This window comes from Psychrobacter halotolerans (assembly GCF_039680845.1).
GTDB lineage: Bacteria > Pseudomonadota > Gammaproteobacteria > Pseudomonadales > Moraxellaceae > Psychrobacter.
On record NZ_JBDKWD010000004.1, the window covers coordinates 1 to 57,671 of the forward strand.

A 57,671-nucleotide genomic window follows, 5' to 3' on the forward strand; every position below is an offset into this window, starting at 1 on the left:
GAAATGGCTTGGATAAGAGTTTTTATCAATTATTTACCAATAAAAGTATAGAGTTTATTGAAATATTGTCAAGTCTATGTATAATCAATCTCATCTAAAATATTATTATTAACAGACTTTAGTCATATATTGAGTTTTATACCTTCTTCCTTCTTTATATTTTTAGTGATGATACTGTATCTATGAATCATATTTATCGTACCAATCTTACGATGGCAGGCTTACTTACCGTCATGCTTAGCACTTCATTGTTGGTTACTGGTTGTAGCACAACCAATAAGGCAAGCAAGCAAAACACAAGCCGTCAAGCGATGGCAAAGCAATTAAGTGAGCCATCATTTGCCTATATGTCCAGCGCTGGTCAGGCCAAGCAACGCAATGTTGGAGATTGGATGGCTATCGCTAAAAAAGATTACGAAGCAAAACGCTATGCACGAGCATTAAGAGCGGCAAATGAAGCGCTTAGTATGGATAAACAAAATATTGAGGCGCGTCAGATTGCCATGCTGTCAGTGGTTAAAGTGATGGAAAGTAATATTGAAGCTTATCACGACAATTCCTTGATGAACGCTGGTGATAAAGAGACGTTTAAAGACACGTTGACTAATATTACTACCTTGATTAATACGTCTAACTGAAGCTGTTTTTAAGTAGAAAGATTTATCCATTTAATATTAATAATTACGAGCACCGACTTACGATGATTACTATCAAAAACAAGATCAAAGTCAGTTTTAAGCTATCCAAAACCATTATGGCAAGTGTGTTTATTATCGGCACAGCAATGGGTACAGCGCACAGCGAGCTGGTAATACAAGAAAAAGATCCGAGCGCCAGCATCGTTAATCAATTCACTGCACTTAAAAACGCTAATGCAAAGTCGCCGCAGTTGAATCAATTTATTGCTGAATTAAATAACAGGCTGTCTCTTAATCCAAACGATGCTTTGGCTTGGGAAATTCTGGCACAGATTTACTATGACAATGGCTATCATGCTTATGCTGTCTACGCCGCCAGCGAGGCAATTGATCAAGGTCAACGTACAGATAAGCTGAAAAAGATACTACTAAAGAGTAGTGCTATCGTCTCCCAAAGCCAATTGCAATCAGGCTATTTGACAGATGAGGTTGATGCGGCGTTTTTAAAAGAATATCAATACGCTCTAAGTAAGATCTATGGTGATATGTACGGTTTTAATTACGATGAATCTTTGCCAAAACCACCAGCGCCTGTCGTAAAACCAAGAAGAGCAAGTCAATCAAAAACTCGTTACCGCTCATCGGTTAAAAAACAGGCTAGCGCTACTAAAAGAAAAGCCGCCGTAAAACGACCGCCACGCCAAGTACCAAGAGCAAAGCCTGTCAATAAACCGGTTAAACCATCATCCCCCAGAAACAACAACGCCAATACTGCTGACCCATTCAGTATATTGCGTTGAACATAGAAACTGCTGAGGCAACTTATTATGGCAAATCAAGACAGTGTGCAAAAAAAACTCGCAAAGGTACGTGCGCCCCGCGTGCATCTTACTTATGACGTCGAAGTTGGTGATTCGATTGAAACAAAAGAAATCCCCTTCGTGGTCGGTGTATTAGGCGAATTTTCAGGAGATTCTAAGCTTGAGCAACCCCGCTTTAAAGACAAAAAATTTGTCGAAGTAGATTTGGACACTTTTGATGAGGTGATGTCAGGTCTAGCGCCGCGTGCTACTTTTCGCGTTAGGAATGATCTAAGCGATAAAGGGGGCGAGTTTGCAGTTGACTTGGCCTTCAATAGTATCGACGATTTTCGTCCCGAAGCAGTGGCTGATCAAATTGAACCGTTAAAACAACTGGTACAAGCACGTGATCGCTTGGCCGATCTGCGCAACAAAATATCGGCAAACGAAAAGCTTGAAGACTTATTGGACGATGTGCTCAAAAACACAGAGCAAGTCAAAAAAATGGCAGAACAAAATCAAATTGATGGTGAGGATTAAACGATGAGTGCTCAAGCCCAGCCGAAAATAGCAACTGATTCGTTAAATAGCGAAAGCTACGACTTACTAGAAGAAATTGTCAATAAAAGTAATGTTGCTAAGTCCGACGATGAAAAGCTTCGCGCAAAATCGCAAATCGCTGAGCTGGCCAACGAAGTCATGCAAGGTACGGTAACGCTATCAGACAACCTATCAGCATCTATCGATGCTCGTATTGCGCAGATTGATGCCTTGATATCTAAGCAATTGACAACGGTTATGCATGCGCCTGAATTTCAGAAGTTGGAATCTAGTTGGCGTGGTCTACACTATCTGTGTAGTCAAACACCATCAGAATCAATGCTGAAAATACGCATGATGAATACCAATAAGCGTGAGCTTACCAAAGACTTTCAGTCGTCAATCGATTTTGATCAAAGCACCTTGTTCAAAAAAATCTATGAAGAAGAGTTTGGTAGCTTCGGTGGCGAGCCGTATGCCGCTATTGTTGGTGATTTTGAATTTACTCGTCAAAACTCTGATATGTACCTACTTGAGCAACTGTCGCATGTCGCCGCTGCTTCTCATGCGCCCTTCGTATCAGCCGCCTCTGCTGAGATGTTTGGTTTAGACTCCTTCACTGACATTGGTCGCCCTCGCGATTTATCAAAAATATTCGAGACGGCTGAGTATATTCGCTGGCGTGCCTTTAGGCAGTCAGAAGACGCGCGCTACGTTGCATTGACAGTGCCCAGTTTTTTAGGTCGTTTGCCCTATGATCCCAAAGATGGAACCGTGGTTGAAGGTTTTAACTTTACTGAAGAAGTCTCTGGTAATGATCATAGTGATTACCTATGGGTGAATGCAGCCTATGCTTTCGCCTCACGTCTGACTTCCGCTTTCTCTGATTATCGTTGGTGTGCGGCTATTCGTGGCGTTGAGGGTGGAGGCTTGGTAGAAGGCTTGCCTGTTCATACCTTTAAAACAGATGAAGGGGACTTGGCACTCAAGTGTCCAACCGAAATATCTATTACTGATCGCCGCGAAAAAGAATTAAGCGACTTGGGTTTTATCCCATTGGTGCATTGCAAAAATACCAATTATGCGGCGTTCTTTGGCGCCCAGTCCGTTCAAAAAGCCAAAACATATCAAAACGATGATGCTAACGCCAATGCTGTGTTATCGACTCAGCTTCAATACATTATGGCCGTGTCACGTATTGCGCATTACTTGAAGGCTATGATGCGCGATAAGGTGGGTAGTTTCTTAGCACCTGGTAATGTTGAGTCGTTTTTGAATGATTGGATTTCTCGTTACGTCTTGCTAGACGATGGAGCCTCACAAGAAGCAAAAGCTCAGTACCCACTGCGCGAAGCTTCTGTACAAGTTGTAGAAGTGCCGGGTAAACCTGGTGTCTACAAGTCAGTGGTCTTTTTAAGGCCACACTTTCAACTTGATGAGTTGTCTGTTTCTTTGCGTCTGGTTACTCAACTGCCGCAGTCTAGCAACAGCTGATCGTTTATTTAAATCCAACGTTAAACTTTCTAAAAAAAGGTGTTTGATATGAAAGATATTTATATTCAGTTCCGTGGTAAATACAAAATTGATGGCGAATCTCGTGACAGCGAGCATAAAGGCTGGCTTGAAGTAAATACATGGGACCATCTCATTCGTCAGCCAAAATCAGCCACTGCAAGTAGCGTTGGTGGTCATACTTCTGAGCGTTGTGAGCATGCTGACATGACGTTTATGAAAGACTTGGATTCTACCAGCCCTAAGTTGTGGGAAGCTTGTTCTGCAGGTTATACGTTCGATGAAATCCAAATTGATTTTTATCGTGCCAACGGTGATAAGCGCGTTAAATATCTTGAAGTAAAGCTTAAGCATGCGCTTATCGCAAGTGTTGAGCCTACTGTTCGTTCAGAAGGCGTACCAATCGAAAAAGTCGGTATCAAGTATGCTGCTGTTGAGTGGACTTATACTCAGCAAGACATCGATGGTACGGCTAAAGGCGCTGTCACCAAGAAATGGTCACTGGCTAATAACACTGCCACTTATACTGCCTAAGCTGGGTAGTATAGCATCGTGTGTTCATTATCTATCGCGCAAAGAAAGAAAGGTTTATAGCTAGACCTTTCTTTTTTATTTTTCAAAACGGGAGTGATGGTATCAATGAGTTACGCCACCAAAGAAATCGGATTTCGCCCTAACTTATTTGAACAGCTATTTGATGACCAGCCTCGTCAGCTAGGGCATGAAGTTGTGGTTCGTCGACTTAATATTGATGAGCTAAAATCGTCCGTCGCCCAAGATTTGGAAGCATTATTAAACACGCGCTGTGTGGTGTCTAACAAACTACAAGCGTATCAACAAGTGCGCTCATCGATATTGAATTTTGGCATATTAGACTTTGTGGGACTCAGCAGTGCCAACCCTGCTGATTGTGATTATATTTGTCTTCAAATAGCGCGAACCGTTGAGCAGCAAGACACGCGATTAAAAAATGTTCGAGTATCACTAGATATTGGTGCCGTCGATGTCAATCAGCTGTGCTTTTCTATTGAAGCTTTATTAAAGGTTTATCCGGCCCAAGAGTTAGTCAGTTTTGATGCATTCTTTGAACCAAGCTCACAGCGTTACTTAATCAAATAACCAATATCGCCGCCAACCTTCCTTAGTTGGCAGCAATAACTATGTTAGCAATAAACATATTGAGGCGTCATGGACAGTCTACTTCCTTATTTTGAGCATGAGCTGAGCCTGTTTAACAAACAGTCAAAAGAGTTTGCCAAAAAATATCCAAAGATCGCCAATCGGCTATTGATGGGACACGACACGGTAGATGATCCGCATATTGAGCGATTGATACAGGCTTTTTCACTGATCAGCGCGCGCATCAATAAAAAGCTGGATGATTCGTATGCCGATTTTACCGAATCGTTATTAGAAGTCGTCTATCCTGATTATCTCAAACCCTTTCCGTCCGTGTCTATCGCCCAGTTCAACTTAGGCGTGCAGGGCAGTGCAATGAGTGAGGCGGTCTTAGTTCCTAAAAAAAACACCTTTGTCACGCAAAAGATAAATGGCACCCCTTGCCAGTTTCAGTCAACCCAAGATGTGACCTTGCTACCGCTACAAATAGACAGTGTTGATTTTGAGACACGCCAAGAAGTGTATGACAATCAGCACGGACTGCTTAATGGCTGTATTAGCATTAAGTTTAAAGGACTGAATCCAAGCTTTGATTACCAATCATTATTAAGTCATCCGTTAGATTTGTATATCGACGAAGATGCCAGTCAAGGTACCAGCTTGTGGGATTTATTGGGCTGCGATATTAAGCAAACACATTTTCATGGTAGGCACGTCAATAAGACAATCGGCAGTCCGTTTGAGATCATAGGTTTTGATCCTGAGCAGCAAATTCTTCCCAGTCACCGCGTTAGTAATGCTGCCTCTGCTTTATTAAAAGAGTACTTTTATTTTCCTGAAAAATTCAATTTTTTACGCCTTAATCTTGGCCATAAGTGCTCTGATTTGCAGATTGATAGTCATGGTTTTGAGATTCGCTGTTATTTTAAATTTGATAAAAAAAACACCATCCGTCTAAAAAATCTACAGCAGTTAAGCGTTTCTAGTATTAAGTTGTTTTGCACGCCTGTCGTAAACCTATTCAAGGCCGCAGCCAAACCCATTCAAGTAACGCATCGTTCGATCTATTATGATCTGGTGCCTGATACGCGTGCGCTTTTTCAGCACGAAATCTATGAAGTTAATAAAGTTATAGAGTCTAAACAAAATGACAATCGTCTGATACAGCGTGAATATCATCCGTTTTATGCGCTCAATCACTATGAGCAGCAAGATGAAGGTCGCTATTATCATGTAAAACGCGATAAGGATATGGCTGAATTTAAGCAAGGCTTTGAATATCAGATTATGTTTGTAGAAAAAAACCGGGAAGACTTGTCAGGCGCGGTGAGTATGAGTGCTTCATTACTCTGTACCAACAGGGACTTGCCAGCACAGGTGGTATTTGGTCAAAGTCGCGGCGATTTGTTTAGTGAAGGTATGACAGGATTTAGTAGTCTGTCACTGTTAAAACAGCCCACTAGGACAGCACGGTTTGAATATACAGGAGAAGAGCGCTGGCGCTTGATTTCATTAATTAGCTTAAACTTTTTGTCGCTTGCGGCTCAAGACGCAGAATTAATGAAAGAGTACTTGTCACTATATGACATTACGCAGTCAGCTTCCAACAAACTGCTGGTTGAAGGGATTGTTTCTGTTGCGACCAGTATTGAAGCTCGGCGTATTCAGCGCTTACCGCAACCTGGATTTGTGCGCGGTACTGTGATTGATATTCAAATTAACCAGAAAAGCTTTGCTGGTGTCAGTATTCGTCAGTTTGCCCATTTATTGGCGTATGTTTTTGGCTATCATGCCAGCCTAAATAGTTTTGTTGAGGTTGCCATCAGTGATGCCGTGACCAAAGAGGAGATATACAGATGTCAGCCACGCAGTGGTCTCAGTCCTCTTATTTAACTGATCTCATTGCTCGGCCGCAAGCCTATGAGCTATTGCAAGCATTACGCTTGGTGCAATACGAGATCAATATGGGACAGGCACCTATTGAGATACGTTATCGTGCTTCCTTGTCGCTAGCTTTCCCGCAAGCCGAAATTGAGTCGCTGGCGCTTACTGCTCAAGAGAGTATGGACACCAACGCGGGTCAAGTAAGCGTGAGACAAGTCGACGTTTATCCTGCTGTGATTGGATTGACGGGACCATTGTCTGCTTTGCCAGCGATGTATACCGATCATTTGGCATCGCGGGTACAACATGTGAAAGATAAGGCGGCACCCGCTTTTTTAGATTTATTTAATCACCGTTTGACAGATTTGTATGTTCAAGCGAGCTGGTTCCATAACTTGCCATTACAGTATGAACTAAATCGCAAAAAAGACAGCTATTTGCTCAGCTTGCGAGCACTGGCACGCCAGCCCAAAAAGCTGACCACAATCGATAGCTTGATTGCTTATGCAGGCATGATTGCGCCAGGTCGTCTCACGGCCGATCAATTGGCGCATGTGTTGTCTCATTTTTTAGACAATAGGGTTAGTGTCCAGCAGTTTGTGCCTGAATGGTTCGATCTACCGGCAAGTGAGCAAACCGCACTCGGTGGACAGCATGCAACTCTTGGACTTTCGGCATTTTGCGGGGCACGCGCCGTACAGTTTGATAGCAAGATTAGAATTGTATTTCATAAGCTAGATGCCAAGCGCTACCTTAGGTTGTTGCCTACAGGTGATATGTATCAAGTCATCATCGACTTTATTCGTAAGTGGTGCGGTGTGTGCTTGGCGGTCGAAATGCAGCTTGAGTTGGATAAGCAATATATTACGCCGTTGTCTTTATCTGAAAGTTGTTTTGGTGGTTTGGGACAAGGAGGGTTTTTGCTATCGCAGCCCGCTCATGCGCATCACGATGACACCCGCTATGCGTTACCGATTCAGTAATAACCTAAGTTCATAGATATGCAGCTTATCTGCAATTATCGTGTATCGCGCTTATAAGAATAATTTTAAATTCCATGCTTAAAAATCAATGTTTCAAAATCAATGAGAATGCTAAGGGAAGAGAGTTATGAGTCAGTTAAAAGCTGTGATTACCCGTTTGAGTCCGAGCTGCCGACAGTGTTTGCAGCAGGCGGCTAGGCTTTGTATTGATAAAGGACATCGCGAAGTAGACACCATTCATTTGCTGCATGAACTCATTGCTACCCCGCATAATGATGTGGCACAAATATTAAAAACAAATAAGATCAATCAGCCGTCATTATTAGCAGAGACTGCAGGCTTGTTAGGAGCGTTTGGTCAGGCAACAGGCTCAACTCCCGTGTTTAGCGAGCGGTTGATGGCGTTGCTCGAAGATGCTTGGGAGCTGGCAAGTAGCCAATATGGCCAGAGTGCTGACAAAAATATCCCACTAGAAATCCGCTCTGGGCACATATTGTTGGTGCTTTTGACTCATGAGCGTTATCGGCCCTTACTTGAAGCCTTTCCTGAGCAGCTTCAGTATATTGACCGCTTCACCCTGAAAGATGACTATGAGCGTCAATGTCTTGGTAGCACCGAGGGCAGCAGTTCCGTCAATGTTGATAACAACGCCAACAAAGACAATAACAATAAGACAGATGATACTAACGGTAATGAGACGGAGGGCATCGCACAAACTGTTCAGTCAACCCCTGCGTTAGATAAATACACTTATGATTTGACCGCCAAAGCGGATGCTGGGCAAATAGATCCAGTGATTGGTCGTGAATTTGAGATTCATCAACTGATCGATATTTTGATCCGTCGTCGTCAGAACAATCCCATATTGACGGGTGAGGCGGGGGTGGGTAAAACTGCCGTGGTCGAGGGCTTGGCACAGAAAATAGTGGCAGCTCAGGTTCCTGATCAACTCAAAGACGTGTCGATACGTAGTCTCGATATGGGACTGCTACAGGCAGGCGCGAGCGTCAAAGGTGAGTTTGAAAACCGCTTAAAACAAGTTATCGAAGAAGTACAGGCGTCCGTGCAGCCAATTATTTTATTCATTGACGAAGCCCATACGCTTATTGGCGCAGGCGGGCAGGCGGGTCAAAATGACGCGGCAAATTTGCTTAAGCCTGCACTGGCTCGCGGTGAGCTGCGTACGATTGCTGCTACCACTTGGTCGGAGTACAAAAAATACTTTGAAAAAGACGCAGCATTGTCACGTCGTTTCCAAGTGGTCAAAGTTGACGAGCCTGATATCGATACCGCTGTGGCAATGATTCGCGGCTTAAGCGCCAAAATGCAGGCACATTTCGGTATTTTGATAGATGATGATGCACTGCAAGCAGCCGTTGAGCTGTCCGCTCGTTATATCAGCGATAGACAGCTCCCTGATAAAGCGGTGAGTGTATTAGATACGGCGGCGGCTCGTGTGAGTTTATCAAAAACGTCCATGCCCAATCAGCTTGATAAATTAAAAGCAAAAGGCATGCAGTTAGAGCAGCATATCAACAACCTCAGTCAGCAGCTTGAGCGTATCGGCGGGGTTGAAGAAAAAGAAAAAGTCAGCCAAAAAATTGCGGTGCTCGATGAGCAGCGTCAGGTCAATCAACAAAGTATCATTGATATGACCGCTCGCTGGCAGGAGCAACGCACGCTCAATGACCAGCTTGATACACTCAATCAACAATTGAATGGCAAGTTCGATGGCTCGAATACACTTAGTGCAAAGGCGCGCTTAGACAAACAAGCAGAGTATCAAAATATTGAGCAGTCATTGAAGCAGGTTCAAGAATCTCAGCGACTCATTCACGCTGTCTTGGATCGACAGGTCATCAAACAGATTATCTCAGACTGGACCGGTATTCCGCTTAATGATATGGAAGGTAATGAAAAAAACCACATACTGAGCTTGGCTGACACCTTACAAGCGCGCGTCATTGGGCAAGACCATTCTGTTGAAGCTATTGTCAAACGTATTCATACAGCCAAAGCACGCTTAGATGATCCTAATCGTCCGCAAGGTGTGTTTATGTTGGTCGGGCCAAGCGGTGTTGGTAAGACGGAAACGGCATTGGCATTATCCGAGGTCTTGTACGGTGGTGAACGCAATCTTATTACTATTAATCTTTCAGAATATCAAGAAGCGCATAGTGTCGCCTCATTAAAAGGCTCACCACCAGGCTATGTTGGTTATGGAGAAGGTGGGGTGTTGACGGAAGCCATCCGTCGTCGCCCTTATAGCGTGCTGTTACTTGATGAAGTAGAAAAAGCGCACCCCGATGTATTGGACTTGTTTTATCAGGTCTTTGATAAAGGGGTTATGGAAGATAGCGAGGGGCGTTTAATTGACTTCAAAAATACCCTTATCTTATTGACCAGCAATATTGGTTCGTCACAGATTATGCAGCAGTGTATCAACACACATCCTAATAATACTGACTTTAGACTGCCAGACAGTGACAGTTTAAGATTGGCGATCAATCCGCAGTTGTATAAAGCCTTTAAACCCGCATTTTTAGGTCGTCTAACGGTGATTCCTTATTATCCGTTGACTGATGACGCGCTGGCAGAAATCATTCGCCTCAAGCTGAATAAAATTACGGACCGCATCCGTGATAATTATGACGTCCCTTGTGTGATTGACCCTGAAGTGATTGAACTGATTCTGTCTCGTTGTCATGAAGTTGACTCGGGCGCGCGTAACGCCGATGCCATCATCAGTCATACGCTATTGCCGCAGCTGGCAGGTCAGTTACTGGCTCACGATGACAGCCAAAGTGTGTTAAAGAAGATCACCGTATTTGTGGATGCTGACGATAACTTCGCTTATCGCCTTGACTGTGACGCTGTGGTAGCCCTTAACCAAATGGCACAAAGTAGTGAGACCAAAACCAACATAACAAGCAGTTCTGAAGCAGAAGTTCAGCAAACGCCAAGCAGTCAAGCCGTTGACGATTCCGTTTTAAACAAAAAACCAAGTCGCAAAAAAGTCACTAAAGAGGCGCCAGTCAAGAAAGCCATCCACAAAAAAACCATTAAGGAAGAGTCACTATAATGAAAAATGATAATGCCTTAATGACCAATATTGATACGCTGATTGCCCCGATTGAGGACAGTCATCACGGTGTGGGCGAAGATTTACTCTTTGATCCGCGTGTGGATGCCATTGTCGCTGCCCGTCAAGAGGATGATCCTTTGTTAGCGCAAGGCAACTGGGTCACTGAGTTAAAAATTGCCGATTGGGACTTTGTAAAAGATCAATGTGCAGATTTATTGAGCCGTACCAGTAAAGATATGAAGCTGGCACTTTGGTATGTCGACGCGCTGAGTCATACCAATCATTTGGCTGGCATCAGTCATGGCCTCAGCTTACTACAAGCACTCAATGATGAATATTGGCTTACCATGTATCCACCACTGGATGGTGAAGAAGACAGTATGGATATCAGGGCAGGGCTGCTTTCATGGTTTGTCAAAACGCTAACCGATGACCTCAAACAGTTGTCGCTCTCTGACACCAAGGCTGGCAGTTATAATTATAATTATTATCTAACCGCACGTGATCATGATAAGCAGCGTCAGCAAAATCCAGATGGTGAAACACCCAATCAATTGGTTCTTAGTGATTATAACCATGCTATAAAAAACAGTAGCGAGGTTTGGCAACAAACACTAATGACCAAGCTTACGACCGTCATTGAGCAATGGCAGACGCTTACCGACCAGCTGAACGATCTCATGGGTATGGATGCGCCCGTGTTTGCGCCAGTGACGGATCTACTGGCCGCCCTTAGTCAACACCTGCGCTCATTGCTCCCAGAGTCTGCTATTGATGCAGACAATACTGGCGAAGACAATGCAGCTGATGTTATAGACAATGAAGATGCTATTTTGGATAACGGCGTACAAGCCATTAAAACCACAAACGCTACGCCAACCAGCTTTAACCCAAGCAATCGCGATCATCAAAGTAACCGCCGGCAAGCCCTTAAATTATTGGGTCAAGTTCAAGATTACTTTGCAACCAATGAGCCGCACAGTCCAGTGACTTTTCTTTTAGGCCGAGCGATTGATTGGGCGGACATGCCACTGGATCAGTGGCTCACTCACATCATCAAAAATGAGGATCAATTAGCGATGCTCTCTGACATGATTGGTATCCAGCCCAAACGAGAACCTTCTGACGACGGTTATTAATAAGGGTTATTGATAACGGTTATTGAGGACAGTGTTATGGGTCATTCATTTTAAAAAGAGTACGGTTCTACTGAAATAAATTTACGTAGCCTCTGTCTGCGAAGGCATAGCAAGCAAGAAAAATTTGTTTCAGCAGTATCTGATAATGAGTATGTTTTTTATTTAGGACAGCGTTACTTAGATTAGCGGGTTAGTTGCCAGTACAAAAACAATGTCATCTTATCTTTTTAACTTTGTGATTTTAGTGTTTAAAACTTTGGACTGAGCGAGGAGGGCTTATCATGGTATGGACTCAAACAAAGCGGCATCTACAAATCAGTAGTGCTCATCCTGATGTTGCCACAAGCCTTATTCAGCAAGCCGACATTGTTGAAAGCTTGCTCGGAATGCCTTTGCCAGACAGTGTCTGGGAGACGCCTGCTCTCATGCCAGCGCCGAACGCCTACCCAAGCCCTTATCATCATGACCAACGACTGCAGTCTTATCAAGAGCGTCAACTTGCGCTGTATTGCGGTTACCGTATGACCATCACCTTATTGCATCCGCAGGCCGGGCTCAATATAAACGATTGGCTCGGGCAGGATCTGGCGATGCATTGGCACACTGATGACGCTATACTACCTAGCCAAATTCGCCACGGTATTATTACAGAAGCGACTGCTCTTGGTAGTAACAGTGGTATGGCAGCTTATCGTATTATCTGCGAGCCTGCGTTAAACCAGCTACGCCTCTCTAGCCACAACCGTCGTCATCATCATCTTAGCCTTAGCGAGCTGATCACTCACATCGTAAGTCCTTATGAGATGGACATTGAGATTGACGAGCGTTTAAGTGATTATCATATCCAGCACAGCGTGCAGTACAACCAAACCGATCTGGCTTATTTGACGCAATGCCTAGCTTTATATGGCGTCACAGGCTACTACCGTCATGAAGCCGATAAACATACTTTGGTCTTATTGCCGCACGACGCCGAAGCATTGCGTCCAGACAGTAATGATGTTCACAGTATACTCAGCCAAAACCCAGCCAATCTTGCCGACAGACAAGATCGTATTACTGCCATCCGTCCTCGTATAGCCCAGCATACTCAGCAAACCGATCTGTATCGTTATGACAATCGCTTAATGAGCTCTTATAGTGGTAACAGCGCTAGCGAACAACCAATTGAGTCCGGCAGTCCAAACAGTCATATCCGCTTTTTACATAGCCATACTCGCTTCGATGATGACAGTCTGGGTGATCTTGCTACTCGCTATCAGCAGAACGCGCAACAGCTTGCTAATGTAGGCAGCTTCACTGGTAACATCCGTCATCTTAATCTACCAAGCGCATACTATATCGATGGTAATCCTTATGTGACAGAGCCGATTAGCCTGACGTCTATTCATCATCGTATTAATAATCATATTCCGACCAATTGGCTAGGGATAGCACCTTTGGACCCAATGACGTTGCAGCCTCATTTGACTGATAACAATAGCCACAGTGAGGACGACAGTGATAATAATGTCCATTATGTTACTGCTACCTACCTGCCATTTCCGCATCATCACCATATTCCTTTTGGGGAGCAACTGGCTAATATTGGACAGCCGCATCCCAGCCTGACTGGACTGATAAGCGCCAGCGTCATAGATACCAATAGTAGTGCCATTACCACCGACCGCAATCACCGTGCCCATATTCGCTATCATTGGCAAAATGATGAAAGCGGACAGGATAATAATAGCGACACGTCTCACTGGGTACCTATTGCTAGCCATCTAGTTGCTGATCATATGGGACAAACCCATCCACTGCGACATGGTCAACAGGTCTTGATCGATTTTATCGGTGGTGACATCACTCATCCCATCATCATCGGTAGCACTCACAACGGTCAAGGTAATAATGAGGCTCAGCATAATAGTATTGCCAGTGACACAGACTTCATCGATGCGACCAGTCCGACATGGTTCATTAATCAAAGCCATGCCCATCCCATAGACGGCATCAAGACCCAAAGCATCGATTCAAGCCGGACAGGTGACGCCAGCAAAGACAGTCTCGCTAACGGCTACAACCAGCTCATGTTCGATGCTCATCCTGAGAGTCCGCAAATCAATGTCTATAGTACAAGCTACCAGAGCAGCCTTACCATTGGTCATCTATACCAGCATACGGACCACACGCGCGGCCTTGCACGTGGACGCGGCATCAGCATAGAGACTGGGGCCGCTGCTAATGTACAAGGCAGCAAAGGACTGCATATCAGTAGTCAGCAAGCAGACCACTCATCAAACCCTCATATGAGTCATGACAGTCATAGTAAGCTACAAACTGCCGATCAGCATCAACAAGCGTACGAGCAATTAGCCAATACCCATCAGCCCGTTGGATTGACTAGCGGTGCCAATAACAAACCAAAAGTTAGCCAAAACCAAGAAGACGCCCAAACGCCATTTGCCGAGTTTAGTAAAGACACCAATGACACGGCATTAAGTGAATCCGGACAATGGCAACAGTCGCATTTGCTAATCGACTCCCAGCGTCATCTTGCCATCTTAAGTGGACAGCACAGTCAGCATACGAGTACCCAAAGTACGCATAGCCATGCGACAGACAATACCCATCATCACAGTCAAACCCAGATGAATCAGTTGGTGGCAGGTGATATTCATTACTACTCAAACAAAGCACAAACCCATACCGCAGCGCATGGTGATGTCACCATACAAGCGCATCAAAGCGAGATGCGACTTGATAGTGAGCAAGTACTGCGCATCCATAGCCGAGACAGTATTGAGATCATCGCGCCTGATACGTTGACGTTAAAAGCGGCGGGCAGTGGTATTGAAATATCAGGTGGTAATGTGACGTTTATCACACCAAGCCAAGTGGGTTATAAAGCGAGTAAGGTGGATTGGGGTAGTGGGGGCGGTGCTGCTAAGGAGTTAGTGATGAAGCAAATGCAGTTTCAAGCTTGTGAGAAGTTAGCAGAGCAGGCTGAGGACAATCATGCTGCTAGTACCGACTTGTAATAAAGATGACTTTCACTCAAACCTTATATACAGATATAACAGCATCATGAATATTCAACCAGAAAAACCATTAAGCATAAGCCTACAGACGCAAACGCTTGACGCTAGGGTGCTTAGTACCTTTGATGTCATAATTGTTCATCATAGTCAAACAGAGCTAATCAGTGAGATTAACTCTGCCTTCCCCGACGCTATACATTCATTACAGCAAGAGTTGCTTAGCTACCATATGATCGATAGTCCAGTCATGGTCACGTTAAGCTCAGACATCAGTAATATCCTAGAGGTGCATTTGCAGCAGTGTGAGCTGTTATCTCGTCATCACGGCATACTCACATTACTAGATTATACTGCCCCTAATATAAGGGTACATAAAACAAGAATTAGTGCAAAAGAGTATCTACCTGATGATTCTGAATGGGAGCAATCAATAGTTACTGCAACTGATATAGAAGCCTCCAAACCAGATACTAAGAAAATTGCTCGTGTACTAGGACTGAACCAAATCATCCAGAAAGGCAATCAAAAAAAGCATTTCCGCTACTTAGATGCGCAAGTACTGATTCACCTGTTACCGTTACAACAGCACCATTATATTGCCAATCGCTATGGCTATCCCAAGCGGCTGTGGTTGGCATTAGGTAGTGACTGGTGCAGTTTAGATAAGATTCACGATTGTGTACTAGACTCTAAAAGTTATATCCAACATCAGTCAAGCTACTGTCCAATCACTCAAAGCCAGCTAGACAATATCAGTATGCTTAATCGCTTCTTTGCTAAAGAAGTGATTGATGGTAACGATTTGATATTCAATCACTATGAGGCATTACTTAGTTGGTTGGACAAAGCCAACACTCAACTAACCGCTGCCACGCACCTTACCAATCCTGTGGATCGTATGACGATGATGAATAGGTGGCTGTATGAGTGCTATGAACAATCTAGCTTAGCAGAAATAGATAATTAAAAAATAAGGAACAAGGTCATGGCAGAGAGATGTGAGCAGTGCTTGACGGAAGGGATTACATTATTACCAATGCGTTGGGGCTGTAGTATTGATATTAATGAGCCAGGCATAGCTAATTTATCTTATCCTCGAAGGCTATTGCATGAGGGCTATGTTTATATTCTGGATAATAACAATAAATGGTATGGCTATATTATTACTGAAGGTCGTTATTTCAAAGGTTTCACGGTAACTGGTGTATCAGGTCCGCCGCCTTATGCAAATGAGCCTGACTTACCTTACAAAGACTCAACATGCTTAAAGGGAGGTAACTGTACGGTATTAAACAGCTTTATCCGCATTCCTAATCCAAATAACGATATTGAAACGTTATGGATAGCTTATAGTCCTGTTAAATGGACAAAAACAGTATTAGATAGGCATAAAAATAATACTGATGGTGCTAAAACAAATAATATGATTGAACTTAGCCAAGCACTAAAAAATGATTCTATGTTATATGAAGCTGGTGAAGCAAGTACATGGGGTTATGCATTGGATGGAGGTTCAAATTCACAGGCTTTATTTGGAGACCTTCCTATAGAGTACGGACCTATAGGGCCTTTTCAAATAAGAGAAAAATTTATAAAACCAAACCCATTCACAAATGAGGGTTATCTGCCGAATAAACAAAAAGAAGCAATAGAGTTAAATAATGCACTCATTAGCTATATGAGAAAAGATATAGATACGACTGGTGAAGACAACACAGTATTTGTTGTCACTTTTTCTGACTCTGTTGGTACGCTGATTGATTTAAATGAGCTTATGATTAATATTGAAGATTATTATGATTCAAAACTACTTAAAAGTATGTCTGTTAATTCTTTTGATACACTGAATCATAAAGCATTTATTGCTAACACTATACTTGATTTAGAAAACCAGATTAAATCTAATGCTCCAGCATATGCTGATAAACGGAAGCGAGAGTCTCTAAGTGATCCCTATGGCTCTAATCACATCTTCTTAACTTCAAAAGAAGATTTGGCAAAAGGTTATTATAAAAATAATTGGGAAGAGGGTTTTAAAGAGTTTATTAGATATGATGAAATGAAAAGATGGTCATCTAGCTATGATAAGGCTAAAAACACTAACAATATAAGTCGAAAAGAAATATTAGATGAGTTAGTTGAAGCTTATAACGAAGAATTACTCTCAGAATACCTAAAAGCAGAAATGACGTACAATTTTGATAGTGGCGATATAGACAGCTGTGCAAGTTATACGCTGACTGTACAAGAGTTTATTGGTTCAACTGCCAAGTACTCTATCATAGCCGAACAGTATACTGCTATGCTGACAAAAAATTCACTTTCAAACAAAAAAAACTACTTAGGCCGAGCTTACTGTTTCAATGATGACAGCACTATTAACCAAGTTGAAAATCAAAGCAAAGGCCTTACCATTAATGGCATTTTAACACTTTCATGGTCTGCAGCAGCAGGAGAGGTGTTATCAGTGATTAAAAATAAATATCTAACAAAGTTAAAAGATTATGGTACTACCATTACTTTAGAGCAACTCACCTTTGATACTTACTTATACGCTCGTAAAATTGGTAATGATAAGCTAGTAACCAGTACTGCTTACCCAAATATAAAGCTTGGGCGTAGTGATTTATTGATGAGTATATTTACTAGAAGGCCTTTGTCTGTGGTTACCGTTGAGGGTAATATTAAAGAAATTACTAAAGGGGTTTATGGGCTACTCAAAACAGAACTTAGCAAAAATGGTGGTCAGCAAATAAGTAACAATAAGCTGAGAGATGCCGCTTCACAATTTGTCAATGAAATGGAAGCAGATGGCATTGAGGTAAACAAAAACATAACTACCAAAGTGACTGTTTTCGTTAGTATAGAGGCTTTGACTAATGCTAATAGTGCAAAAAGCTCAGCAGATATAGCAAAAGCTATGATGACTGATTACAGACTAAAATTTGAAGAGTTTAAAGTTTTTTATAAAAGTCAAGCATACCAGTCAGGTGCTGGTAATTTTGGTGGTGTACTACAAGTATTGTCTTGTTTAAGTCTGTTTGGAGGCTTCATAGATTCTGCTGGTACTGATGCGAAAGAGCCTTTACACAAGTTTGGTGCCAGTATAGCGATATTGGCAGGTGGTGTGGTACAGCATAGAGCTGACGTTGTTGGTTTAAGAAGAGAGCTTTATGGGGCAGTTCCCACTAATAGTCCTCACAGACAGGTTAAACTGGCTAGAATGGTAGAAGGTACTGAACTTGCTTATTCAGGTCTAAAAGTAGGCGCTAGGAGCCTTAATATTGGTGGGGCAGCCGTCTTTGCTTATTATGACTATCAAGCAGCGATGACTAACTTTGAAAATAATGATAATGCAATGGGTGTCTTGTACTTAACATCTGCTGGTTCGGGCGTTATATCAACTACTTTGCTCGCATTTGGTGTTAGTGGTTCGTGGGTACCGGTAGCGGGGTGGGTTATTTTGGGTGTATCTATCGTGGCTGGGTTGGCTATTATGTGGTTCGAAAGAACACCGTTAGAAAAATGGCTCCAGTATGGTACTTGGGGGACAGATAATAAATCGTGGACATTTGAAACTGAAAAGCTAAAGCTTGAAAAAGCAGCCAATGGCGAAGCCATAAAAATTTAGGACAATGAATAATGAGTGGATATGTTGTAGACATGGAAGGGCGGTTTCGACTGACCAAGAAGCCACCATTTTTGACCCCTGGTTATCAGGCAGTGGGGCAAAAGCTTGATGATGTAAAAGGCATCCGTAAAAGAGTGCTGTTAGAAAAAGATACAACCTACGATGTGCCGTTGCAGCCTCAACAAACGGTTGTACAGTTTAATTCAACGTATCTAGAAACCACAGGTCGCAATGAAAGAAGACGTGGCGATGCGGTAGGATGGGGGCTGGCTTTAGGGTTTGTTGGACTGTCTGTTAGCAACGGTATTATCTTTGCGATAATGAGATTTATAACAGATTTTAATATTGTGTATTTAAGTGTTTGTCTTATTCTTGCTTTTTCTATGATTCTTCTATTCTTTGTTCCATTAATAAATGTACTCTCAACCGAGTTATTGACCACATGGCATTATCCTATCCGCTTTAACCGCAAAACCCGTAAGGTCTATGTCCGTCAATATAACCGTAAGGTAGAGGTATATAACTGGGACGAATTGACCTTTTTTATTGCCTATATTAGTGAAGACAGAGACATCAGAGCGGTTACCTTTGATAAAGATGGCGAAACCGTGACAGGCATGTTTGCACTCGCTTTTCAAAACAATGTCATAGATCAGAGTTTAATCAGTTATTTTGAGTTTATCCGTCGTTATATGGAAGGCGATGATCAGCAACTAAAAGAAGTCAAAGAAGCCATACGTTATATCTATCCCATTCATAAGAAACGTGAAACACCGCTCATGTCATTTAAGCGCTTGATACTCAATGTACTATATTACTCTCACGAAAATATAGAGTATCCTGAACGCACGTTTAGATTTTATCCAGTGACATTAGTTATTCTGCCTTTATTGGCACTGCGCTATGTAGGCCGCGTGATTTCTATGCTGACCAGTTATCAGCATTGCTTTAGTAGACAAATCGAAGCGGAATGTCAGATTGATCCCAATGACCCTTATGATCTGAATAAGAATTTACCTGAAGGCAATCTTGAGCAGCGCAACCAGCCTATTTGGAAAACAGTGTCTTACAGCGTAGGAATCGCTATTGCTACTATTGCCATGCTATTCGTGGGTGCATTTATTATAGACATGATGGGTGCTGTAAGACCACACGGTGATTATCCAAGTATGGTTGGTAAGCTGTGGTATGTGGTCAGTTTGGGGTGGTTATTTTAATAAATTTTTGGTCACCTTTTTTTTATTGTATGTGATCGCTTAAATTAAAATTAGAAGGCTTTGAATGCAACTGCGCAACGACTTTGCTACTCATATTAGTGAACTTAATGAACCGCTTGAACGTCCATACACTCAGCCTACAGAGAAGACGCTATTTAACGATCATAAAAGTGATATCAGTTATCTTAATAGAGAAATTCATAATATAAATCCCGATTACCTTACCTTTTTCCCCGCTTACTTTTGGTATTTTTATTTTGCTATTGGATGGATTTACGTATCAGCTTTGTTCCTATCTAATTTTATCTATGATGACATTACTTACGTTTACGTTAGACCTGAAGGGTGGGGTTTAATAAACATTATAGGTACGATACTTTATTTATTAGCAGCGGGAATACCTCTTCTTTTGCTCCTCTATCAATTCATTATCAAGAAACCGTTTCGTACCCAATATTATTTCTTAAAACAGCAGCAAAAGATAGCCTACTACTACCGTCCACTATGGAAAGTCAGACAGCCCTACGAGCTAAAAATAGTAGACTACAGAGACGTCCATCCAGACCTGCATAAAGACAAAGGCAATCGGGCATATACACCGCTGAATTTATACGTTGCCGACGCCGAGACCGGAGATATCACCCATCATCTAAAATTGGAAGACTATAACGTGAATCCAAAAGTGCAATGGGCCTTTATCCGCACCTACATGGAAAGTCCAAGTGAAGTGCTACCGATAGATTCAAAGCTATGTCAGGCTTATCCTACTGATACCAGCAAATCATTATTTGCCTGTAGCGACATTATCTATCGAAGAGAGGGTTCTATAAATACGAAACATAGTGGGGAAACCGTTATTGGCATGCTAGCTATAGGTTCAGTATATGCATTAGGTAACTTATTTCATGGCAGTCATTATCAATGCGTTAAACGAGCCATCTTACACCCTGACGTTAAGAAGCTACTCACGTGGGATGGACAGAACAACCCATATCCTATTCAGCCCATCACGCCAGAAGCAGAGAAAGCGTTTCAAGGTAAGAATTGGCAAGTTAACCTTAGATGGGCTGTGGCGATCTTAATTAACACAAGTTTGTTTGCGTGGGCAGTAGTGGCTTATAATAGCTAGCTAATCAAATATTGTCTAACTATGATCCTACCCATACCCCCCATACCTCCTGTCGGTAAAATACTCAGTCGCCCATTTGAGGGCGGTATTCCTAAATTTAAAGAAAAAAATGCTAGTATTAAGAGATTAAGTTCGCTTATTCATGAGGTGAATCCAGACTATCTGCTATTACACCCTATTATTAACTCTATTCAAAATTTAGTTTTATTGGCGTCATATAGCTCAGCGTGGTTGTTTAGCCAATTTCTCTTTCTGATCTATGCTATGTTTAATTCAGTAATAAAAGAAGGAGTCTTAGTCTATTATTTTTATGCAATTATATGTTTAGTAGCTATTTTTATCAGTTTCTTTACTGCGCCTTTTTTGACTTTAAAACAACTCAAAATAAAGCAATCTCGATACCATAAAATATTGCTATTAAAAAATACTCAACAAATCGCTTATTATGAGCACAAGCGTAAGCAGGAACCTATCCTTCATCTAATAAATTACAAAGACATCACAGCCTCCGTAAGGCGTAATGAGGGTTTAGTGTATGAAGTACTTAATTTACATGTAATAGATAAGAAAACAGGAGAGCCAAGCTTATCTATCAATCTTGAAGACATGCAGCTTAACCCTTATGACCAATGGACATTTATCCGAACCTATATGGAGCGTCCCGCGGACGAGCTACCGCTTGATCCAAGATATGCACACGCCTGTCCAACAGATATCAGTACCTCGCTATTGGCGTGTTCTGATATTGCTCAAGAGAAGAAAGATAAGGGACTGACTGGACTACGCCATGAAGTGACTTTTATGGGTTGGTTGCGTGCTTGCACCGTTAGCTACTTAGATCTGGCCGAAGGCAACATCTATCAATCGAGCGCCAATCCTGCCTTACATCCTGAAGTGCAGCGTCGGCTCATGTGGGATGGAGAAAACAATCCGTATAACATTCTGCCTGTCACTGCAGAGCGTCAAGCGGCCTTTGCTAATCAAAATAAAGCGGTTAAACGCAAGTGGTATTCAGGAATGGCCATTAATGCGACATGGTTTATCGGTTCGATACTTTATGTGATGTTGGTGATTGCTTAATAAAAAGTGTAATAAAAAAGTCGATACCACTTGGTATCGACTTTTTTGTATTGTCTCATAGTGTTTACATACCAATCTGAGTGACTAAGAAATAGACGATAGTACCTATATAGTTGCCTACCACATAACCGACCGTACCAATGACTAAGATAGGGCCGACCAGTTTCGTCCAGCCTTTACTGATTGCCAAAGCTGCCGCCGTCGTTGGTCCACCGATATTGGCATTACAGGCCATCACGACTTCTTCAATATTGAATTTAAACAGCTTTCCTATGCCCATGGTGATGGCCAAATTGACCATCGCAATGATAAAGACAAACACGAATAATAGTGGCGCTTTGGTCACAATCAAGCTAATGGAAGCGGGAATACCGATAACCACGAAGAAGAGATAAATACAGTAAGTACCAAGCTCCTGACTGCCATTTAGCTTTTCAAAACTATTTTTAAATACGGAGGCGACGATAAAGGTAATGGTAGTCAACAATAGATATTTATCAGTGATGAGATTGATGACTAAGTCGCCGACAATATTGTCACTCGTACCCAAGACCGCCTTTAATAATGCGGATAATTTGAATGAAATCAAAACGATTAACAAGGAGCTTGCCAAACAAATCGCAATATCCTTTAGCGAGATGAGATTGGGCTTCCAATAAGCCTCAGACAAAGTGCGGCTATTTTGCATATCTGGATCTTTTTCAATCTCATCCGTATGTGGTGAGCCCCATATACGGCGGATAATGGGTACACCAGCCAACCCAATCAGTATTAGAAAATAAAAAGCCATCATCATGTTATCAGCGACGATGGTGGCCGCATTGATACTTTCGCTTGGCTCTAACTTGGCTGACATGGCAGCATAATTCACACCGCCACCACTGTACGATGCCGAAATCATGCCACTGATTTTATCTAAATCGGGGATGTAATGTCGCAATGCCAAAAAAGCAATAACCGTACCAATCATCGTTGCCATAGACGAGGTTAAAAAAAGTAATAATAACTTCCAACTTTCTTTGACCAGCGACTGTATGTTTGTCTTAAATAATAATAAAGGTATGGCAAGTGGTACGATGTAGCCCCAAACGACATCATAAGTAGGCGCATCTGTTGGTATGATTTTTAAATTTGATGCAGTGATAGCGATCAATAAGGCAATCACCGCACCGGGTATTTTACTGGCCCATTTATAGCGTTGTTCAATAAAAATTGCTGAAGTAGCAGCAACCAAAACGAATGTCCACAATGCTAGATGATCATCTGCTTGAATAAGTGTTTCCACAAAGTCCCTCCATGAACCAAAGACGAGTGCTGCTTAGATAGATAGTATGTACGAATAATTAAAATTTAAGTGATTAAGAATATGATAATAGTATGAGTAGTTAATATAGGTAGCTAAGAAGCTACAGATTCCCAATAAGCCGCTCCATAAATAGCATGATCTTGCTGATTATAATGGGCCCAAAGCGGATTGCCATAATCGAAATGCCACCATTCTGTCGGCAAATTACTAAAACCAGCGGTCGTCATGACTGAATACAATAAGCGTCTATTGATACAAGCCTCGTGCTCAGGTTGGTCTTCGTAAAAATGCGTGTAAGAACGCTCTGTTGGTTCATCAAAGTCGGCGCCCATATCCAACCATTCACCCGTTTTTACATCAAACAAAGTGATATCTACAGAGCCACCAGTTAGATGAGGACTGATAAAGTTTGGACCGACTGGCGCGACAAATTCTGACAAAATATCTTGTTGATCAGACGTACTCAGGTTTGGATACTTGGCTTTTATAATGTCGCCTATTTCTTCTTGCACAGCCTGCTGGACAGCACGTGAGCGCCAGGCATCAAGTACGACAATACCTAGATGGTCAGGGAGTAGGTTTGCTGCTTGTTGCAGCTTTTGTATGACAGAAGATCTTGCGACACAAACATCCATGGCATGCGATATATTTTGGTCAAAATAAACCGGAAATTGTTTTAACTTGTCAGTGTTTGGAATGATATGGAGCGGCTCATCAGCTTCAATAACGGGGATGGCTTCTAAATTTTTCCATTGGTGGTGCGGAAGTTTGGGAATAGGGGTTACGAACATTTTTTTCTCACATTAACGGGATTTGCTTTGTATTCAATAGACAGTTCCGCCAAGTCGATATCTAAAAGTTCTAAAGGATAAAACCATGCAATCGGTATCAACATCTACAGTTAGCGTAAATATAATCGGAAGGAAAACAAACTTATCAATGTCAGTTGAGACACGTATATAGGTATTTCCATCATTGACGTTTATTTTTCAAAGGTATAACGACAATTTGCTGTCTAGATAAAAGTCTTATGGTAGATATGGCTTTTATCTTATATTGAGTGTAAGAAGTTAGTCAATGTCCTCTTATGACATGATGAGTTTCATGACTTATAGCGTTCTATAAGACAACTATTTAGAATAAGACATATCGCCATTTTGACGTAACAACAATCATTAGGGATTTTTTAGTCTTGTATATTTAAATATTATATATTTTAATTTCTGCATCGCATAAGTGCCTGCGTCAACTGAAAGACGGTTAGAAAATCACATTGATATTTCTGACTATCATTATTAAGCCGCTGATGACCATTAACATAAGCAGCATTATTCTAAACTGGCTGATACTCATGCCTGCCAAAAAGCGTTTGCCAATGATATTGCCGATAACAGCGCCCAGTCCCAATACGAGGCCATACACCCAAATCTTAGTAGTAAGTAGACCAAAAAAAGTGTAGCTGCCGATTTGTACAATACCCACAAAAAAAGAATTGGCCGTTTTGGTGGCAATAAGATTTTCTTTTTCTAGGCCAGCATTCATATAAAAAGGGTTGAGTATAGGACCAAGACCACCCACCAATGTACTCAGAAAAGCAATGACAAAGCCCAAAGGAATAAAGCCTACTTTTGGCATATCAAACGTCTTACTTACCTTGCCAAACTTATATTGGAAGATGGTAGACACCAGAAATACACCAACCAATAACTGAATCCAGTTGGCGTCTAAGCGGCTAAAGATCAATGCGGCCAGCCATGCGCCTACGATAGCACTTGGCACATAATATTTTGTCAATGACCAATCAATATCATGCCAAAACAGGTAAATTCGTGAGCCATTACTGATAAAAGTTGCCAAGTTGATGACTGGCGGTGCAGCTGCTGCTCCAAGCATCCAAGAAGTGATGGGTATGAGTAATATGGCACCGCCACCACCTGATATAATGGAGATGATAAAAGCGACCATGCCCGCAACGAACAAACCAGCTAAGTGCCAATTTGGGATAGTCTGTAATAGGTCTACAACAATGGACAATATAGCATCCTCTTCCATGAGTGATCTTGAGCAATGATTGAGTACATAATCCATGTACATCTTATAAAAAGCCAAAACTGGCGAAGAGAAGAGACAAACAGCCTTAATCAAACCAACGTAGAGTTTTTAGAATGGATGAGAAGTTTTGGTAGGATAGTAATATTAAAATCTCTATATATTCGTGCTTATTTTATGCGGGAACGATTATAATCATGAAAACAATGATGCGGTGTTTTCTCCCGTATAGCAAGCTTTACCGTTTGATGTTTTGGCAAGTGTGTTCTTAAACAACCCATGCTGGCAAGAACTGGTAAGAGCAAAATAAGATTGATCTTTTTATGATGGTCTGAGAGACATACGCGCACAAAAAAGCCCAAACGCTTTTGACGTCTGGGCTAATCTGTACTGCTATATGGTACCCGGAGCCGGACTTGAACCGGCACGCTATTGCTAGCGAGGGATTTTAAATCCCTTGTGTCTACCAATTTCACCACCCGGGCAAAACTTGTATTATCTACTAAGTAGTCGTTCTACTTGCTCGATAAGTGCTGGCTATTATAAGTGGTTATACTAATAATGCAAGCTAAAATTAACGTAAAGTTAATAAATAATTGGAGGCTGGAGTCGGAATCGAACCGGCGTTAACGGAGTTGCAGTCCGCTGCATGACCACTCTGCCATCCAGCCAATCAAGGTGGACTATATTAGCAAAAATGCCATAAATTACAAGTCATTTTTTCGTTAAAAGGAAGTTATTTGTCCACTTAGCGATATTTGACTGTAAATTGGTGGTTAGTGGCTTAAAAATGCTTGATAGACGCGTTGTTAATAACCTGAATAATAGGTCACTCTGTCGTGACGTAAAAATCCAGCGATGCCCAATCCATAACGCTTCGCCACACGCAGCGCTGTACTGGTAGGGGCTGACATACCAACTAACCAAGGAATGCGTCCGCGAATGGATTTTTGTACCAGCTCAATTGATAGACGTGAGGTCATAAGCACACAATCAACGTCCACTTTTTGTCGCAATTGCCAACCAATCAATTTATCGAGCGCATTGTGGCGTCCTACGTCTTCAAACAAATAAAGCTGCTGATTATGTATCGCGGCGGCGGCGTGTACTGCACCAGTTAATTGGTGCGTATGTTGTAAAGCATCGACTTTTTGCCGCATGTCTAATAGATAGTCAAGACTGGGCATAACTGATTGGTTTTTTACGTCAGACTGATGCGTAGAAGATGTACTGCTGTTTGAATAATTACTGAGATCAGGTAAGGCTTGCGTCAAGCCTGTGATACCGCACATACCGCATCCCGTACGACCTGCCAGTTGCCGTCTCTGGGCTTGAATACGTTGATGACAGCGTTGATTTAATACCAGCTCTACCACATAAATATCATAATCTTGCAATTGCTGGTGAATTTGAGCAAACGACATTGATTCATTTAATGAATCATCCATAAATTGTTGATAGTCTGCCACATCGGTAAGGTGCGTCACTTCCCAATCTAGTAGTTCGTGACTGTGTTGAATCAAGCCTTCACTAAACAAAAATCCGACAGCCAAATACTCTAGCTGATTAGGACTGGCCATCAGTACAGCATAGTGAATACCGTTGATAACAATAGACACTGCCGCTTCTACTGCCAAGCTGGCAGACTGATTATCGATATAGAAATGAGACTCTAAATCGTGGTCGTATTTGTTTGATGGGTAGTGATGTTTTTGTGACGCATGGACACGAGCAAGCGGCGTTGCCTGCAAACCTATATTTTCAGATATATCATCTATCGACGGATGCGCGCTTGCTTGAGCGTTCTTTTTAACAGTGGAGTCAGTGGTCATTACGGTTTGTCATAGTTTCTTTATAGTCCCTTCATACACATGAATATTATACGCACTACGCAGCATTAGGACTGTCTGCCTGTACATCGACTCGCTGCAAAATAACGGTGGTTGATTTATAAGCAGGGATATGAGAGTTGGGTGCATGTGTGTCTAAATCGAATAAATCATTACATTCAGGATAATAGGTTGCCACCGCGTTTGAGGCAATATCCATCTCAGTCAATACCAGCGGCCCTAATACCCGTGGCTCAGCCGTACTATCTTCTTTGCCAACGTGCCGAGTCACCATTACGGTGTCACCTTTTTGCCATCCTAGGCGACTGATTTCATCAGGATGCATAAACAAGACGTCACGGCGATTGGTATGACGATAACGATCTTTGAACCCGAAAATCATGGTATTAAATTGGTCGTGACTACGAACGCTGGTCAATTGCCACACTTTTTGCTCACTGTCTAAAGTATGATTGATAGAGTCAGTTGCTTTTGCATTGTGTTTAAACGAAGAGGTGGCATCTGCCATTTGCGCGGCGACATAGGTAATCGAATATTGCGGCACTATAAATTGAGCTTTGCTATCACTGGTATTCCATACACGGTGGCGCGCTGGATGATATAAATGAAAGCCGCGCTCAGTGGTGCGAATGTGTTGATTAAAGTCCTCAAACCCATCGACTACTTGCGCAATATAATCGCGAATGACATCGAAGTCTTCGCTCATTTTTTGCCAAGGAATTGCAGTATCAGTACCAAATAAGTGCGTGGCAATATCCGCTATAATTTGCGCTTCTGACTTTAAAGTATCGCTGACTGGTTTTAGCTTGCCTTGAGTGGGCACAATCTGACACATAGAATCTTCGATGGTCGCAAATTGCTCACCTTTAGCGGTAATGATACGTTCGGTGCGACCCAAGCAGGGTAGAACGATATTATTCGCACCTGGATATAACATGGTCTCATTTAGCTTGGTACCCACAAAAATATTAAGCTGGGTGGTGGTTAGCGCCTGTTGAATGGCGCTGGTATCAGGCGCTGCCACTGCATAGTTACCACCCATACTCATAAAGATCTTTAGCTTTCCGGCGATTAATGCTTTTGCACCTGCGACAACGTCATAGCCATGCTCTTGCGGCATAGGATGCTCAAAAACACGCTCAAGCGTATCGAGCAGTTTTTGCGCGGGACGCTCATGAATACCCATAGTGCGGTCGCCCTGTACGTTAGAATGTCCGCGTACTGGCGAAGCGCCTGCGCCATCGATACCAATCATACCCATCAGTAGCAGCAAGTTGGTAATCATGGCCACATTATCATCGCCTTGCACATGCTGGGTAATACCCATGCCCCAAGTACAAATCGTTGCTGAACTATTGGCAACCAGTTCAGCAATACCAATGATTTCTGCTTGAGAAATACCGCAGCCACGTTCGATATCTGCCCATGTTTGAGCAATTAACCATTGACTCAGTGGCTCAAACCCTGAGGTATGAGTCGTAATAAAGTCCGTATTTATTTTATTATTTTCGATGAGCCATTTGCCAATACCAGTCAGCAATGCGGCATCGCCACCGATTTGTATTTGAATGACATCATCAACCATAGTATCGCTCTGACCTGCGGCCATATGCGTGGGTTTTTGTGGGTTTCTAAATTTACTCAAGCCCTGTTCGCGCATTGGATTGATCGAGAGGATTCGACAGCCTTGTTCATGAGCATGAGCGAGCATTTCAAGCATGCGCGGATGATTGGTCGCAGGGTTTTGTCCAAACATTAGTATCAGTTTGGCTTGTTCAAAGTCCTCTAATTTCACGGTGGCTTTACCAACGCCCAGCTGCTTACCGAGCATCACTGAGGTGGGTTCGTGACACATATTGGAGCAATCTGGTAAATTATTGGTGCCAAAACAGCGTACCAGTAATTGGTACATAAAGGCAGGCTCGTTGGTCACGCGCCCTGAGGTATAAAATAGCGCTTCATCAGGCGACTCAAGCTGTTTTAGCTGTTCTGCGATATGCTGATAAGCAGTTTCCCAAGAAATCGCGACATAGCGGTCTTGTGCAGCGTCATAACGGACTGGCTCTGATAGACGGCCAATATGCTCAAGCTCATAACCTGACCATCCTTGTAGCTCAGTCACGGTATGCTTTGCAAAAAACTCAGCGTCGGCTTTTGTGGTCATGGTTTCACTGGCAATGACTTTGATGCCATTTTCACAAACATCTATCGCCTTATGGGATTTGTGATCAGGCCAAGCACAGCCGGGACAATCAAATCCACCTTGGGGCTGATTGCTCTTTAGAACACTTGCACTACCGCGCAAAAAAGTCTGATAATCCATGAGTTTGCGAGCAGAGGAAATCAAAGCTGGCCAACCGGCAGCTGGATGGGTATAAACAGGGATTTTACGCATGGCAGATCTCATGGATGAATAGCGATAGAGAAGACTTCATATGGGACAACTATATCCTGATGCGTGAAAGTTTTATAGGATCATTAACTATAGATAACAAAAAAACCTTCAAAGAAAGCGCGTTTCTTTGAAGGTTTTAAAGGAGTGTAGGCAGACGAAAGGTTATGTCTTAAAAGGTTTCAACAGTAGCGTCAGCTTTTTTCTGCTAAATGGACTAACTTAAAATCAGACTGTCGTCTTCCACTTTTTCACCGCGTGTTTGCTCAAACATATCGAGTAAATCGTGCACGGTCATACCTTTACGAATGTCACCTGAAACGTCTAATACCACTTGACCTTGGTGCAGCATCACCGTTCTTGTGCCATGCGCCAACGCTTGCTGCATGGAGTGCGTAACCATCATAGTCGTGAGCTTATTGTCCGTTACGATTTTATCGGTCAATCCCAAAACAAAGGCAGCCGTCTTGGGATCAAGGGCGGCCGTATGCTCATCAAGTAACAAAATCTTAGATGGTTGCAAGGAAGCCATCAGCAAACTCACTGCCTGACGTTGACCACCGGATAGCAGTCCCATACGGTCGGTTAAGCGATTTTCTAGTCCTAGCTTTAGTACGGATAACTTTTCTCGAAACAAATCACGATTGTTTTGATTGAGTGCAAAGTTTAAGCCGCGCTTGCCACCGCGCTTATAAGCCAGCGCCATATTTTCTTCGATGGTCAGCGCTTCACAAGTCCCCGCCATTGGGTCTTGGAATACACGTGCCACCCAGTGAGCGCGTTGGTGTGCTGTCTTTTTGGTGACATCAATGCCATTTAATAAAATAGAGCCACTATCAACGCGTGTGGTGCCACTGACCGCATTCAAAAAGGTCGATTTACCAGCACCATTAGTACCAATAACGGTGACAAACTCACCATCCGCAATATTTAAATCGATGCCGCGCAGGGCAGGGTTTTCAATGGGCGTTCCAGGATTAAAGGTCAACCGCAAATCTGTAGCTTGCATCATAATAGTGAGTCCTTATGGGTGCATATTGACATTAAGCCCGAACCTTACGACTTAAAAATTTAGTTTTGGCTTTTGGCAATACTAAAGCCAATACCACGAGTAGTGCTGTAATCAAGTTCAAATCTTGCGGACCAAAGCCAATGCTACGTAGCGTTTGGCTCGATAAGGCGATCTGAATAAATAGCTTATATAGTACCGCACCAACCACCACCGCAAAGGTAATGAGCCAAATACGCTTGGCAGGAATGATGGTCTCACCGATGATGACCGCTGCCAAACCAATGACAATCGTACCAATACCGATAGAAATATCTGCGCCACCTTGCGTCTGCACAAACAGCGCACCTGCTAGGGCAATCAAACCATTAGAGATGGCCATACCGATAATGGTCATCCATGAGGTATTGATACCTTGTGCCTGTGCCATTTTTAGGTTCGAGCCAGTTGCCCGCATAGACAAGCCTGTCTCCGTACTATAAAACCAGTTTAAGAACAACATGGCCAATAGCACGACGGTACCGATAATCAAACAACGCATCCAATAACCGTTGCCATCGGACACTAAGGTGCTAAATACGGTGGTTTCACCCAATAGCGGTAAGTTTGGCGCACCCATGATACGTAGGTTAACCGAATATAGCGCAACCATCACCAAAATACTGGCAAGTAATTGCAAAATACCAAGTTTGACGTGCAACCATGCCGTGACAATACCAGCGACTGAACCTGCTAGCATACCAAAAGCACAGGCAAGCCATGGATTGATACCAGCGATAATGGAGATACCAGCGACTGCACCGCCTAATGGAAAGCTACCGTCAGCAGTCAAGTCGGGAAAGTCGAGGGTACGAAAAGAGATCAGCACACCAAGTGCGACTAGGCCATAAATCAGACCACTTTCGAGCGCACCAAAAAAAGCAATTAAGGACATAAGAGATCAGTAAGTCATAACCAAGCGTTTAGTAAATGATACTCTAGGTACTTATAGATAAGATTAAGCGAGCGCTAGCGATCGACGCTGCTTTATCTATAAATCTATCCATCAATATTATCTAAACGACTAAGTGGTGAATTTAACAGATTAAGCAATCTGCGGTTAGGGTAAACCAAAATATGGCACGATGACGCGCTATCATAAGCTACCTTGATTCCAAAATTTGTTTGAAGCAATCATCTAAAAAAGGTATCCATATTTTTATTAGATAGCATGTCTTATCAGCGCGGCGCTTAATCGAAGTATTTAAACACCATTTATCAAACAACAGCGATTTGTATTTAAATAACAGCGATTTGTATTAAAGTAACATTGACTTAAACAAGAAGCCCAGCTTATTAAGGCATAGCTGGGTTTCTTATATCGGACATATGCTGCCATGACAACGCTACACGACGAATGATAAAGCGGTTAGAAGTGCGCTTCATCACTCGTCATTATGATAGGCCAAACTTAAAAGTGCGTTATTCTACCACTTCTTTTGCTTGATCGATAACCGCTTGCGACAGCGTAATGCCTTCTTCTTTGGCATTTTTTGGACTGACGTACAGATCCAGTTGCTGCGGCGTATAGACAGGAAGCTCACCTGCTTTTTCACCATTTAAGATACGGACAACGATTTTGCCAGTCTCACGGCCAAGATTGTAATAGTTCACACCCAAGGCTGCAACGGCACCGCGCTCAACTGAGCTGGTGTCTGAAGCGATAAGTGGGATCTTACTTTCTTTGGCAATTTGATACAGGGACTCGTAAGCTGAGACCACGTTATTGTCGGTTGAGGTGTAGATCATGTCCACTTTGCCTTCAAGACTACGCGCTGCCATCGCAATATCGTTACTACGCTGGGCTGGTGCTTCGAGCACATTGATGCCTAGCGGCGTCAGCTTGTCTTTTAGATTTTTTAGGATAACGGTTGAGTTTACTTCACCGGGGCTATAGACATAGCCAACATTTTTTAAATTAGGAATGATTTGACGCATGAGTTCGATCTGCGGCTCATACGGTAGGGCATCAGATGCGCCAGTGACGTTAGTGCCAGAGCCATCAAGCTTAGGAACCAATTTGGCAGCGACTGGATCAGTCACAGCAGAAAATACCATAGGAATGCTGCTGGTTGAAGCGGCTACAGACTGAGCAGAAGGAGTGGCGATTGCGACAATAACGTCTGGTGCATCTGCTACAAACTGCTTAGCAATCTGTCCGGCAGTGGCGGTGTTGCCTTGCGCGCTTTGGAAATTGACGGTCAGGTTTTCTCCGTCTTTAAAGCCGGCCTCATTCAACTCATCTATGACACCTTTGCGTACATCGTCAAGCGCTGGATGCTCAACAATAGCAGTAATAGCGACTGTTTTCATTTCTGTTGCAGCATCGCCACCAGTAGCCGCCGCATCAGTGGTACCAGTATCTTGTGCTGACTGATTACAACCTGTCAAAATAGCGGTACAAACACCGCCCAACAGCAGGGCTTTACTGAAGTTAAAGCGGCCAAAACGATTTTGATAGAACATAGGTCTCACTCCTGAAGATAATAATGTGTCCATACATTATTGAATAAATAAAAGATCATACAAGTCATCTAAAAAGATAACCAAAAACTACTTAGCAGCGCTTTGTGCTTTTTGATCAACGTTAACGGCATTTTTTAATAAGTCGTCTGTTAAGCTGGCGCCTTGTGCCGCTGCGTGTTTCGGGCTTGCGTATAACGTCAAGGTGTTCATAACTTGAGGCTTGATTGTATTGATCGCCTCGCCATTTAGCACTCGATAAACCATTTTGCCCGTAGTACGACCAAAGTCATAATCGTTCACACCCATGGCAGCAGTGGCGCCTCGTCTGACACTGAATTCATCTGACGCAATGACTGGAATCTTAAGCTCATTAGCAGCGCCTGCCATGGCTTCAAATGCTGATACAACATTGTTATCTAATGAGGTATAAATGACATCAGCGCGGCCAGCAAGGCTACGGGTTGCCATAGCAACGTCTGTTGGTCGATTGGCAGTGACGTCTAATATTGTTAATCCACGCGCTGCGGCTGCTTTTTTAAGTTGATTAAGCACCACAACAGAATTCACTTCACCTGGGCTATAAACGTAGCCAATGGTTTTGGCATTGGGAACGATTTTTTGAATATTGTCTAACTGTGGCTCGATAGGTAGCTGACTAGATAAACCAGTTACATTAGACTGAATAGGCACATCGTTTTCATCGATAAGCTTTGCCGCTACCGGATCTGATATAGCCGTATAAATGACGGGAATGGTCTTGGTTGATGCTACGATGGATTGAGCGGACGGTGTCGAGATGGCGACGATGGCATCTGGATTGTCCCCAGCAAATTGTTTTGCAATCTGACCGGCGGTCGCTGTGTTACCTTGCGCACTTTGGAAGTTAACGGTCAGATTTTGTCCTTCAACATACCCATTATCAGCCAGCTCATCAATAATACCGCGGCGCATCTCATCTAATGAAGGATGTTCGACGATTTGTGTGATGGCCAATGTTTTGGCGGGCTTGTCGGTATTTGCTGCTGCGCTTTCATCAGTGGCGGCGGCAGTGTCAGTTGCGTTTGAGCAGCCAATTAATCCAAGAGTGGCACTGATAGCAGCACCGAATAAGCTTAGGCGTAAAGTCGTAGCAAAAATCATTGTATTCTGGCTCATAGGTTAGAAAGTGCAGGTTTCCTGAGTCACTGTTACTTATATGCTGAGGTAACGAGTATGCTGAGGTAACGGGCGAACATCAAAACAATCAATCCGTTGATTATGATGTCCATATTATGACAGTAATGTAACTTATGGCAATAAGAAATTAAAACAGGTTTGTCATTGTCGTCATAAAACAGGTTTTAAACCAATCTTTTTTGATACGGTCTTTTTTGAAGAAACTGATTTTTGCGATAATGAGGTTTTTAAGATTACGGAGCTTTTACGTTGACGGAGCTTGATGATTAACGATAATCAATTCACTTTAAAAATTGATACCAGCAGAGCACCATGTTCATCGTAACTTTTCCATATTAAACGGACTATACTCATAAATTGAAGACAAAAAAAGATGCCGCTTAGGACATCTTCTTTGTTATTCAACACTAGGGCGTGACATTAAGCCAAAGTATCGCCAACCACACAATCTTCAGGTAGCGTCACAACCGTGAGTCCTGTCTTTGGATTACCAGTAGATAGAACCATGCCTTCTGAGACACCAAATTTCATCTTACGCGGCGCAAGATTGGTGACGCAAATGACCTTTTTATTCAGCAATTGCTCAGGCTCATAAAATTTACGGATGCCGCTAAACACATTACGCGGCTTGTCCTCGCCCACATCCAGCGTGAATTGCAAAAGCTTGTCTGCGCCTTCGACATGATTACAAGCAACAACATGCGCTACTTTCATCTCAACTTTGGCAAAGTCTTCGATGCCGATATAGTCGGCTTGCTCAGTCTCTGCTGCGGCGGATGACTTGTTTTGTGTCGATGATTCGCTGTTGTCGCTAGGAGTAGGCGCATCTGCTGGCGTCAATGAGGCTTTTGATTCCTCAACCATAGCAGTAATGTCTTTTTCTTCAATACGCTGCATCAAAGGTTTGAACTTGTTGATTTTGTGACCCAATAACCACTCGTTGCGACTGGCAAAGCTTAAGTCATCAATATTCAAGAACTCTTTGGCATTGGCTGTCAGCTCAGGCAATACTGGCGCTAAATATACCATCAATTGACGGAAGATATTAATCGCAACCGAGCAAACATCTTGTACTTCTTGTTCAGTACCCTCTAATTTGGCCAGTGACCACGGTTTTTTGCCATCGATGTACTCATTGGCCTTGTCCGCGCATTGCATGATTAGACGCATGGCACGTGCAAACTCGCGATTTTCATAAGCGGCGGCAATCTCATCACCCGTTTTGGTAATGTCTTCTAGTAATTCTGATTCAACGCACACATCAGACAGCATACCGTCGTATTTTTTCACTAAGAATCCAGCGCTACGACTGGCGATATTCACCACTTTGCCAACCAAATCAGAGTTGACCTTTTGCATGAAATCTTCTAAATCAAAGTTAATATCTTCGACTTTATCAGACAGCTTGCTGGCGAAGTAATAACGCAAATACTCAGGGTGCAGGTGTTTGGCGTACGTCTTGGCATTAATAAAAGTGCCACGCGACTTACTCATTTTTGCGCCATTAACCATTAAGAAACCATGGGCAAAAACGCCCGTTGGTGTACGCAGCTCACTACCAGCTAGCATCGCTGGCCAAAATAGCGCATGGAAGTAGACAATGTCTTTACCAATGAAGTGATAAACTTCGGTTTTATGCTCGTTTTCTTGCATCCAGTAACGATCGAAATCCAGCGCTTCATCTGTGCCAGCACGCTTATCGCATAAGTTTTTAAAGCTTGCCATATAACCAACAGGCGCATCGAGCCATACATAAAAATACTTGTCTGGCTCATCGCTTGGCGTATCTGGAATCTGAAAACCAAAATAAGGCGCATCACGTGATATATCCCAGCTGGCAAGTCCAGAGTCGAACCATTCTTGGAGTTTATTGGCGACCGACGTTTGCAAACGAGCATCACTACGCGTCCAATCTTTTAAGAATTGCTCAAACTCTGGCAAATCAAAGAAATAATGCTTAGAAGTCTTTAATATAGGAGTGGCACCTGAAATCGTTGAGCGTGGATCTTTTAGCTCGACAGCGTTATACGTGGTGCTACAAACCTCGCAGTTATCACCGTACTGGTCTGGTGCACCGCATTCAGGGCACGTGCCTTTGACAAAGCGATCTGCCAAAAACAATTGCTTCTCAGGGTCAAATAATTGTTCAACATCTTTGGTACTGATGTGACCGGCATTATTAAGACGACGATAAATCATCTCAGAGAAATGCTTATTTTCTTCTGAGTGCGTGGTGTAATAGTTGTCATAGTTAATAAGAAACTTTGAAAAATCAGCTTCGTGAGACGCTCGAACTGAGGCAATTTGCTCTTCTGGTGTCACGCCATCGGCTTCGGCTTTGAGCATGATTCCGGTACCATGAGCATCATCTGCACAGACGTAAGTGACTTTGTGGTTCTGTGCTTTCATCGCCCGTACCCAAATATCAGTTTGAATATGCTCTAAAAGATGCCCCAAATGGATATCACCATTGGCGTAGGGTAAGGCACTGGTTACTAAAATCTCACGCACTTTCATCACCTATATTTTTATATAAACGGGTTGGTTATCAAACGTCCTAAGCGCTTTATGGCTATTAGACGCGACGTTATCAAGGTTAAACGCAGCCAAACAGGCTGTAAATTTAAAAAGTGTGCCTATGATACCGTAATTCGATTACATTTGTGATATTCCTCAGTAATTAATACAGCAATGAGTGTCAGATGTAGTCAATCTAATTTAAAAAGAGTAGGGTTCTGCTTGGGTTGATTTTTCAGAGCCTCTGTCATGCCCCCGAACAGCAGTGAGGTAAATTGATCCCAGTAGAACAGGATAAGTGCATGTACCACTTTTGTTTTGGATTCACTATAGGACCGGACAAATTACTTTTTTATCGCTTTCACACGTTAGTTTCTAGCAGTGCCTTTTTCTTATAAAACTCCTTATAAGACAGAAAAAACCCACCAAGTCATCCACTAGGTGGGTTTTGTTATTTGAATCTTACATCTGGGTCACAAGGCGCTATCAATTACAAAGTGCTAGTAATTAAAAAATGCTATGAAAAATTTAAGCATACTTTAAAACGAACCAAACATGGTGCCCAAAATAATAATAACGATGACTGATAATAGGGGAATCAATATGGTGACCATTGCCAAGTTCAAATAAGACTGTTTGTGTGTGAGTCCGCAAATGGCCAGCAAGGTAATCACAGCACCACTATGCGGCAGCGTGTCCAAACCACCTGCCGCCATCACAGCCACACGGTGCATCAGTTCAGGGTCAATCCCCGCATCGACCGCCATTCTAAGATAGTCTTCTCCCAAAGTGGACAGCGCAATACTCAAACCACCAGACGATGAACCAGTAATACCAGCCAGCGTGGTCATAGCGACCGCCTCTGAGATGAGCGGATTATCTGGGGTTAGGTTTAAGATGCTGTCACGAATAATAAGAAAGCCCGTCAGTGAGGCGATAACCGCGCCATAACCCACTTCTGAGGCGGTATTGAAAATAGGCAACATCGAGTCATAAGTACCACGGTTAATGGTTTTTTGTAAATTGTGCCAGTGCCTTATATTAAGCAAAATAAGCACCACACAAGCCACGACTAAGGAGATGATAATCGACCAAAGACCAAGAGAGCCTGCGATATTCAGATCTGGAAACTGAGCTTGTAAACCACTAAAATCTACAGAAGGAAAAATCATATACGTCAATACAGCGTTTAACGCAATGACCAATACCAGCGGAATCATTGCCACGATGAATGAGGTTTGATGAGTATTTGAGACCTCAGTTTTTTTAGGCATTTTTTCAGCGTCTTTTGTGGTACCGCCAATACTGCCGGTGTCTTCTTCGTCATGTTGACCATAGCCTTCACCCGCTGCATTGGCCTTTTTGGCTCGCGTCTGCAACCAAAGCCAACCACCAATAAACATAATCGTTCCGCCAACAATGCCCAGTATGGGGGCGGCAAAGACGTTGGTATTGTAATAAGGAATGGGAATGGCATTTTGAATAGCGGGCGTGCCTGGTAGGGCGGTCATGGTAAAGGTAAACGAGCCTAAAGCGATGGCAGCGGGAATTAAGCGCTTGGGGATATCAGCGGCTTTGAAGAGGTCTTTGGCAATCGGATAAATAGCAAATGCCACCACAAATAATGATACGCCGCCATAGGTCAAAATAGCGCAAACTAAAATAACCGACAAAATGGCTTTACTGGCACCGAGCTTTTCGACCACCGTCTTGGCAATCGCTGTCGCTGCGCCCGAGTCTGCCATCAAGCGCCCAAACAGCGCTCCCAGCAAGAAAATGGGGAAAAACTTAAGCAAGAAGCTACTCAACGCGCCCATAAAAACGTCAGTGTAGGCGGGAATGCTACTTAAAAAGTCACCTGATAGTAATACCGCTAATATCGCCATGATTGGTGCTAAAATCAGCACAGAATAGCCACGATAAGCGAAAAACATTAAAAGTAATAAGGTGATGACAATAGCAAAAGTACTGAACATGATTGCCCTCCTTGGCAAATAAAACAGCGCGTAAGTAAAGCACAAGATTGTCAGTCAAAATCATACCCGTCAAGGCATTGATTCAGAACATATCGTCAAAGATATCCTTATACGAGACAGAATGTGAGACAAATTAATATGTGGGACAGACAGACAGTTGCTGAGCCATTTCTTTAGCTGATCTGCTCTTAGTGTTATCCTCTAGCTCTAGTCGCTGCAGAGATTATATGTTAAGTTAACATAAATACTTTGTAGATTATATATCGATATAAAGTGTATTGTTATTAAGCCTAGAACCACCAATTATGACAGCAAATTAGATAAGCAATTCAAACAAACAAAAGTTAATTAGCATCAATAAAAAAATAGATCAGCAAGGATAAGGAGATAAGCATGAGTCAATCAAAAGTTTACAGCAGTGCAGAAGAGGCGCTACAAGGAATCGTGAGTGACGGTCAAACGCTCGCTATTGGCGGTTTTGGTCTGTGCGGTATTCCGGAAGCGTTAATCGAAGCACTGCGTGATAGTGGTGTGAAGGATTTGACTTGTATCAGTAACAACGCAGGTATCGACGAATTTGGCTTGGGATTGTTGCTACAAACCCGTCAAATCAAAAAAATGATCTCGTCTTATGTGGGTGAAAACAAAGAGTTTGAGCGTCAGTACTTGGCAGGCGAATTAGAAGTTGAGTTGACACCGCAAGGGACATTGGCTGAAAAATTACGCTCAGGCGGTGCGGGTATTCCTGCCTTTTATACCGCAACAGGCGTTGGCACACTCGTCGCTGAAGGCAAAGAAACTCGTGATTTTGATGGACGTACTTACGTGCTTGAGCATTCATTACAGGCTGATGTGGCACTCATCAAAGCGCAAAAAGCAGACAAAGCAGGGAACTTAATATTCAACAAAACCGCGCGTAACTTCAACCCAGACTGTGCAATGGCGGGCAAAACGACGATTGTTGAAGTAGAAGAAATTGTAGAAGTGGGCACGCTTGATCCTGATGAGATCCATCTACCGGGCATTTTTGTACAGCGCATTGTCTTGAACAGCAATCCTGAAAAGCGCATTGAAAAAACCACCACTAAAGCGGTCGAGGGTGCTTAAACAAAGATATTTAAGCAAGAAAGCGCTTAAACAATAAGACGCTCAATTTTGCTTGGATCAATAGCATAATGGCTCGTCACAGTGTTAAGTGTTAAACAGTATTTAAATAAATAAAAATAGAACCTTAAAAAGGTAAGGACTTTACCATGGCATGGACAAGAGAACAGATGGCACAGCGTGCCGCACAAGAGTTAAAAGATGGTTATTATGTCAATCTAGGCATTGGTCTACCGACGCTGGTGGCCAATTACATTCCTAAAGACGTGGACGTGTGGTTGCAATCAGAAAACGGCTTATTGGGAATTGGTGAGTTTCCAACCGCAGAAAATGTCGACGCAGATTTGATTAATGCCGGCAAGCAGACGGTCACAGCAGAATCAGGTGCCAGTTATTTTAGCAGCTCAGAATCTTTTGCTATGATTCGCGGCGGGCATGTCAATTTGGCGATATTGGGTGCGATGGAAGTCTCAGAGAATGGCGATCTTGCTAACTGGATGATTCCCAAAAAAATGGTCAAAGGCATGGGCGGTGCCATGGATCTTGTTGCAGGTGTTCAGCGGGTCATTGTCCTGATGGAGCAAGTCAATAAACATGGTGAACCAAAAATTCTTGCCAATTGTGAGCTGCCATTAACGGGCAAAGGCGTGGTTGATCGTATTATCACAGAGCTTGCGGTACTGGATGTGACGGATAAAGGGTTGAAGCTGGTTGAGCTGGCAGAGGGTGTTAGCTTTGATGAGCTGCAAGAAAAAACCCCTGTGAGCATTGCTCAGTAAGTTTTTTTATCAAAATTTCTCATCGTTTTTATAACTGGCCCCTATAAATTAAATATCAGGATACTGACATAAATTTTGCGAAGCCTGTGTCTGCGCAGGCACAGCAAGCAAGGAAGATTTGTGTCAGTAACGCATGGCAATAGTTGTATACATTTTATTTAGGATTGACTATAGCCATTATTAGTTAGTAGTCTCTTTTCAGCGCTCCATTATTAAGGAAGATATATGGCGACTCAATTACAACAAGATTTGACGGGCAAGGTGGCCTTGGTTACCGGAGCGGCAAGTGGTATTGGACGTGATATCGCGGAAACGTATGCGAAAGCAGGGGCGGCGGTGGGCATTGCCGATATTGACTTTGAAGCGGCGCAGCAAACGGTCGATGAGATCAAGGCAAATGGTGGTAAGGCCATTGCTATTGCGATGGACGTCACCGCTGAAAACGCTGTCAATGATGGCGTCCAACAGCTAATCGATACCTTTGATAGCATTGATATACTTGTGTCGAATGCTGGTATTCAAATCATTGACCCGATCAATAAAATGGCGTTCGATGACTGGAAAAAAATGCTTGCCATTCATTTGGATGGGGCATTTTTAACCACCAAAGCAGCCATACGGCACATGTATAAAGACGACAAAGGTGGCACAATTATTTATATGGGTTCTGTGCATTCACATGAAGCGTCACTTTATAAAGCGCCTTATGTGACGGCTAAGCATGGACTGCTGGGATTGTGCCGAGTACTTGCAAAGGAGGGTGCGCCTCATAACGTGCGCTCGCATGTTATCTGTCCCGGCTTTGTCAAAACGCCTTTGGTGGAAAAGCAAATTCCGCAACAGGCAAGCGAAAAAGGCATCAGTGAAGAATCGGTGGTTAACGACATTATGTTGGTGAATACGGTCGATCAAGAGTTTACGACGGTTGATGATATTGCACAGCTGGCCTTGTTTTTGGCAGCGTTTCCCAGCAACGTCTTTACTGGTCAGTCGATCGTTGCCAGCCATGGTTGGTTTATGAACTGACACGCTAGCGCTCAGCGTAAATAGTAGGTATAAAACCACAGGGTCACTCTTACTGGCGTTGTGGTTTTTTTATGCTTTTAATTGAGCTACACTGTCACGATAATAGGTTTGGACAAAAGGCTTGTCGGTTATTTTACGACGGTATGGATCGAGTCGTCTTACCACACCAACCCACTTGTATAGGTAGTAACGGTTGCTATGTTTAACTTCATGAAGAAAAAATCCAACTCCACATCTGAAACGCCGCAACAGCGAGCAGAACGTGATAGTGCGGTCGATAAGGTACTGCTCGGCTATGAAGTCGGTACTCTCAGTATCGCAACGATGGTCACGGGTCTTGAGCGTGAGGGTGATCAGCTTACTTTAGATCTGCGCCTACCAAAAGACAGCCGTCCTGAAACCATTCAACAAGAGCTTGGACAGCTGCTTCAGCCGCACGGCATCAATACCATTCATATGAACGTGCGTTTACCTGCACCAGAAAAAGGCGCAGGCTCAAGCTTACCAAAATCAATGCCAAAAACAACTAATGCCATGGACAATCAAGCGCGTCCGGCACCAACTAATGATCCTGAACCGCCAATTACTAAGCAAGCACCGACCCAAGCGTCCTTAGCTGCACATCCACGCATTCGTCATATCATCGTGGTGGCATCGGGTAAAGGCGGCGTCGGTAAATCGACCACGACTGTCAATATCGCCTTAGCCTTACAAAAGCTTGGCAATCGGGTTGGCGTTCTTGATGCCGATATTTATGGTCCCAGTATGCCAACGATGCTTGGTGTGGATACTGTCAAGCCTGAGCTGGAAAATGAGCAATTTGTACCAGTAGACGCTCATGGTTTAGCGATGTTGTCCATTGGTAGCTTACTTGATAGCGACAACACGCCTGTGGCATGGCGTGGCCCTAAGGCAACGGGTGCGCTGATGCAACTGTATAATCAAACCAACTGGCCGCAGCTAGACTATTTGGTCATCGATATGCCACCCGGTACGGGAGACATCCAGCTGACATTGGCGCAGCGTATACCCGTGACCGGCGCTGTGATTGTGACCACGCCTCAGCATGTTGCCTTACTTGATGCGCAAAAAGGCATCGAGATGTTCAATAAGACCAATATTCCGGTGCTTGGGGTGGTTGAAAACATGGCGCTGCACACTTGTAGCAATTGCAATCATACCGAAGCTATCTTTGGCACAGGTGGCGGTGAGCTCATCGCTGAGCAATATCATGTACCGTTATTGGGACAGTTGCCACTCGCTAGCGGTATTCGAGCACAAGTGGATAAAGGCGAGCCGAGCGTGTTGGCTGACGATGAGTTTGCGTCTTATTATCTAAGTATCGCTAAAAACATTGAAACCAATATTGATAAATTTGCTAAGCCTATTGATGATAAGCGTATTTTTTGAGGTTAAAAAAGTTTGAGTGGCGAGGGCGTGTTTATGTAGAGATTGATTTTGTGGCACTATCGGTTTTAAAGTCGCCACTGCACTATAAATTGAGTCATCAATTCCGTATAATCGTCGCTACTAAATATTTGCTAAGGAATAACAATGTCTATCAAATCTGACCGCTGGATTCGTCAAATGGCCGAAGAGCATGGCATGATTGAGCCATATGAGCCGGGTCAAGTGCGTTTTAATGATGCTGGCGAGCGTTTGGTAAGTTACGGCACCTCAAGCTACGGTTATGATGTACGCTGCGCCCCTGAATTTAAAGTATTTACCAACGTTCATTCAGTTGTCGTCGACCCCAAGAACTTTGATGAAAAAAGCTTTATAGACATTGTGGGTGATGAGTGCATCATTCCGCCAAACTCATTTGCCTTAGCTCGTACGATGGAGTATTTTCGTATTCCGCGCGACGTATTGACTATCTGCCTCGGCAAATCAACGTACGCACGCTGCGGCATTATCGTCAATGTGACGCCCCTTGAGCCTGAATGGGAAGGACATGTCACTTTAGAATTTAGTAACACCACCAACCTACCAGCGCGTATTTATGCTGGAGAAGGGGTGGCACAAATGCTGTTTTTCCAAAGCGATGCCGATGATGTGTGCGAAACCAGTTATAAAGATCGCGGTGGTAAGTACCAAGGTCAGCGCGGTGTGACTCTGCCAAGAACCTGATAAGCAATCTTACTAGCGTGTTGTAATATTTTTACTTATTTATGAAAGAGTGAATATTATAGGCATAGTAAAAAAGCCAGCCATATTTGATATGGCTGGCTTTTTTATGGCTGTATAGAAATTATTTTAAAACTTTTAAACCCGCTTTATTATCACGCTTAGGTTTAGGCGTTGCCGTGGTTTTCTTAGAAGCTGTCATATCATCCTCTTCAGGCTGATAGTTTTCGTATTCATTGGGATCAAAAAACATACCCTGTGAGTTCTCTTTGGCATAGATACCCATCACCGCTGTAACTGGCACCCAAATCTCCTGTGAGACGCCGCCAAAACGCGCACTAAAGTGAATATAATCGTTTTCCATGCTCATATTACCTGTTGCACGGCTAGCGATATTTAGGACGATACGGCCATCTTGTACATGTTCTGTTGGAATCTGCACGTTTTCAGCGGTGGCATCAACCATCAGATATGGGGTAAGCGCATTGTCTTCTATCCACTGATATAGCGCGCGAACCATGTAGGGGCGTGTTGGAGTAATAGAGGTAGTGTCGCTCATATTTTGGTTTCCTATCCTGATCGTATTAAATAACTATTTATAAAATGTTTTTTGCAAATTTTTATTGTTTTCTATTTTAAGTCAGCGGTAGATAGTTGTCTAACTAACGCACACTTTTTTTGAAGCTATCTCGCTCAAAGACACGCTGTTGGTAGTCAAACAGCGGGCGACTGATGGCACGAGGCAACTCGATTTTCATCTCTTCGAGTCGCCATAATAAAGGCGCTAATAAAATATCGCACCATCCAAACTCATCCGCCATAAAGTACGGCTTATGAGCAAATAGCGGGGACAGCGTAATCAGAGAATCACTCAGCTGTTTTTTAGCCATAGCGGCTTGCGCTTTATTAAAGCTATCTGGATGCGTCAATAAGCGCTTGCCCAGTGACAACCAATCGCGCTGAATACGCCAAGCCAATTGTCGAAACTGTGCCCGCTCTTGCGGGGTCTCAGGTAGTAACTTATTGGTGTGATAGCGTTCTTCAAGATACTCGAATATGACATTGATTTCATAAAGCGCAATTTCACGTTGCTGTAGCACAGGCAAAGTGTGATAAGGATTTAGCTCAGTCAAATCTTCAGGACGCTCAGAGTGCAGGCGCGATAAATAATAAGCGAGCTTTTTTTCTTCAAGTAATAGGCGTACCACATGACTGTCGTAGCCATCATCAGCGTATAAAATTAGCTGACTACTTGGAATGTCATTCGCATCAATCATGAAAGCCTAATGTTAATAGTAAAGGCTGTCATCGTAAACAAAGTCGCCTTATTTATCAAGGTAACGTACGTAAACATTGCTTGTCACTCCTTTATTTGCTCACTTCTTATGCAAAGCATCGATGATCATTAGGCATAAAAAAAGCACTACCAATGTAGTGCCTTTTTTGCGCGAAAAGTTGGTCTTTTGATTACTGACTTATTTTACGTCTTTCCAGAATTCTTTGTTCAACAAGTATACTGGAATGAGTAAGACCAATAAGAATAAAATCACAAAGAAACCAATGACTTGACGGTTATGACGTTGAGGTTCTGCCATCCACGCCATAAAGTTGACCAGATCACCAACTTCGCTCTGAAACTCTTCTGCACTCAACTGTTCTTGCATATTATGCAAAACGTGAGGCATTGCCGCATTGTGTAGCACTAAGTTATTAGCACCCCAAGGACGGCTAGGGTCTTCATAAAACGAGAGCAAGTAAGTATATACCCAATCATCACCGCGCAATCTGGTTTCAAGCGATAAATCAGGAGGCGCTGCGCCAAACCATGATGCTTGAATGTCAGGATCAATCTCAGCATTGATATGGTCACCGATTTGATCAGTAGTGACCATCAGATACTTTTCAACCAGCTCAGGTGGTATCTCTAGATCTTTTGCGATACGAGAGTGACGAACGTACTTTGCCGAATGACAACCGGCACAGTAGTTCATAAAAGTTTTCGCACCGTTTTGTAGCGAGCCCTTATTGGTAAAATCAATAGGAGCCGTACTACAAGCCAAATGCTCTTCCACACCTTCAGCGTTCACGAACGTACCACATCCATGACCACCAGCTGCCATTGCCGAACCAGCAGTCAAGGTTAATGCCGCGCCTAAGCCTAGACCTGCTAGGGATTTAATTAGCGTGCTCATTAGTGACCTCCGGTAACGCGTTCTGGTGGCTGTTTACACTTCTCAATGGCAGTGTAGAAAGGCATCAGTAAGAAGAACAAGAAATATAGAATCGTGAATACGCGAGCCATAATGGTTGCCGTTGGTGTTGCAGGCGTCGCACCCAAGTATCCTAATACAACAAAGCTAATAGCAAAAACAGTCAGTGCAATCTTCGACAAGATACCTTTGTAACGCATAGAGCGTACAGGCGATCTATCAAGCCATGGAATCAAGAATAAGACGGCAATTGCTGCACCCATTGCGATAACACCACCCAGCTTATCAGGAACCGCACGTAAGATGGCGTAGAATGGCGTGTAGTACCATACTGGTGCGATGTGTGCTGGTGTTTTTAGGGAGTTCGCTGTTTCAAAGTTTGGTGGCTCAAGGAAGAAGCCGCCGCCTTCTGGGAAGAAGAACACCACTGCAAAGAAGCAGATAAAGAAGACAACGATACCAACCATGTCATGCACAGTGTAGTAGGGATGGAATTCAATACCATCTAATGGCACACCATTTTTGTCTTTTAGTTTCTTGATATCGATACCATCTGGGTTGTTTGAACCCACATGATGAAGCGCCACAATATGCATGAATACTAAGCCCACAAGGACTAGTGGAATAGCAACCACATGGAGAGCAAAGAAGCGGTTTAGCGTGATACCTGAGATGATATAGTCACCACGTACCCATTCAGCAAGACCATCACCAATCACTGGTAACGCCGCCGGAAGGTTCAAAATAACCTGCGCACCCCAAAATGACATGTTACCCCAAGGCAGTAGATATCCAAAGAAACCTTCAGCCATCAATGCTAGGTAAATACCCATACCGATGAGCCAAATAAGCTCACGAGGTTTTTGGTATGAACCATAGAGCAGGGCTCTGAACATGTGCAGATAGACCACAACGAAGAAGGCAGAGGCACCTGTTGAGTGCATATAACGAATGAGCCAACCACCTTTTACGTCACGCATGATGTACTCAACAGAGGCAAATGCCCCTTCGGCACTTGGGTTGTACATCATTGTCAGCCATATACCGGTCACCAATTGGTTGACCAATACAATCATTGATAGAACGCCAAAGAAATACCAAAAGTTAAAGTTCTTTGGTGCATAGTACTTTGACATATGGTATTCATAGGTTTCAGTCGCTGGAAAACGCGCGTCCACCCAATGCATTAACTTTTTACCCATACTCATATTAAGCCTCCCCAACCGTTAAGATGGTACCATCCATACCGTATTCTGGGATGGGTAAATTCAGCGGTGCAGGCACGCCACTAAAAACGCGACCTGCTAAGTCATACTTCGACCCATGGCATGGGCAGAAAAATCCGCCATACCAGTCGTTACCACCCAAGTCAGCCGCGCCCACATCAGGGCGGTAGTTTGGTGCACAGCCTAAATGTGTACAAACGCCTTCAACCACTAATACCGTTGGTTCTAAAGAGCGAGTAGGATTGGTACAGTATTCAGGTTGCACTGAGGCACTAGAGTCAGGATCAGACAACAAAGGTTTGACTGATTCTAGTCCTGCGATCATCTCTTCGGTACGCTTAACCACATAAATAGGTTTGCCACGATATTTGACAACGATCATTTGTCCTGCTTCGATAGCACCAATATCTTGAGTTACAGCAGCTCCTGCCGCTTCAGCTTTAGCGCTTGGATACCAAGAACGGACAAAAGGGGTTGCCACAGCAGCTACCCCAGCTGCACCAATTGCGGCAGTTGAGGCAATAAGAACTCTACGGCGTTGTACATTAACGCCTTCGGCTTGGCTCATTAATACTTCCTCCAGGTGAATGAAATGGGATTATCCCACACTGGGTTTGTGGCTTAGAAAATATACAATATCAAGCCACTTTGGCTGTGCCTAATTTTGCTAATTGTTGCTATTCTAAGCTATTTCGGTGATAAAATAAATTATTGTGTTAAAAATAACGCAACCTTCATAGGACATATTAGAAGGTTGAATACGATAATTTTGGCAAAATGACAAGATTATCAATGTCTAACCTCTAATTTTTTTGCTAGGTATTATAAAGTAATGACCTTATAAGTAATAAGGATATTTAGCAATAGAGAATGATACTTGAAATTGCGGTAATGTTCACTAACTTTCAGTATCTAATCAGAATGTAACAGTGCCATAAACCAATAATCACCACTTTATAAGATAAAGCAGTGATTATTTTATGACTTTCGATTATTTATCAACATAAAGATGAGCGCGTGCAATCGATATTTCTATATCGATAATGGTCTATTTATGACGATTAGCCCTCAAGGGTACTCCAACGTTCAAGCTTAGTCATCATTTCATCTTCGATTGTCAACAAGCGCTCGCTAGCAGCAGTGGCCGCATCAATATCTTGAGTAAACCAAGAACCATCAGCTAGTTTTGCTTGTAGCTGACTTTGTTCTGCTTCTAGTGCCGCAATCTCTTTCGGTAAATTATCAAGTTCACGCTGTTCATTATAATTGAGTTTTTTGACCGTCTTTTCAGGTTTCGTTGTCACGGCTGACTTATTAGCAGCTTTATTACCGGTACCGTTATTGACTGGCGCTCTAGCAGCGCGAGCCGCTTCTTCACGACTTTTTTGTACCAAGTACTCCTGATAGCCACCGACATACTCTTTCACAATGCCTTTACCATCTTCATCCTGATCAAACACCCAAGTGGAGGTAACCACATTGTCCATAAATGAGCGATCATGACTGATAAGTAAGATAGTGCCATTAAAGCTACTGACAGATTCTTCTAATAGTTCGAGAGTTGCCATATCCAAATCATTGGTTGGCTCATCTAGCACTAGAATGTTAGCGGGCTTTAATAGTTGTTTGGCCAATAGTACGCGGTTACGCTCACCGCCTGATAAGGCTTTGACAGGAGTACGCGCGCGTTCTGGCGCAAACAAAAAGTCTTGTAAATAACTCATAATATGGGTTTTACGACCGCCAACTTCAACGAAATCAGAGCCTTCTGAGACGTTTTGAGCCACGCTGGCTTCAAGGTCTAACTGATCGCGCAACTGATCAAAAAACGCAATTTGTAAATTGGTACCCAGCTCAACATTGCCAGTTTTGTTCACTTCATCGTCAGACATATCAAGTAGGGCTTTGATTAATGTGGTTTTACCAGCGCCGTTGGGGCCGACAATACCAATCTTGTCACCGCGCATAATCGTGGTGCTAAAGTTGTCTACTAAGACATTGCCATCATATTCAAGATGAAGGTTTTTGACTTTACAAACCAGCTTGCCGCTTTTTTCGCCTTCACCCATGGTGATATTGACGTTACCGACCTGCTCGCGGCGACCACTACGCTCTTCACGTAAGGCTTTTAGTTCGCGTACGCGACCTTCGTTACGGGTACGACGGGCTTTGATGCCTTGACGAATCCAAACTTCTTCTTGTGCCAGTTTTTTGTCAAAGTTGGCATTGTTCTTTTCTTCAGCCAATAATTGCTGCTCTTTTAGCTCTTGGTAGCGTGCATAACCTTTTGCGCCTTGGGTGACGTCATAGCTGGTCAATTGACCACGGTCAAGCTCAACAATACGCGTAGCCAATTTGTTCACAAACGCTCTATCATGGGTCACGAACAATAGCGTGAGCCCCTGCCAATCTAGTAAGAAGCGCTCGAGCCATTCAATGCTCTCAACGTCCAAATGGTTGGTTGGCTCATCGAGTAACAACACATCAGGCTTAGTGACCAAGGATCTGGCGAGTAAGACACGGCGCTTACGACCACCGGACAGTGAAGACAAATCGTCTTCTGGATCGAGTCCCATGGTGGTAATCAGACGCCTAGCATCGCGTTCTAAATCCCAGCCATGTACCGCATCGATGTCATGCTGTAGCGTTGCCATATGCTCACAGGCATCCATATCACCGTTGGCACAAAGATCAACTTGCTTATTATAGTTGATCAGCAAGTCAGCCGTACGGCGACTGCCGCCCATGACGATATCTAAAATACGTCCACTCGTTTCAGGAACGTCTTGTTCTAGCATGGCGACACGCATACTGCTATTGGTAATAATCTCGCCGCTGTCAGGCTGCAAAGAGCCATTGATCAGTTTGAATAAGGTGGATTTGCCTTCGCCATTGCGTCCGATTAAACAGACACGCTCACCAGCATTGATCGAAAAATCAATGCCATCAAGAACGGGAGCGACGCCAAAAGCTAAGTGGATGTCTTTTAAATGTATCAGTGCCATAGAATGTCTTAAGCTTATATAATAGTGAGGTAGGGGTTGTTGCAAAATGGTCAGCAGTATAACATGCCACCACATGACTGTAGTGAGCGCAAAGCGTTTTATAAGCACTATTTATAGGTTTTACCATTAGCAGCTTATAATTTCTATTCTTCACTACTATTTTATCATCATTATCATATAGTTGGTGGTGCTATTTAGAGATAGCTCACCGATATGTTAAGTAAATTTTATCAGTCCTATATTTTTATAATTCAGAGAAGAGTATGAGCCAAGCGAATAAACCGAGCGATAAGCCAGATCCATCTGTTGAATGGCAAGCGCAACAACTTATCGATTTACAGATGAGTATGGCGCATCTTGAGATGACAGTAGAGAGATTAGATGACGTCATTGCGCGCCAGGATAAGGACATACAGACCTTACAACGTCAGTTGCAACTTATCTATAAACAGGTTGAAAACCAAGATTCAGAAGCAGGTATTGCGCCTTTTGACTTATTGGCAGATAGGCCTCCACATTATTGAAAATTAAAACTACATTAACCAAATTGTATACAGCGGAAGTTAGACACGCGACTTACTTTATTATGACTATTTGGTCATAATAGCGAAATAATGTGTTTTTGTAGTTGTCTTCATGTGCAAAAATCTTTAATATCGCTTACCTCGGATGCTACTGACCTAATGAAAATGGTGTCAGTAGTAAAACAATGCGGATGTTTGGAGATACAAAATGCGGGCGAATTTTCATTTAAAAACTCTCACAGTAGCAGTTGCTACTCTTTCTATTGCTGGCGTTGCTAGCGCTGCTGGTCTTGATCGTTCAGGTCAAGATGTCACCGCATTCTTACAAGATGGCCTATACGCCGAAGCTGTTTACACCTATATCGATGCTGATGTTACGGGTAAAGATGCATCAGGTAATAAGATCGACGATATTGCAGAGTCTTATGATTTTTTCCGCTATGGTGTAAAGGCTGATGTCAATGACACGTTCAGTGTTGGTATCTTATACGATGAACCATTTGGCGCCGCAGCTGATTACATTGGCGACAATAATTTTGTAGGCGCTCCTACTGCAGCGATAGATAATCTAATTGCCTCACAACTAAGTGAAAGATTACCAGAAGTGAACTCTGCTCAAGGCTTAAATACTTATGTTGAAGGGGTTCAACAAACCTTAGCAGCAGGTAGAGAGCAAATCAGTCAAGCTGAAGCAGCAGTTGCAGCAAATCCTGCACTCGAATCAGCTTTACGTCCACAGATTGAAGCTGGTCGAGCACAAGTTGCAGCTGGTGAAGCGCAATTGGCACCATTAGAAGCACTAAATGACTATGCCGCTGGTCAGCTTTCGAATACTGAAGGTACTAAGGTTGAAGTTCGTAGTGAAAACATTACAGGTATTCTTGGTGCTAAGTTTGGTTCGAATAAAGAGTTTCAAGTGTATGGTGGCCCTGTAGCCCAGCGTGTTAAAGCAGATGTAAGACTGCGTGGTAGTGCTTATGGTCCAGCGACTGGTTACACCGCCCATATTAGTCCTGGCACGGATTATGGTTATATCGCTGGTTTTGCTTATAGCAAGCCTGAAATCGCTCTAAAAGCAGCCTTAACGTATCGCTCTGAGATTGACCATAGCTTGAATATTGGTGAAACCTATCCAGTTGTAGCAGTGCTAGGTGGCGAAGCAACTCAAGGCGGTAAAATAGATATTACTACCCCTGAATCGGTTAATTTTGATTTCCAGACTGGTATCAATCCAACAACGTTAGCCACGGCAAAAGTTCGCTGGGTACCTTGGGGTGATTTTTCCATCGTACCACCGCTTTACAATGAAGTGAGCAAGCAGTCAACTCGTGATGATAAAGGTTTACCATTGGTTGACTATGACGATGATCAATGGCAGGTAGAGTTAGGTCTTGCTAAACGTTTGACACCAGCATTTGCTGTAACAGGTACGGTTGGTTGGGATAGTGGTGCGGGTAACCCAGTGACTTCTTTGGGTCCTATCGAAGGTTATTATAGTGCAGGTCTTGGGGCAAAATATAACCTTACCGAAAATTGGGCAGTGTCAGCGGGCGGCAAATACCTATGGTTCGGTGATGCTGAAGGTCAAATCCCGACCAAAGCAATCGTAAGTGATTTTGAAAACAACGATGGTTTCATCCTTGGTGCTAAGCTGTCTTACCAAGCCCAGTAATACATAGTCTAACTTTACTATAAAATTTGTGATAATAATTAAAGCGATCCGTAATGGGTCGCTTTTTTATTGAACCTTAATCATTATCAAACTTATGTTGAAAAAATTTGATGTAAACGGCTCGCTAATTTGACCACAGGATTAAACCAAAATGATTAATTGTGCAAGACAAATAACTGTATTCTACTTACATGTTATGTGTACTGTTCAGTCATATTCGCGAAATAAAGTGCTTTAATTGTTGTTTTAGTGTCAAAAAGGCATTAGTATTCAACTTAGGACACCGCTTTGATGATCAAAATGTTGTGCGCAGTAATGCGATACATAGATGATTAAAGCGAATTAAACAACGAGGACGTTTGGAGATACACAATGCGCAACACCTTTCATTTGAAAACCCTCGCAGTAGCAATTGCTACTCTCTCTGTTGCTAGCGTAACGAACGCGGCTGGTCTTGATCGTTCGGGGCAAGACGTCACCGCCTTCTTACAAGATGGTACTTATGCAGAAGCCGTTTACACTTATATTGATGCTGATGTGAGCGGTTATGATAGTGCCAATGAGAATCCCTCTGTCCTTGATTACGAGCGTGGTGATAAAACGGGCGATATTGCGGAAGCTTACGACTTCTTTCGTTATGGCGTAAAAACAGATATCAATGACACCTTTAGCGTTGGTATTTTATACGATGAGCCATTTGGGGCAGCGGCTGAGTACGGCGGAGATAGCAACTTTGTTTCCAAAGGAGATATTGATGCTTCCATTGCTTCTATTACTAATGGCGGAGCTCCAAATCTTGCAACAGCGCAGGCTGGAATTGATGCACTTACCCCTGGAGAAACGGCTGGTGTGTTAACCCCAGCACAGCAAGCTCAGTTAGATGGATTGCGGGGGGCTGTAGCCATAGCTCAAGCCGAAGCAGGTAATGCAGGCGAAAACACCAATGTTGAGGTTCGTAGTGAGAGCTTAACAGGTATTCTTGGTATGAAGTTTGGTACCAACAAAGAGTTCCAAGTATATGGTGGTCCGGTAGCACAACGCATACGAGCTGACACCAAACTACGTGGATTGGCTTATGGGCCTGCTACTGGTTATACATCAACCAGTAATCCTGATATGGACTATGGTTATATCGCCGGTATCTCATATAGTAAACCTGAAATTGCGTTAAAAGCTGCTTTGACTTATCGTTCTGAAATTGACCATGATATAAATATATCTGAAACTTATCCGATAGCAGGTATTAGAACTGAAGCAGGTGCTCTTCAACAAGGAGCTACTCCAGAACAAGCAGCCGCTTTAGGGGCAGCGGCAGCAAATCGAAACAGCAATTATGAGATCTCTACTCCTAAATCAGTTAATTTCGATTTTCAAACAGGTATTAATCCGACAACACTAGCTACTGCAAAAGTACGCTGGGTACCGTGGAGTGATTTTGTTATTACACCGCCACTTTATAATGACGTTAGTGTAGATAGTGGTCTTTATGGTCCTGATGGATTGAACTTGGTTGAGTATGACGATGACCAGTGGCAGGTTGAGTTAGGTTTGGCTAAGCGTGTGGCGCCTGCACTTGCGATCAGCGGTACCGTAGGTTGGGATAGCGGTGCTGGTGATCCAACCACATCACTGGGTCCTGTCGACGGGTATTATAGTGCTGGTCTTGGTGCCAAGTACAACTTCACTGAAAACTGGGCAGTCTCAGCTGGTGGTAAATACTTATGGTTCGGTGATGCCAAAGGTCGTTTACCAACGGGTAAAATCGTTGGAGACTTTGAGGACAACAATGGTTATATCTTAGGTCTGAAACTTTCTTATCAAGATATCAAATAGTAACCTTATCTATCACAACCGATGAGTAGTTAAAAAAAGCGATCCGTAATGGGTCGCTTTTTTATGGTGCATCCAAAAAACATGCTATAACGGAATTCACAGTGATGTTTTAAAAAAGATATTGTTTAGATCGATGTCGTAATCTTTCCACTGCTCATGTACTGCTTAACTCATTGTATACCCAGTCTTTTATACATGATGCTCAATAGAATGATAGTCAATCCAATATAAAAAAGGCAAAGCAAGCAAGAAAAATTGGTTACAGTCTCGCTCTATCCTTTCTTGTATCCATTTTATTTAGGATCGACTATAGATTAATATAAAAGGAGGCAGTGGGATAAGTTTCTTGTAGAGTCTGTAGACAACGACATAGCAAGTAAAAATTTGTGCTAACTGTCTATGCACTTTATTAATAATCGGAATCGACTCCAAATACTTAGATGCTTCGTAAAGTAAAGCGTTAAATGGAAAGGTATAAATAACTCTATAAAACAAGTCGACTGGATGCATTACATTTGTAGTAAAGAATAGATAAATTTGTCTTTTTCATTGATTGCGATGTATGACTTATAATAAAAAACCTCGCCACTGATGGCGAGGTTTTTCGTTGAAAAGAAGTTTACACTTACTTATTTAAATTCAGTTCCATTTCTTTATATTTGGCAGATACTGAAGGTTTTGGACCACCAGTCATGATACTAACAGCAAAAATGGCAATGGTACTTAAAATAAAGCCTGGAACAATAGCAAATAACCAGCTACCTAGCGGTACACCGTTCATTTCAAAAGGTCCATAAATCCATAAGATTACGGTCAGAGCACCAACAACCATACCAGCAACAGCGCCGTTACGATTCATCCGGCGCCATGTCAGGCTGAAGATGACCAACGGTCCGAACGCTGCTCCAAATCCTGCCCAAGCATTGGATACCAGATTCAATACTGAACTGTCTGGATTGGACGCCAGCATAATAGCTACAACAGCGACGATAATGACTGAAATACGACCGACCAATACTTGGCGAGCTTCTGGCGCGTCTTGATCAAAGAACAGTTTATAAACGTCTTTGGTCAGTGAGCTTGATACCACTAGTAGCTGCGATGAAATAGTACTCATAATCGCTGCTAAGATAGCGGCCAATAAGAAGCCTGAAACCAACGGATGGAATAAGAACTGAGTAAATACTAAAAAGATAGTTTCTGGATCATCGAGTGTCATGGCGGTTTTTTGTACATAGGCACGGCCAGCAATACCTGTTGCACAAGCACCGATAAGACTGACAATCATCCAGCTCATACCGATGTTACGTGCAGTAGGTACATCCTTTACGGAACGAATCGCCATGAAACGCACGATAATATGCGGCTGACCAAAATAGCCAAGCCCCCAAGCGAGGAGCGAGACAACACCAAGCACCGTCATACCGCTAGTGATATCTAACATACTAGGATCGATGTTTCTGATGGCGTTAGTCGTGGCTGAAACGCCTCCAAGATCAGTCAAGGCGACGATAGGCACAATTACCATCGCAAACAACATGATAATACCTTGTACAAAATCGGTCATGGATACAGCTAAGAAACCACCGAATAGGGTATAAGCGACCACCACACCAGCAGTAACCCATAGACCTGTACCATAAGACAGATTGAGTGAGCTGACGAACAGCTTACCACCGCCTACTAAACTTGCGGCTGTATAAATGGTAAAGAATAAGATAATAACCAAGGCAGAAATAACGCGCAGCATGTGCGACTTGTCTTCGAAACGATTGGCAAAATAGTCAGGTAGGGTAATGGCGTTATCAGCAACCTCGGTATAAACACGAAGTCTGGGTGCCACGATGATATAGTTTAAAAAAGCACCTAAGGTTAAGCCAATGGCAATCCAAGCACTTACCACACCATCAGCGTACATGGCACCTGGTAAGCCAAGTAATAACCAACCTGACATATCAGACGCACCTGCAGAAAGGGCAGTAACCGCGGGACCTAAACTACGACCACCAAGCATATAGCCTTCAGTATCATTGGCTTGCTTAAAATAAGCGTAAATCCCAATCCCAATCATCACTAAGAAATAGGCACCAAGTGATATCAGTACCCCACTAGAAACTCCATTCATATAAATTGTCCTTAACCAATATTATTGGCAGTAATTATTCGTAACTATAAAATTTAGATCATGCAAAGCGATGTTTAAAACAATATTTAAAGACAAAAAAAGCCATTAAGTAGGACATAATGGCTTATTGCAGTATTCGCTGTTGGTCTTATATGATTGGTATTTGGTCAATACTCATAAGCAAAGAAAAGGAGCAACGGGAATGTCGCATTCCCTCTATTTAAATTGGCTGCTCAGATCTGCTGTTGATTTAAAGACAGGCGTTAGTCTCTATAACCAATCATGTAAAACCATTAAACCTACTGTTAACCATCATATCTTACGCGAAATATTCAATATATGACTATCAGTGCTCTTATGGTAAATTTTTGTTGAAAAACAGCGTTGCATGCATTATAACGCATGAATGCGGCAAATGCGAACAACGTCTTTTCATCGTGAATTATTTTCAGTACCATAAGCTATTTCTATTCAAGCGGTGCAAGCAAATCTAATAAAGCCGTCACACTACTAGATTGAGTGAGCTTCGGATTGATAACCACGCCTAAGTAGCGTTGTAGCTCGATATTATCGGCCATATTGATGCGTTCTAAATCTTGACTGATCATGGTTTGTGGCAATACTGACCAACCAAGTCCCACCGATACCAACATGCGAATAGACTCAAGGGGATTGGTGCTCATGGTGGCATAAGGTTTGAGATTGTGCTTAGCGAATTCAGCTAGAGTAATCTGACTGGTAAAGGTATTAGCAGAGGGTAAAATGGCAGGATAGCGTGCCAATTGCTCCAAGGTCACATTGGACTTGGTGGCTAAAGGTGACAAAGTACCGGTCATGAAGTACAGAGGATCAGACCATAACGTATGATAGCTCAAACGTTTGTCATAAACTGGCGGAAGGGTAACAAATGCCAACGACAAATCACCGTCCAATACCGCTTTGTGTGCCTTTTCAGAATCGACAAAATGCACTTCTAATTGTACGGCTGGATAAGTTTGAATAAAATGTTTGAGCACGGGGGCCAAGTGGTGTAAACCAATATGGTGACTGGTTCCGATGACCAATTTACCGGATACAATGTGCTGGGAATGTTGCAGATTGATTTTAAAGTTCTCATAGTCTTCTAGCCACCGCTTGGCATGAGGCAACATTTCACTGGCGGCTTGGGTTGGGACAATGCCGCGCCCGACCGTATCAAACAAAGTGATGTTAAATTCATCTTCCAAATTTTTGATACGCTTACTAACAGCAGGCTGAGTGATAAACAGTTTTTCTGCTGCGCCCGATATACTGCCTGTGTGCATGACAGTAACAAATGTTGTTAAGTTCGTGGTATTCAAGCGGGGGTCCTTAGCTATTCAATGAGCTATAAATAATCGTTGATTGACTCAATCAAGATGTATTAGAAATAAAAGTTTGCATCTGGTTAAAAATCATCAATTATTATTATAGAATTAGCCTGCTATAATCACAAGACATC

The 57,671-nt window shown here is 42.9% G+C and carries 43 protein-coding genes and 2 tRNA genes; 24 read left to right on the forward strand and 21 right to left on the reverse strand.

Going from position 1 to position 57,671, the window contains the following annotated elements:
• Positions 1-182 precede the first annotated feature (182 nt).
• From AAJP47_RS08400 to AAJP47_RS08475, 16 genes are all read left to right on the forward strand, one after another.
• Complete coding sequence (locus AAJP47_RS08400) at positions 183-638, forward strand: hypothetical protein (RefSeq protein WP_346717473.1); 456 nt, start codon at positions 183-185, stop codon at positions 636-638.
• 62 nt (positions 639-700) lie between these two features.
• The gene (locus AAJP47_RS08405) at positions 701-1,438 is read left to right on the forward strand and encodes a tetratricopeptide repeat protein (protein WP_346717474.1); all 738 of its coding nucleotides are present in this window, start codon (positions 701-703) and stop codon (positions 1,436-1,438) included.
• A gap of 27 nt (positions 1,439-1,465) precedes the next feature.
• The gene (gene tssB, locus AAJP47_RS08410) at positions 1,466-1,978 is read left to right on the forward strand and encodes a type VI secretion system contractile sheath small subunit (protein WP_346717475.1); all 513 of its coding nucleotides are present in this window, start codon (positions 1,466-1,468) and stop codon (positions 1,976-1,978) included.
• 3 nt (positions 1,979-1,981) lie between these two features.
• Positions 1,982-3,472: a type VI secretion system contractile sheath large subunit gene (gene tssC, locus AAJP47_RS08415; RefSeq protein WP_346717476.1), complete on the forward strand. Its 1,491-nt coding sequence runs from the start codon at positions 1,982-1,984 to the stop codon at positions 3,470-3,472.
• A gap of 48 nt (positions 3,473-3,520) precedes the next feature.
• Positions 3,521-4,024, forward strand: coding sequence for an Hcp family type VI secretion system effector (locus tag AAJP47_RS08420; RefSeq protein WP_025651832.1), 504 nt, complete (start codon positions 3,521-3,523; stop codon positions 4,022-4,024).
• 105 nt (positions 4,025-4,129) lie between these two features.
• Complete coding sequence (gene tssE / locus AAJP47_RS08425; protein ID WP_346717477.1) at positions 4,130-4,609, forward strand: type VI secretion system baseplate subunit TssE; 480 nt, start codon at positions 4,130-4,132, stop codon at positions 4,607-4,609.
• 69 nt (positions 4,610-4,678) lie between these two features.
• A complete protein-coding gene (gene tssF, locus AAJP47_RS08430) occupies positions 4,679-6,502 on the forward strand; it encodes a type VI secretion system baseplate subunit TssF (RefSeq protein ID WP_346717478.1) in 1,824 nt (607 codons plus the stop codon).
• Positions 6,466-7,476, forward strand: coding sequence for a type VI secretion system baseplate subunit TssG (gene tssG / locus AAJP47_RS08435; RefSeq protein ID WP_346717479.1), 1,011 nt, complete (start codon positions 6,466-6,468; stop codon positions 7,474-7,476). Before tssF ends, tssG begins: the two co-directional genes overlap by 37 nt.
• Positions 7,477-7,603: 127 nt before the next feature.
• Complete coding sequence (gene tssH, locus AAJP47_RS08440; protein WP_346717480.1) at positions 7,604-10,558, forward strand: type VI secretion system ATPase TssH; 2,955 nt, start codon at positions 7,604-7,606, stop codon at positions 10,556-10,558.
• The gene (gene tssA / locus AAJP47_RS08445; RefSeq protein ID WP_346717481.1) at positions 10,558-11,700 is read left to right on the forward strand and encodes a type VI secretion system protein TssA; all 1,143 of its coding nucleotides are present in this window, start codon (positions 10,558-10,560) and stop codon (positions 11,698-11,700) included. The genes tssH and tssA overlap by 1 nt, the downstream gene beginning before the upstream one ends.
• Positions 11,701-11,981: 281 nt before the next feature.
• Positions 11,982-14,723 (forward strand): type VI secretion system Vgr family protein, encoded by a 2,742-nt coding sequence (locus tag AAJP47_RS08450; RefSeq protein WP_346717482.1) that lies wholly within the window; start codon positions 11,982-11,984, stop codon positions 14,721-14,723.
• A 46-nt stretch (positions 14,724-14,769) separates the two neighbouring features.
• Positions 14,770-15,690: a hypothetical protein gene (locus AAJP47_RS08455; protein WP_346717483.1), complete on the forward strand. Its 921-nt coding sequence runs from the start codon at positions 14,770-14,772 to the stop codon at positions 15,688-15,690.
• Positions 15,691-15,708: 18 nt separating this feature from the next.
• Complete coding sequence (locus AAJP47_RS08460; protein ID WP_346717484.1) at positions 15,709-18,354, forward strand: T6SS effector BTH_I2691 family protein; 2,646 nt, start codon at positions 15,709-15,711, stop codon at positions 18,352-18,354.
• A gap of 11 nt (positions 18,355-18,365) precedes the next feature.
• Positions 18,366-19,571, forward strand: a complete 1,206-nt coding sequence (locus tag AAJP47_RS08465; protein WP_346717485.1) for a DUF6708 domain-containing protein — start codon at positions 18,366-18,368, stop codon at positions 19,569-19,571.
• 64 nt (positions 19,572-19,635) lie between these two features.
• On the forward strand, positions 19,636-20,700 hold the full coding sequence (locus AAJP47_RS08470) for a hypothetical protein (RefSeq protein ID WP_346717486.1): 1,065 nt from the start codon (positions 19,636-19,638) through the stop codon (positions 20,698-20,700).
• A gap of 531 nt (positions 20,701-21,231) precedes the next feature.
• Entirely contained in the window at positions 21,232-21,780 is a 549-nt protein-coding gene (locus AAJP47_RS08475) for a hypothetical protein (protein ID WP_346717487.1), read from the forward strand.
• A 64-nt stretch (positions 21,781-21,844) separates the two neighbouring features.
• Here AAJP47_RS08475 and AAJP47_RS08480 read toward each other — a convergent pair whose 3' ends face one another.
• From AAJP47_RS08480 to AAJP47_RS08540, 13 genes are all read right to left on the reverse strand, one after another.
• Entirely contained in the window at positions 21,845-23,065 is a 1,221-nt protein-coding gene (locus AAJP47_RS08480) for a DUF819 family protein (protein WP_346717488.1), read from the reverse strand.
• Between the two features lie 113 nt (positions 23,066-23,178).
• Positions 23,179-23,877, reverse strand: a complete 699-nt coding sequence (locus AAJP47_RS08485) for a M15 family metallopeptidase (RefSeq protein WP_346717489.1) — start codon at positions 23,875-23,877, stop codon at positions 23,179-23,181.
• Positions 23,878-24,346: 469 nt separating this feature from the next.
• The gene (locus AAJP47_RS08490; protein WP_346717490.1) at positions 24,347-25,174 is read right to left on the reverse strand and encodes a sulfite exporter TauE/SafE family protein; all 828 of its coding nucleotides are present in this window, start codon (positions 25,172-25,174) and stop codon (positions 24,347-24,349) included.
• 359 nt (positions 25,175-25,533) lie between these two features.
• Positions 25,534-25,620: transfer RNA gene (locus tag AAJP47_RS08495), tRNA-Leu, on the reverse strand.
• 112 nt (positions 25,621-25,732) lie between these two features.
• Positions 25,733-25,806, reverse strand: a tRNA-Cys gene (locus AAJP47_RS08500).
• Positions 25,807-25,944: 138 nt separating this feature from the next.
• Positions 25,945-26,967, reverse strand: a complete 1,023-nt coding sequence (fdhD, locus tag AAJP47_RS08505) for a formate dehydrogenase accessory sulfurtransferase FdhD (RefSeq protein WP_346717491.1) — start codon at positions 26,965-26,967, stop codon at positions 25,945-25,947.
• Positions 26,968-27,022: 55 nt separating this feature from the next.
• A complete protein-coding gene (locus AAJP47_RS08510) occupies positions 27,023-29,380 on the reverse strand; it encodes an FdhF/YdeP family oxidoreductase (protein ID WP_346717492.1) in 2,358 nt (785 codons plus the stop codon).
• Between the two features lie 214 nt (positions 29,381-29,594).
• Positions 29,595-30,389 carry an ABC transporter ATP-binding protein gene (locus tag AAJP47_RS08515; protein WP_346717493.1) on the reverse strand — a complete coding sequence of 265 codons (795 nt, stop codon included), beginning with the start codon at positions 30,387-30,389 and terminating at the stop codon, positions 29,595-29,597.
• A 31-nt stretch (positions 30,390-30,420) separates the two neighbouring features.
• Positions 30,421-31,320 carry an ABC transporter permease gene (locus tag AAJP47_RS08520; RefSeq protein ID WP_346717494.1) on the reverse strand — a complete coding sequence of 300 codons (900 nt, stop codon included), beginning with the start codon at positions 31,318-31,320 and terminating at the stop codon, positions 30,421-30,423.
• 527 nt (positions 31,321-31,847) lie between these two features.
• A complete protein-coding gene (locus AAJP47_RS08525) occupies positions 31,848-32,891 on the reverse strand; it encodes an ABC transporter substrate-binding protein (RefSeq protein ID WP_346717495.1) in 1,044 nt (347 codons plus the stop codon).
• 87 nt (positions 32,892-32,978) lie between these two features.
• A complete protein-coding gene (locus tag AAJP47_RS08530; RefSeq protein ID WP_346717496.1) occupies positions 32,979-34,031 on the reverse strand; it encodes an ABC transporter substrate-binding protein in 1,053 nt (350 codons plus the stop codon).
• 456 nt (positions 34,032-34,487) lie between these two features.
• Positions 34,488-36,584 (reverse strand): methionine--tRNA ligase, encoded by a 2,097-nt coding sequence (metG, locus tag AAJP47_RS08535; protein WP_346717497.1) that lies wholly within the window; start codon positions 36,582-36,584, stop codon positions 34,488-34,490.
• A gap of 539 nt (positions 36,585-37,123) precedes the next feature.
• The gene (locus tag AAJP47_RS08540) at positions 37,124-38,560 is read right to left on the reverse strand and encodes a GntP family permease (RefSeq protein ID WP_346717498.1); all 1,437 of its coding nucleotides are present in this window, start codon (positions 38,558-38,560) and stop codon (positions 37,124-37,126) included.
• 393 nt (positions 38,561-38,953) lie between these two features.
• Between AAJP47_RS08540 and AAJP47_RS08545 the strand changes: the two genes are divergently transcribed.
• From AAJP47_RS08545 to dcd, 5 genes are all read left to right on the forward strand, one after another.
• A complete protein-coding gene (locus AAJP47_RS08545; RefSeq protein ID WP_346717499.1) occupies positions 38,954-39,667 on the forward strand; it encodes a CoA transferase subunit A in 714 nt (237 codons plus the stop codon).
• A gap of 146 nt (positions 39,668-39,813) precedes the next feature.
• Complete coding sequence (locus tag AAJP47_RS08550) at positions 39,814-40,443, forward strand: CoA transferase subunit B (protein ID WP_346717500.1); 630 nt, start codon at positions 39,814-39,816, stop codon at positions 40,441-40,443.
• A gap of 225 nt (positions 40,444-40,668) precedes the next feature.
• Entirely contained in the window at positions 40,669-41,469 is an 801-nt protein-coding gene (locus tag AAJP47_RS08555) for a 3-hydroxybutyrate dehydrogenase (RefSeq protein WP_346717501.1), read from the forward strand.
• 198 nt (positions 41,470-41,667) lie between these two features.
• Positions 41,668-42,879, forward strand: a complete 1,212-nt coding sequence (apbC, locus tag AAJP47_RS08560; RefSeq protein ID WP_346717502.1) for an iron-sulfur cluster carrier protein ApbC — start codon at positions 41,668-41,670, stop codon at positions 42,877-42,879.
• A 144-nt stretch (positions 42,880-43,023) separates the two neighbouring features.
• Positions 43,024-43,599 carry a dCTP deaminase gene (gene dcd / locus AAJP47_RS08565; RefSeq protein WP_346717503.1) on the forward strand — a complete coding sequence of 192 codons (576 nt, stop codon included), beginning with the start codon at positions 43,024-43,026 and terminating at the stop codon, positions 43,597-43,599.
• A gap of 121 nt (positions 43,600-43,720) precedes the next feature.
• Here dcd and AAJP47_RS08570 read toward each other — a convergent pair whose 3' ends face one another.
• The 6 genes from AAJP47_RS08570 to AAJP47_RS08595 form a co-directional block, all read right to left on the reverse strand.
• Positions 43,721-44,155 carry a ClpXP protease specificity-enhancing factor gene (locus tag AAJP47_RS08570; protein WP_346717504.1) on the reverse strand — a complete coding sequence of 145 codons (435 nt, stop codon included), beginning with the start codon at positions 44,153-44,155 and terminating at the stop codon, positions 43,721-43,723.
• 103 nt (positions 44,156-44,258) lie between these two features.
• Complete coding sequence (locus AAJP47_RS08575; protein ID WP_346717505.1) at positions 44,259-44,873, reverse strand: glutathione S-transferase N-terminal domain-containing protein; 615 nt, start codon at positions 44,871-44,873, stop codon at positions 44,259-44,261.
• 198 nt (positions 44,874-45,071) lie between these two features.
• Entirely contained in the window at positions 45,072-45,788 is a 717-nt protein-coding gene (locus AAJP47_RS08580) for a cytochrome c1 (protein ID WP_346717506.1), read from the reverse strand.
• A complete protein-coding gene (locus AAJP47_RS08585) occupies positions 45,788-46,993 on the reverse strand; it encodes a cytochrome b (protein ID WP_178379291.1) in 1,206 nt (401 codons plus the stop codon). Before AAJP47_RS08585 ends, AAJP47_RS08580 begins: the two co-directional genes overlap by 1 nt.
• Positions 46,994-47,015: 22 nt before the next feature.
• A complete protein-coding gene (gene petA / locus AAJP47_RS08590) occupies positions 47,016-47,600 on the reverse strand; it encodes a ubiquinol-cytochrome c reductase iron-sulfur subunit (RefSeq protein ID WP_346717507.1) in 585 nt (194 codons plus the stop codon).
• Positions 47,601-48,093: 493 nt separating this feature from the next.
• Positions 48,094-50,037, reverse strand: coding sequence for an ATP-binding cassette domain-containing protein (locus AAJP47_RS08595; protein WP_346717508.1), 1,944 nt, complete (start codon positions 50,035-50,037; stop codon positions 48,094-48,096).
• A 263-nt stretch (positions 50,038-50,300) separates the two neighbouring features.
• On the opposite strand from AAJP47_RS08595, the gene AAJP47_RS08600 reads away from it, so the two are divergent.
• The 3 genes from AAJP47_RS08600 to AAJP47_RS08610 all read left to right on the forward strand — a co-directional run bounded on the left by AAJP47_RS08600 (position 50,301) and on the right by AAJP47_RS08610 (position 54,066).
• Positions 50,301-50,561, forward strand: a complete 261-nt coding sequence (locus AAJP47_RS08600; RefSeq protein ID WP_346717509.1) for a SlyX family protein — start codon at positions 50,301-50,303, stop codon at positions 50,559-50,561.
• A gap of 208 nt (positions 50,562-50,769) precedes the next feature.
• Positions 50,770-52,233 (forward strand): OmpP1/FadL family transporter, encoded by a 1,464-nt coding sequence (locus AAJP47_RS08605; protein WP_346717510.1) that lies wholly within the window; start codon positions 50,770-50,772, stop codon positions 52,231-52,233.
• Between the two features lie 372 nt (positions 52,234-52,605).
• Positions 52,606-54,066, forward strand: a complete 1,461-nt coding sequence (locus AAJP47_RS08610) for an outer membrane protein transport protein (RefSeq protein ID WP_346717511.1) — start codon at positions 52,606-52,608, stop codon at positions 54,064-54,066.
• A 625-nt stretch (positions 54,067-54,691) separates the two neighbouring features.
• Here AAJP47_RS08610 and putP read toward each other — a convergent pair.
• Both putP and AAJP47_RS08620 read right to left on the reverse strand, forming a co-directional pair.
• On the reverse strand, positions 54,692-56,191 hold the full coding sequence (putP, locus tag AAJP47_RS08615) for a sodium/proline symporter PutP (RefSeq protein ID WP_346717512.1): 1,500 nt from the start codon (positions 56,189-56,191) through the stop codon (positions 54,692-54,694).
• Between the two features lie 467 nt (positions 56,192-56,658).
• A complete protein-coding gene (locus AAJP47_RS08620) occupies positions 56,659-57,531 on the reverse strand; it encodes a LysR family transcriptional regulator (RefSeq protein WP_346717513.1) in 873 nt (290 codons plus the stop codon).
• Positions 57,532-57,671: the final 140 nt, after the last annotated feature.

What these genes read in the sequence shown, in the direction of transcription:
- AAJP47_RS08400 (WP_346717473.1), top strand. Translation starts at nt 183, where the DNA reads ATGAATCATATTTATCGTACCAATCTTACGATGGCAGGCTTACTTACC.
- AAJP47_RS08405 (WP_346717474.1), top strand. Translation starts at nt 701, where the DNA reads ATGATTACTATCAAAAACAAGATCAAAGTCAGTTTTAAGCTATCCAAA.
- tssB (WP_346717475.1), top strand. Translation starts at nt 1,466, where the DNA reads ATGGCAAATCAAGACAGTGTGCAAAAAAAACTCGCAAAGGTACGTGCG.
- tssC (WP_346717476.1), top strand. Translation starts at nt 1,982, where the DNA reads ATGAGTGCTCAAGCCCAGCCGAAAATAGCAACTGATTCGTTAAATAGC.
- AAJP47_RS08420 (WP_025651832.1), top strand. Translation starts at nt 3,521, where the DNA reads ATGAAAGATATTTATATTCAGTTCCGTGGTAAATACAAAATTGATGGC.
- tssE (WP_346717477.1), top strand. Translation starts at nt 4,130, where the DNA reads ATGAGTTACGCCACCAAAGAAATCGGATTTCGCCCTAACTTATTTGAA.
- tssF (WP_346717478.1), top strand. Translation starts at nt 4,679, where the DNA reads ATGGACAGTCTACTTCCTTATTTTGAGCATGAGCTGAGCCTGTTTAAC.
- tssG (WP_346717479.1), top strand. Translation starts at nt 6,466, where the DNA reads ATGTCAGCCACGCAGTGGTCTCAGTCCTCTTATTTAACTGATCTCATT.
- tssH (WP_346717480.1), top strand. Translation starts at nt 7,604, where the DNA reads ATGAGTCAGTTAAAAGCTGTGATTACCCGTTTGAGTCCGAGCTGCCGA.
- tssA (WP_346717481.1), top strand. Translation starts at nt 10,558, where the DNA reads ATGAAAAATGATAATGCCTTAATGACCAATATTGATACGCTGATTGCC.
- AAJP47_RS08450 (WP_346717482.1), top strand. Translation starts at nt 11,982, where the DNA reads ATGGTATGGACTCAAACAAAGCGGCATCTACAAATCAGTAGTGCTCAT.
- AAJP47_RS08455 (WP_346717483.1), top strand. Translation starts at nt 14,770, where the DNA reads ATGAATATTCAACCAGAAAAACCATTAAGCATAAGCCTACAGACGCAA.
- AAJP47_RS08460 (WP_346717484.1), top strand. Translation starts at nt 15,709, where the DNA reads ATGGCAGAGAGATGTGAGCAGTGCTTGACGGAAGGGATTACATTATTA.
- AAJP47_RS08465 (WP_346717485.1), top strand. Translation starts at nt 18,366, where the DNA reads ATGAGTGGATATGTTGTAGACATGGAAGGGCGGTTTCGACTGACCAAG.
- AAJP47_RS08470 (WP_346717486.1), top strand. Translation starts at nt 19,636, where the DNA reads ATGCAACTGCGCAACGACTTTGCTACTCATATTAGTGAACTTAATGAA.
- AAJP47_RS08485 (WP_346717489.1), bottom strand. Translation starts at nt 23,877, where the DNA reads ATGTTCGTAACCCCTATTCCCAAACTTCCGCACCACCAATGGAAAAAT.
- AAJP47_RS08490 (WP_346717490.1), bottom strand. Translation starts at nt 25,174, where the DNA reads ATGGATTATGTACTCAATCATTGCTCAAGATCACTCATGGAAGAGGAT.
- fdhD (WP_346717491.1), bottom strand. Translation starts at nt 26,967, where the DNA reads ATGACCACTGACTCCACTGTTAAAAAGAACGCTCAAGCAAGCGCGCAT.
- AAJP47_RS08510 (WP_346717492.1), bottom strand. Translation starts at nt 29,380, where the DNA reads ATGCGTAAAATCCCTGTTTATACCCATCCAGCTGCCGGTTGGCCAGCT.
- AAJP47_RS08515 (WP_346717493.1), bottom strand. Translation starts at nt 30,389, where the DNA reads ATGATGCAAGCTACAGATTTGCGGTTGACCTTTAATCCTGGAACGCCC.
- AAJP47_RS08520 (WP_346717494.1), bottom strand. Translation starts at nt 31,320, where the DNA reads ATGTCCTTAATTGCTTTTTTTGGTGCGCTCGAAAGTGGTCTGATTTAT.
- AAJP47_RS08525 (WP_346717495.1), bottom strand. Translation starts at nt 32,891, where the DNA reads ATGTTCTATCAAAATCGTTTTGGCCGCTTTAACTTCAGTAAAGCCCTG.
- AAJP47_RS08530 (WP_346717496.1), bottom strand. Translation starts at nt 34,031, where the DNA reads ATGATTTTTGCTACGACTTTACGCCTAAGCTTATTCGGTGCTGCTATC.
- metG (WP_346717497.1), bottom strand. Translation starts at nt 36,584, where the DNA reads ATGAAAGTGCGTGAGATTTTAGTAACCAGTGCCTTACCCTACGCCAAT.
- AAJP47_RS08540 (WP_346717498.1), bottom strand. Translation starts at nt 38,560, where the DNA reads ATGTTCAGTACTTTTGCTATTGTCATCACCTTATTACTTTTAATGTTT.
- AAJP47_RS08545 (WP_346717499.1), top strand. Translation starts at nt 38,954, where the DNA reads ATGAGTCAATCAAAAGTTTACAGCAGTGCAGAAGAGGCGCTACAAGGA.
- AAJP47_RS08550 (WP_346717500.1), top strand. Translation starts at nt 39,814, where the DNA reads ATGGCATGGACAAGAGAACAGATGGCACAGCGTGCCGCACAAGAGTTA.
- AAJP47_RS08555 (WP_346717501.1), top strand. Translation starts at nt 40,669, where the DNA reads ATGGCGACTCAATTACAACAAGATTTGACGGGCAAGGTGGCCTTGGTT.
- apbC (WP_346717502.1), top strand. Translation starts at nt 41,668, where the DNA reads ATGTTTAACTTCATGAAGAAAAAATCCAACTCCACATCTGAAACGCCG.
- dcd (WP_346717503.1), top strand. Translation starts at nt 43,024, where the DNA reads ATGTCTATCAAATCTGACCGCTGGATTCGTCAAATGGCCGAAGAGCAT.
- AAJP47_RS08570 (WP_346717504.1), bottom strand. Translation starts at nt 44,155, where the DNA reads ATGAGCGACACTACCTCTATTACTCCAACACGCCCCTACATGGTTCGC.
- AAJP47_RS08575 (WP_346717505.1), bottom strand. Translation starts at nt 44,873, where the DNA reads ATGATTGATGCGAATGACATTCCAAGTAGTCAGCTAATTTTATACGCT.
- AAJP47_RS08580 (WP_346717506.1), bottom strand. Translation starts at nt 45,788, where the DNA reads ATGAGCACGCTAATTAAATCCCTAGCAGGTCTAGGCTTAGGCGCGGCA.
- AAJP47_RS08585 (WP_178379291.1), bottom strand. Translation starts at nt 46,993, where the DNA reads ATGCATTGGGTGGACGCGCGTTTTCCAGCGACTGAAACCTATGAATAC.
- petA (WP_346717507.1), bottom strand. Translation starts at nt 47,600, where the DNA reads ATGAGCCAAGCCGAAGGCGTTAATGTACAACGCCGTAGAGTTCTTATT.
- AAJP47_RS08595 (WP_346717508.1), bottom strand. Translation starts at nt 50,037, where the DNA reads ATGGCACTGATACATTTAAAAGACATCCACTTAGCTTTTGGCGTCGCT.
- AAJP47_RS08600 (WP_346717509.1), top strand. Translation starts at nt 50,301, where the DNA reads ATGAGCCAAGCGAATAAACCGAGCGATAAGCCAGATCCATCTGTTGAA.
- AAJP47_RS08605 (WP_346717510.1), top strand. Translation starts at nt 50,770, where the DNA reads ATGCGGGCGAATTTTCATTTAAAAACTCTCACAGTAGCAGTTGCTACT.
- AAJP47_RS08610 (WP_346717511.1), top strand. Translation starts at nt 52,606, where the DNA reads ATGCGCAACACCTTTCATTTGAAAACCCTCGCAGTAGCAATTGCTACT.
- putP (WP_346717512.1), bottom strand. Translation starts at nt 56,191, where the DNA reads ATGAATGGAGTTTCTAGTGGGGTACTGATATCACTTGGTGCCTATTTC.